47 protein-coding genes are annotated in these 57,671 nt (G+C 71.6%); 11 read left to right on the top strand and 36 right to left on the bottom strand.

Going from position 1 to position 57,671, the window contains the following annotated elements:
• Window positions 1-145 precede the first annotated feature (145 nt).
• Complete coding sequence (locus ACIBM5_RS23280; RefSeq protein ID WP_396008578.1) at window positions 146-1,501, top strand: MFS transporter; 1,356 nt, start codon at window positions 146-148, stop codon at window positions 1,499-1,501.
• A 345-nt stretch (window positions 1,502-1,846) separates the two neighbouring features.
• On the opposite strand, the gene ACIBM5_RS23275 is transcribed toward ACIBM5_RS23280, so the two are convergent.
• Complete coding sequence (locus ACIBM5_RS23275) at window positions 1,847-2,506, bottom strand: TetR/AcrR family transcriptional regulator (RefSeq protein ID WP_396008577.1); 660 nt, start codon at window positions 2,504-2,506, stop codon at window positions 1,847-1,849.
• A gap of 143 nt (window positions 2,507-2,649) precedes the next feature.
• On the opposite strand from ACIBM5_RS23275, the gene ACIBM5_RS23270 reads away from it, so the two are divergent.
• The gene (locus ACIBM5_RS23270; protein ID WP_396008576.1) at window positions 2,650-4,266 is read left to right on the top strand and encodes an MFS transporter; all 1,617 of its coding nucleotides are present in this window, start codon (window positions 2,650-2,652) and stop codon (window positions 4,264-4,266) included.
• 124 nt (window positions 4,267-4,390) lie between these two features.
• Window positions 4,391-4,882, top strand: coding sequence for a MarR family winged helix-turn-helix transcriptional regulator (locus tag ACIBM5_RS23265; protein ID WP_396008575.1), 492 nt, complete (start codon window positions 4,391-4,393; stop codon window positions 4,880-4,882).
• Window positions 4,883-4,949: 67 nt separating this feature from the next.
• On the opposite strand, the gene ACIBM5_RS23260 is transcribed toward ACIBM5_RS23265, so the two are convergent.
• The 6 genes from ACIBM5_RS23260 to ACIBM5_RS23235 all read right to left on the bottom strand — a co-directional run bounded on the left by ACIBM5_RS23260 (window position 4,950) and on the right by ACIBM5_RS23235 (window position 8,788).
• The gene (locus ACIBM5_RS23260; protein WP_396008574.1) at window positions 4,950-5,705 is read right to left on the bottom strand and encodes a class I SAM-dependent methyltransferase; all 756 of its coding nucleotides are present in this window, start codon (window positions 5,703-5,705) and stop codon (window positions 4,950-4,952) included.
• Between the two features lie 44 nt (window positions 5,706-5,749).
• The gene (locus tag ACIBM5_RS23255; RefSeq protein ID WP_391587535.1) at window positions 5,750-6,094 is read right to left on the bottom strand and encodes a DUF202 domain-containing protein; all 345 of its coding nucleotides are present in this window, start codon (window positions 6,092-6,094) and stop codon (window positions 5,750-5,752) included.
• Window positions 6,094-6,459: a YidH family protein gene (locus ACIBM5_RS23250; protein WP_396008573.1), complete on the bottom strand. Its 366-nt coding sequence runs from the start codon at window positions 6,457-6,459 to the stop codon at window positions 6,094-6,096. Before ACIBM5_RS23250 ends, ACIBM5_RS23255 begins: the two co-directional genes overlap by 1 nt.
• A 129-nt stretch (window positions 6,460-6,588) precedes the next feature.
• On the bottom strand, window positions 6,589-7,017 hold the full coding sequence (nusB, locus tag ACIBM5_RS23245) for a transcription antitermination factor NusB (protein WP_355535936.1): 429 nt from the start codon (window positions 7,015-7,017) through the stop codon (window positions 6,589-6,591).
• The gene (efp, locus tag ACIBM5_RS23240; RefSeq protein WP_020551770.1) at window positions 7,017-7,583 is read right to left on the bottom strand and encodes an elongation factor P; all 567 of its coding nucleotides are present in this window, start codon (window positions 7,581-7,583) and stop codon (window positions 7,017-7,019) included. The genes nusB and efp overlap by 1 nt, the downstream gene beginning before the upstream one ends.
• A gap of 74 nt (window positions 7,584-7,657) precedes the next feature.
• Complete coding sequence (locus tag ACIBM5_RS23235; RefSeq protein ID WP_396008572.1) at window positions 7,658-8,788, bottom strand: aminopeptidase P family protein; 1,131 nt, start codon at window positions 8,786-8,788, stop codon at window positions 7,658-7,660.
• A gap of 246 nt (window positions 8,789-9,034) precedes the next feature.
• Between ACIBM5_RS23235 and ACIBM5_RS23230 the strand changes: the two genes are divergently transcribed.
• Window positions 9,035-10,996, top strand: coding sequence for a trypsin-like peptidase domain-containing protein (locus ACIBM5_RS23230; protein WP_396008571.1), 1,962 nt, complete (start codon window positions 9,035-9,037; stop codon window positions 10,994-10,996).
• A gap of 94 nt (window positions 10,997-11,090) precedes the next feature.
• Here the strand turns inward: ACIBM5_RS23230 and aroQ are convergent, their stop codons facing one another.
• The 12 genes from aroQ to rpsD all read right to left on the bottom strand — a co-directional run bounded on the left by aroQ (window position 11,091) and on the right by rpsD (window position 22,731).
• Window positions 11,091-11,534 carry a type II 3-dehydroquinate dehydratase gene (gene aroQ, locus ACIBM5_RS23225; RefSeq protein ID WP_391587539.1) on the bottom strand — a complete coding sequence of 148 codons (444 nt, stop codon included), beginning with the start codon at window positions 11,532-11,534 and terminating at the stop codon, window positions 11,091-11,093.
• The gene (gene aroB / locus ACIBM5_RS23220; protein WP_396008570.1) at window positions 11,531-12,625 is read right to left on the bottom strand and encodes a 3-dehydroquinate synthase; all 1,095 of its coding nucleotides are present in this window, start codon (window positions 12,623-12,625) and stop codon (window positions 11,531-11,533) included. The genes aroQ and aroB overlap by 4 nt, the downstream gene beginning before the upstream one ends.
• On the bottom strand, window positions 12,622-13,248 hold the full coding sequence (locus ACIBM5_RS23215) for a shikimate kinase (protein WP_391587541.1): 627 nt from the start codon (window positions 13,246-13,248) through the stop codon (window positions 12,622-12,624). The genes aroB and ACIBM5_RS23215 overlap by 4 nt, the downstream gene beginning before the upstream one ends.
• Before the next feature lie 4 nt (window positions 13,249-13,252).
• Window positions 13,253-14,437, bottom strand: a complete 1,185-nt coding sequence (aroC, locus tag ACIBM5_RS23210; protein ID WP_391587542.1) for a chorismate synthase — start codon at window positions 14,435-14,437, stop codon at window positions 13,253-13,255.
• A gap of 162 nt (window positions 14,438-14,599) precedes the next feature.
• The gene (locus ACIBM5_RS23205) at window positions 14,600-15,304 is read right to left on the bottom strand and encodes a prepilin peptidase (RefSeq protein ID WP_396008569.1); all 705 of its coding nucleotides are present in this window, start codon (window positions 15,302-15,304) and stop codon (window positions 14,600-14,602) included.
• 382 nt (window positions 15,305-15,686) lie between these two features.
• Window positions 15,687-16,529, bottom strand: coding sequence for a shikimate dehydrogenase (locus ACIBM5_RS23200; RefSeq protein ID WP_396008568.1), 843 nt, complete (start codon window positions 16,527-16,529; stop codon window positions 15,687-15,689).
• Window positions 16,526-17,683: an endolytic transglycosylase MltG gene (gene mltG / locus ACIBM5_RS23195; protein ID WP_396008567.1), complete on the bottom strand. Its 1,158-nt coding sequence runs from the start codon at window positions 17,681-17,683 to the stop codon at window positions 16,526-16,528. Before mltG ends, ACIBM5_RS23200 begins: the two co-directional genes overlap by 4 nt.
• Window positions 17,680-18,177, bottom strand: coding sequence for a Holliday junction resolvase RuvX (gene ruvX, locus ACIBM5_RS23190; protein ID WP_396008566.1), 498 nt, complete (start codon window positions 18,175-18,177; stop codon window positions 17,680-17,682). The genes mltG and ruvX overlap by 4 nt, the downstream gene beginning before the upstream one ends.
• A 134-nt stretch (window positions 18,178-18,311) precedes the next feature.
• Window positions 18,312-20,981: an alanine--tRNA ligase gene (alaS, locus tag ACIBM5_RS23185; RefSeq protein WP_396008565.1), complete on the bottom strand. Its 2,670-nt coding sequence runs from the start codon at window positions 20,979-20,981 to the stop codon at window positions 18,312-18,314.
• The gene (locus ACIBM5_RS23180; protein WP_391587548.1) at window positions 20,981-21,340 is read right to left on the bottom strand and encodes a DUF6167 family protein; all 360 of its coding nucleotides are present in this window, start codon (window positions 21,338-21,340) and stop codon (window positions 20,981-20,983) included. The genes alaS and ACIBM5_RS23180 overlap by 1 nt, the downstream gene beginning before the upstream one ends.
• Window positions 21,341-21,345: 5 nt before the next feature.
• Window positions 21,346-21,780: a DUF948 domain-containing protein gene (locus ACIBM5_RS23175; protein WP_391587549.1), complete on the bottom strand. Its 435-nt coding sequence runs from the start codon at window positions 21,778-21,780 to the stop codon at window positions 21,346-21,348.
• Window positions 21,781-22,122: 342 nt separating this feature from the next.
• Window positions 22,123-22,731, bottom strand: a complete 609-nt coding sequence (gene rpsD / locus ACIBM5_RS23170) for a 30S ribosomal protein S4 (RefSeq protein WP_396008564.1) — start codon at window positions 22,729-22,731, stop codon at window positions 22,123-22,125.
• Window positions 22,732-22,973: 242 nt separating this feature from the next.
• Here rpsD and ACIBM5_RS23165 point away from each other — a divergent pair, with 242 nt between their 5' ends.
• Window positions 22,974-23,759 carry a DUF2470 domain-containing protein gene (locus tag ACIBM5_RS23165; protein ID WP_396008563.1) on the top strand — a complete coding sequence of 262 codons (786 nt, stop codon included), beginning with the start codon at window positions 22,974-22,976 and terminating at the stop codon, window positions 23,757-23,759.
• Window positions 23,760-24,438: 679 nt separating this feature from the next.
• Window positions 24,439-25,752: a threonine/serine exporter ThrE family protein gene (locus ACIBM5_RS23160; RefSeq protein WP_391587552.1), complete on the top strand. Its 1,314-nt coding sequence runs from the start codon at window positions 24,439-24,441 to the stop codon at window positions 25,750-25,752.
• A gap of 210 nt (window positions 25,753-25,962) precedes the next feature.
• Here the strand turns inward: ACIBM5_RS23160 and ACIBM5_RS23155 are convergent, their stop codons facing one another.
• Window positions 25,963-26,766 (bottom strand): NAD-dependent epimerase/dehydratase family protein, encoded by an 804-nt coding sequence (locus tag ACIBM5_RS23155; RefSeq protein ID WP_396008562.1) that lies wholly within the window; start codon window positions 26,764-26,766, stop codon window positions 25,963-25,965.
• Window positions 26,767-27,685: 919 nt separating this feature from the next.
• Between ACIBM5_RS23155 and ACIBM5_RS23150 the strand changes: the two genes are divergently transcribed.
• Window positions 27,686-28,402, top strand: coding sequence for an alpha/beta hydrolase (locus ACIBM5_RS23150; RefSeq protein ID WP_396008561.1), 717 nt, complete (start codon window positions 27,686-27,688; stop codon window positions 28,400-28,402).
• Between the two features lie 321 nt (window positions 28,403-28,723).
• Here ACIBM5_RS23150 and ACIBM5_RS23145 read toward each other — a convergent pair whose 3' ends face one another.
• From ACIBM5_RS23145 to ACIBM5_RS23110, 8 genes are all read right to left on the bottom strand, one after another.
• Window positions 28,724-31,276, bottom strand: a complete 2,553-nt coding sequence (locus ACIBM5_RS23145) for an ABC transporter permease (RefSeq protein WP_396008560.1) — start codon at window positions 31,274-31,276, stop codon at window positions 28,724-28,726.
• Between the two features lie 588 nt (window positions 31,277-31,864).
• On the bottom strand, window positions 31,865-33,226 hold the full coding sequence (locus ACIBM5_RS23140; protein WP_391587556.1) for a replication-associated recombination protein A: 1,362 nt from the start codon (window positions 33,224-33,226) through the stop codon (window positions 31,865-31,867).
• 431 nt (window positions 33,227-33,657) lie between these two features.
• Complete coding sequence (locus ACIBM5_RS23135) at window positions 33,658-34,470, bottom strand: vWA domain-containing protein (RefSeq protein WP_391587557.1); 813 nt, start codon at window positions 34,468-34,470, stop codon at window positions 33,658-33,660.
• A gap of 106 nt (window positions 34,471-34,576) precedes the next feature.
• On the bottom strand, window positions 34,577-35,089 hold the full coding sequence (locus tag ACIBM5_RS23130; protein WP_396008559.1) for a hypothetical protein: 513 nt from the start codon (window positions 35,087-35,089) through the stop codon (window positions 34,577-34,579).
• Window positions 35,086-35,658, bottom strand: coding sequence for a hypothetical protein (locus tag ACIBM5_RS23125; RefSeq protein WP_396008558.1), 573 nt, complete (start codon window positions 35,656-35,658; stop codon window positions 35,086-35,088). The genes ACIBM5_RS23130 and ACIBM5_RS23125 overlap by 4 nt, the downstream gene beginning before the upstream one ends.
• Window positions 35,659-35,994: 336 nt before the next feature.
• On the bottom strand, window positions 35,995-37,824 hold the full coding sequence (aspS, locus tag ACIBM5_RS23120; protein ID WP_396008557.1) for an aspartate--tRNA ligase: 1,830 nt from the start codon (window positions 37,822-37,824) through the stop codon (window positions 35,995-35,997).
• A complete protein-coding gene (gene hisS / locus ACIBM5_RS23115) occupies window positions 37,821-39,080 on the bottom strand; it encodes a histidine--tRNA ligase (RefSeq protein ID WP_391587561.1) in 1,260 nt (419 codons plus the stop codon). Before hisS ends, aspS begins: the two co-directional genes overlap by 4 nt.
• Before the next feature lie 14 nt (window positions 39,081-39,094).
• On the bottom strand, window positions 39,095-39,790 hold the full coding sequence (locus tag ACIBM5_RS23110; protein ID WP_391587562.1) for an MBL fold metallo-hydrolase: 696 nt from the start codon (window positions 39,788-39,790) through the stop codon (window positions 39,095-39,097).
• A 314-nt stretch (window positions 39,791-40,104) separates the two neighbouring features.
• Here ACIBM5_RS23110 and ACIBM5_RS23105 point away from each other — a divergent pair, with 314 nt between their 5' ends.
• The 3 genes from ACIBM5_RS23105 (at window position 40,105) to ACIBM5_RS23095 (ending at window position 45,966) form a co-directional block, all read left to right on the top strand.
• The gene (locus ACIBM5_RS23105) at window positions 40,105-40,944 is read left to right on the top strand and encodes a peptidylprolyl isomerase (RefSeq protein ID WP_396008556.1); all 840 of its coding nucleotides are present in this window, start codon (window positions 40,105-40,107) and stop codon (window positions 40,942-40,944) included.
• A gap of 105 nt (window positions 40,945-41,049) precedes the next feature.
• On the top strand, window positions 41,050-42,279 hold the full coding sequence (locus ACIBM5_RS23100) for a DUF349 domain-containing protein (RefSeq protein WP_396008555.1): 1,230 nt from the start codon (window positions 41,050-41,052) through the stop codon (window positions 42,277-42,279).
• 804 nt (window positions 42,280-43,083) lie between these two features.
• A complete protein-coding gene (locus ACIBM5_RS23095) occupies window positions 43,084-45,966 on the top strand; it encodes a protein kinase (RefSeq protein ID WP_396008554.1) in 2,883 nt (960 codons plus the stop codon).
• Window positions 45,967-46,248: 282 nt separating this feature from the next.
• Here ACIBM5_RS23095 and ACIBM5_RS23090 read toward each other — a convergent pair whose 3' ends face one another.
• From ACIBM5_RS23090 to ruvC, 8 genes are all read right to left on the bottom strand, one after another.
• Window positions 46,249-49,092 (bottom strand): RelA/SpoT family protein, encoded by a 2,844-nt coding sequence (locus ACIBM5_RS23090; protein ID WP_396008553.1) that lies wholly within the window; start codon window positions 49,090-49,092, stop codon window positions 46,249-46,251.
• A 121-nt stretch (window positions 49,093-49,213) separates the two neighbouring features.
• Window positions 49,214-49,771, bottom strand: coding sequence for an adenine phosphoribosyltransferase (locus ACIBM5_RS23085; RefSeq protein ID WP_396008552.1), 558 nt, complete (start codon window positions 49,769-49,771; stop codon window positions 49,214-49,216).
• Window positions 49,771-50,934, bottom strand: a complete 1,164-nt coding sequence (gene secF, locus ACIBM5_RS23080) for a protein translocase subunit SecF (RefSeq protein ID WP_391587568.1) — start codon at window positions 50,932-50,934, stop codon at window positions 49,771-49,773. The genes ACIBM5_RS23085 and secF overlap by 1 nt, the downstream gene beginning before the upstream one ends.
• On the bottom strand, window positions 50,934-52,700 hold the full coding sequence (gene secD / locus ACIBM5_RS23075; RefSeq protein ID WP_396008551.1) for a protein translocase subunit SecD: 1,767 nt from the start codon (window positions 52,698-52,700) through the stop codon (window positions 50,934-50,936). The genes secF and secD overlap by 1 nt, the downstream gene beginning before the upstream one ends.
• Window positions 52,701-52,874: 174 nt before the next feature.
• On the bottom strand, window positions 52,875-53,342 hold the full coding sequence (yajC, locus tag ACIBM5_RS23070; protein WP_396008550.1) for a preprotein translocase subunit YajC: 468 nt from the start codon (window positions 53,340-53,342) through the stop codon (window positions 52,875-52,877).
• A 150-nt stretch (window positions 53,343-53,492) separates the two neighbouring features.
• Complete coding sequence (gene ruvB, locus ACIBM5_RS23065; protein ID WP_391587571.1) at window positions 53,493-54,581, bottom strand: Holliday junction branch migration DNA helicase RuvB; 1,089 nt, start codon at window positions 54,579-54,581, stop codon at window positions 53,493-53,495.
• A 100-nt stretch (window positions 54,582-54,681) separates the two neighbouring features.
• Window positions 54,682-55,290, bottom strand: a complete 609-nt coding sequence (ruvA, locus tag ACIBM5_RS23060) for a Holliday junction branch migration protein RuvA (protein ID WP_396008549.1) — start codon at window positions 55,288-55,290, stop codon at window positions 54,682-54,684.
• A gap of 97 nt (window positions 55,291-55,387) precedes the next feature.
• On the bottom strand, window positions 55,388-55,936 hold the full coding sequence (gene ruvC / locus ACIBM5_RS23055) for a crossover junction endodeoxyribonuclease RuvC (RefSeq protein WP_391587573.1): 549 nt from the start codon (window positions 55,934-55,936) through the stop codon (window positions 55,388-55,390).
• Between the two features lie 310 nt (window positions 55,937-56,246).
• Between ruvC and ACIBM5_RS23050 the strand changes: the two genes are divergently transcribed.
• On the top strand, window positions 56,247-57,548 hold the full coding sequence (locus ACIBM5_RS23050) for a mannosyltransferase family protein (RefSeq protein ID WP_396008548.1): 1,302 nt from the start codon (window positions 56,247-56,249) through the stop codon (window positions 57,546-57,548).
• Window positions 57,549-57,671 lie beyond the last annotated feature (123 nt).

The raw sequence follows: 57,671 nt of genomic DNA, 5'->3' as shown, positions 1-57,671 counted from the left end.
TCGTTATCTTGTCGCACTGATTTCACGTTGTGGACCCATTCCCCTGCTTATTCGTGTCACCTAGGCTCCCAACCCAACACCTCGTCAGCAGATTCGAGTCCTCCGTGCAGGGACGGAATCGGATCCCCTCCATCGGACGGTCCACATGAGTTCGACCACCACAGAGGCGCCCGGCTCCTCCTCGTCACCGACACCGGGATCCGACACCGGCGCCGAGCCCACCGGATACAGGCTCGGTCCGCTCTACGCGACGCTGCCCCTCGCCAACATCGCGCTGTACATGCTGTGGCTGGGCGTGGGGGTCTACCTGCTCCCGACGCAGGTCATCCACATCAAGGGCGTTCCCGACCAGGAAGCGCTCAAGTGGCCGATCTTCTGGGGCGCCCTGTTCGCCACGATCGGCAATCCGCTGTTCGGCAAGCTGTCCGACATCACCCGGTCCCGGTTCGGCCGGCGCTCGCCGTTCATCCTGTTCTGCGCGCTCGTCGGCGCCGCCGCCCTGTGCTTCCAGGCCAACGCGAACTCGATCGCGGTCGTGGGTCTGACCTGGGGTGTCATCCAGTTCATCATGAACGGCTACCAGGCCGCGGTGACCGCGGTCATGCCCGACCGGGTGCCGGCGGGCAAGTACGGCAGGTTCTCCGCCCTGATCGGCCTGGGCATCCCGGTGGGCACGATCGTGGCCTCGCTGCTGCTGGCCGGCGTCGACCTGAGCATGATCGGGATCGACAGCCGTATCGGCGGGTTCGACGGCAGGTTCGCCGATCCGGCGGACGGCGGCGCCAAGGGCTTCTACCTGATCGCCGCCGTGCTCGTGGCGGCCGCGGTGATCTTCGTGATCGTCAGCCCGGACAGGTCCACCAAGGACATGCCGCGCGAGAAGTTCGAGTTCGTCTCGTTCGTCAAGGGCTTCTGGGTCTCGCCGCGCGAGCACGCGGACTTCTTCATCGCCCTCGTCTCGCGCCTGGGCGTGATGCTCGGCTACATGGTGGTCCTGCAGTTCAACTTCTTCATCCTGTTGATGTACATCAAGATCCCGCAGAACGAGGTGCTGTCCAAGCTCGGCACCCTCACCGTGATCAACGCCGTGGTGACCATCGTCGCGGCGATCGTGATCGGCCCGATCGTGGACCGGGTCGGCCGGGTCAAGCCGTTCGTGGTCGGCGCGGGCGCCGGCGCCGCGCTGTCCCTGATGATCCCGCTGATCTGGGCCACCGAGGACGGCATGATCGCGTTCCAGATCGCCAACGGCCTGTTCTTCGGCATGTACATGGCCGTCGACATGGCGCTGATCACCCAGGTGCTCCCGCGTCCGCAGGACGTCGGCAAGGACATGGGCCTGATCAACATCGCCAACGCCGGCCCGCAGATCGCCGCGCCGTTCCTGGCCCCGTTCCTGGTCGACGACCTGGACTTCGGCTACGAGGGGCTGTTCGCCTTCGCCGCCGCCATATCCCTGCTGGGCGCGTTGCTCGCGCTGCTGGTCAAGCGGGTGAGGTGACTCCGCGCACCACACACGCCGACGGGGCGGACCGGATCACCGGTCCGCCCCGTCGGTACCTCGGTGCCCGGTCGCGGCCCGGTCGGGTCGACTCCCGTCCGCGGCGCCCTCGGCTCGCCGCCGACGGTGCGGGACGGCGACCCGGCCGACCTGCGCGGGTCGCGGCAGCGCGGACGCGGGGCCGCGACATCACCGACGTGCGCGGGCGCGACACCGCCGAGAGGTGCGCGGGCGCAACACCGCGATGTGCGCGAGACCGTGGCGCCACCCATGTACAAGGGCCGCCGCCGCAGCCGACGTCCACGGGTCGCGGCAGCGCTCACGTGTGCGCGGTCGCGCCCGCACTCACGAGCGCCGGATCTCGCCCGCCGTCCAGCGGCCGGTGAGCAGGACTCCCATGTCGTCCCACGTGTCGTCGATGAGTCGGGCCAGGCCGGCGACCTCCAGCACCTCGCCCTCGATCCACTCGTCCATCGCCACCCGCATCACCGAGTGGTACAGGGTCACCAACAGCGCCGGCCGCCGATCGGTGCCCGGGGTCAGGCCCTCGCGCCGGGCGATCTCCTCGGCCATCCGTCGTTCCGACTCGATCATGTTGCGCAGCGACGCGGCCAGCAGGACCGGGGTGTCCTCGATCAGCCGCCGCATGTGCAGGAACTCCCGGCCCGCGCCGTCGCGTTCCTCGCCGGCGACCCGGGCGAACACCTCGGTGCCCGCGCGGCGCAGGGCGGTCAGCGGCGCCTCGTCCGCCGGGCGACTCGTGAGCGCGTCCAGGAACAGCGCCTCGAACTCCATCGCCCGGGCCAACGCCACCTCCTCCTTGCCCGCGAAGTAGCGGAAGAAGGTGCGCCGGGACACCTCCACGGCGGCCACGATCTCGTCGATCGTGGTGGCGTCGTACCCCTTGCGCAGGAACAACTCCTGCGCGGCGTCCACCAGTGCCTCGCGCGTGCGTTCCTTCTTGCGCTCCCGCAAACCCGTCGTGGTGCCGGCCGTGTCCCGCACGTTGGGTGATCCTCTCGTTCGTCTCTGCACAGTATGACACTTGCCACTGCGTGCAACTTGAGTGATTTGGCTATATGGCACCGTGTGCCATATCGTTCGATGGCTCGGTTCGGCGGTGGAACACGGATGGATGTAGGGGACGCATGAGTCAGACTTCGACGGCGGCGACATCGGACGCACTCCCGCCGGCCCCCTCGAAAAACTCCGTGCGCAAGGGCATGCAGGGGCACCCCTGGCTCACCCTGCTGGCGGTCGCCTTCGGCGTGATGATGGTGGCCCTGGACGGCACCGTGGTCGGCATCGCGAACCCGGCCATCTCCAAGGACCTGGACGCCTCGCTCGCCGACCTGCAATGGGTCACCAACGGCTACCTGCTCGCGCTCGCGGTGTGTCTGATCCCGGCCGGCAAGCTCGGCGACCGCTACGGCCACAAGACGATCTTCCTGATCGGCGCGGCCGGCTTCGCGGCCACGTCGCTGATCATCGCCTTCTCCCAGTCGGTGACGATGCTGATCGCCTTCCGGGTGCTTCAGGGTGTGTTCGGCGCACTGCTCCAGCCCACGGCGCTCGGCCTGCTGCGCAACAGCTTCCCGGGCGACAAGCTCAACATGGCGATCGGCATCTGGGGCGCGGCGATCTCCACCGCGACCGCGGCCGGCCCGATCGTCGGCGGCCTGTTGGTCGAGCACGTCAGTTGGCAGTCGGTGTTCTACATCAACGTGCCGATCGGCGTACTGACTCTGGTCGTCGGCATCTGGGCGCTCGCCAACAGCCGGGTGGCCGGCGCGAGCAACCGGATCGACTACCCCGGTGTCGTGCTGCTCTCGGTGGCGATGTTCTGCCTGGTGTGGGGTGTGATCAAGAGCGGCGAGAAGGGCTGGGGCAGCGCCTACACGCTGAGCTTCATGGCCGCCGCGCTGATCCTGCTCGCGCTGTTCGCGCTGTGGCAGACCAGGGCGCCCGAACCGCTGATGCCGATGGTGATGTTCCGCAACCGGTCGTTCTCGATCGGCATCGTGCTGATGATCTTCATGGCCTTCGCGATGTTCGGCGCGATGTTCTTCATCACCTTCTACCTCCAGGGCGTCAACGGGCTCAGCCCGACGGAGACCGGTGTGCGGATGTTGCCGATGTCCGTGGTGATGATGATCGGTTCGCCGATCGGCGGCTTCGCGATCACCAAGCTCGGCCCGCGCATCCCGATCATCGCCGGCCTGGCGCTGTCGGCGACCGCGATGGCACTGCTGGCCCGCCTCGGCGAGGACGCGAGCTTCGGCGCCACCATGCTGCCGTTCGTGCTGCTGGGCTTCGGGCTCAGCCCGATCATGGTCGGCGCGACGGACATCATCGTCGGCAACGCCTCGCTGGAGTTGTCCGGCGTCGCATCCGGTATCCAGCAGGCCGCGATGCAGGTCGGCGGCGCCCTGGGCACCGCGGTGCTCGGCGCGGTGGTGGCGGCCAAGGTCTCCTCGGTGCTCCCGGACCGGTGGCCGACCGAGGCGGGCACCTACGACGAGTTGCCGCACGGGCGGCGCGAGGCGATCGAGGGGTCGGTCGCGCAGGGGTTCCCGCCGGTGGACCCGGCCACCATGAACGAGCGGACCATGGACGCCGTCCGACACGCGTCCGACGTCACCTTCCTGGACGGCATGCAGCTCGCCTTCACCATCGCCGCGATCACGATGGCGATCGGGATCGTCCTCGCACTGTTCGTCCGGCAGGGTGAAAAGCGGGAGGGCGCGGTCGCCGTGCACGTGTAGGGCATGATCGACCGGAGCATCATCCGTAGGCCGTGGTCGTGGGCAAGACCGTCGCGCCGTTCCCGATCAACATCGGGGACGGCGTTCCGGTTTGCCCGGCAAATTAGACAGGTATTCTTACCTCGTGCAGCAAGACACCTCCTCCGAGTCCGAACTGGTGACGTTGCTGGTCGGCGCCGTGCGCGGAATCAGTCAACTGTTCTCCGACCGCATGACGGCCGCGGGCTTCGACGAGATCCGGCCCACCCACGGCTTCGCGCTGACCCTGGTCGGCGAGGGCGGCACCACCGCGACCGAGCTGGGGCGCCGGCTGGGCATGACCAAGCAGTCGGCCGGCGAGGTGGTCTCGCACCTCGCGCGCCACGGCTACGTCGACCGCAAGCCCGATCCCGCCGACCGCCGGGCGCGCCGGATCACCCTCACCGAGCGCGGGCGCGAGTGCCTGCGGGTGATCTGGGCCGAGCTGTCCGGGATCCAGGGCGCATGGACGAAGGCGGTCGGCGACGACGGCGTCGAGGTGCTCAAGGAAGGTCTACGCGCGGGCATGCGCCAACTCGGCGCATCCGGCGAACTGCCCGACAACCTGAGCCAGGCGTGGTGGTGGCGGGAGAACTAGTGCCGCACCCGGCACTGGGGTCCGTCTTCGATTGCCCGCCGGGCGGTGGGTTCGAGTGTTCGCCGGTTTACAGTGGCGGCTCGAAGTCGCGGCGGCGGGCGATGTAGGTGTCGGTGATGTAGGCCAGTTCGATCGGCTCCGCGTACTCGCCGAGGAACTCGCGTACCCGGGACAGGAATCGGGCCCTCGGCTCGACCGCCAACCCGGCTGCCACGTAGCTGAACGTCGAGCACCTCTCCACCACCTGATCGCGCGTCAGCTCGTCTCGCCAGGGGAACAGGGTGCGCTCGGCCGGCTCGAACCGGTCGCTGCCGTCCAGCTCGGCGCGATAGTCATGCAGTGCGTGGAAGGGCCACTCGGCCACTCGGTGCAGATGGGCGATGAACTCCTCGCTCTCGTCCAACTCGTTCCACACCATCGCCAAGGCGCCGCCCGGCCGCAGTACCCGGGCGATCTCGCGCAGCGCCTGCTCCGGGTCGAACCAGTGGAACGCCTGGGCCACGGTGACCACGTCGTACGCCCCGGCCGGGGCCGGGATGCGCTCCGCGGTGCCCGCGTACACCGGCACGCCCTCGACCACCCGGGCGAACGTCTCGCGCATCGCCGCCGACGGTTCGACCGCGGTCACGCTCGCCCCGCGCTCTACCAGCAGCCTGGTCAACTTGCCGGTACCGGCCGCCAGGTCGAGCACTCGGGTGCCCGGCCCGATGCCCGCGCCGGCGCACAGATGCTCCACCACCTCGTGGGAATAGGACGGTCGCGCCCGCTCGTACCGATCGGTGCCGTGGGCGAATCCTCGGGTGCCGAGATCGTCGGTCGTCATGTCGCGCATTCTGGCCAACGACCCGAGGCCGGACAAGGGTTCGCTCAGGGCCGGCCCAGCAGAACCGCCGCCGCGAGCACGCACGCCACGACCGAGGTGAGCAGCGTCGCCCGGATCGCCCGATCACCCGCCGCAGGGGTGCCCGCCCGGACCGCGCGGTAGACCTGGCGATGCCGCAGCAGCCCCACCGCGTACACCACGCACCCGGCCGCCATCACCGCGCATCCGGGCACCATGTACCACCAGCGGTCCGGCACGTGCCCCGCGCGCACCAGCAGGGCGCCGTTGGCGACGAACGCGAGCGCGGTGCGCGACCACGCCATCCTGGTGCGTTCCGGTTGCAGTCCCGGATCCAGCGGTGCGCCCGGCAGCCGCGCCGATCGCGACATCAGGACGCGAGCATGAGCACGACGCTCACCACGATCACGATCACCAGGCCGGTCGAGAGCACCAGCGGCAGCGCGGAGAACGGCAGCGCCCGCCCGAGCCGCATCGCCCGCTCGACCTGGTACCAGCGCCGGTACGCGGTGGCCGACAGGGTCAGCGCCAAGCCGACCAGGGTCAGGCCGAGCACGAGCCGCTGCGCGTGCGGAGCCAGGTCCGGTACCAACTGGACCACCGCGACGCCGCCCGCGAGCAACGACAGGGCGGTACGTATCCAGGCCAGGAAGGTCCGCTCGTTGGCGAGCGTGAAGCGGTAGTCGGGCTCGTCCCCGATCTCCCGCAGCCGGGAGCCCTTGTGCTCGGATCTCATGATCTTCATTATCGGCATTCGATCATGACCCGATCGTCGCGACTCCGCCGGACCCGGGAAAGCCGACGAGCCGCCTCCCCCGTGACGGGGCAGGCGGCTCGATGCAGTCCCGGAAGCGGGCCGGCGCGGCTAACGCAGCAGCGTCGGCTTGAGCTCCTTTATCCGCGCGAGCAGGCCGTTCACGAAGGCCGGCGACTCGTCCGTGGAGTATTCCTTGGCGAGTTCGACGGCCTCGTCGATGGCCACGACGTCGGGGACGTCGCTCTCCCAGAGCAGCTCGTAGATGCCCAGGCGCAGCACGTTGCGGTCCACGCCGGGCATGCGGTCGAGCGTCCACCCCACGGCGTAGGTGCCGATCAGGTCGTCGATCCGCTTGCGGTGCTCCTGGACGCCCTCGACCAGTTGCATCGTGTAGTCGGCGACCTGCGGCTCCGCCTTGTCGGCCTGGAAACGGCCGACCCAGTCCGCGAGGATGGTCACCGGGTCGACGCCGCGCTGGTCGGCTTCGAACAGGATCTGCAAGGCGCGCTTCCGGGTCTTGCTACGGGCACCGGCCACTAGCTGTTCACGCGGCCCAGGTAGTCACCGGAACGGGTGTCGACCTTGACCTTCTCGCCCGTCGTGATGAAGAGCGGAACCGCGATCTCGAAGCCGGTCTCCAGCTTCGCAGGCTTGGTGCCACCGGTGGACCGGTCGCCCTGGACACCCGGCTCGGTGTACTCGATGAGCAGTTCGACGGAGGCCGGCAGCTCGACGTAGAGCGCCGAGCCCTCGTAGATCGCGACGGTCGCCTCGAAGCCTTCGAGGAGGTAGTTGGCGGCGTCGCCGACGGTCTCGGGCGAGATCGGCAGCTGCTCGTACGTGTCCGTGTCCATGAACACGAAGTCGGTGCCGTCCTTGTACGAGAACTGCATGCCGCGCTTGTCCACGGTGGCCGTCTCGACCTTGGTGCCGGCGTTGAAGGTCTTGTCCACGACCTTGCCGGAGAGGACATGCTTGAGCTTCGTACGAACGAACGCGCCGCCCTTGCCGGGCTTGACGTGCTGGAACTCGACGACGGACCAGAGCTGGCCATTGTCGAGCTTGAGCACCATGCCGTTCTTCAGGTCGTTGGTCGTGGCCACGAGTGTGGTGTCTCCTGCGTGCTTCCGGGACCGGATGATCGCGCGTCGGACGGGACTGGTATCGATACCGCCCGCTACAGGACGAGCAACTCCTTGGTCGTGATGGTGAGTAGCTCGGGCCCGCCGTCTTCGAGCGGACGAACCACAAGGGTGTCCTCGATGCGGACACCGCCTCGGCCCGGGAGATAGATCCCCGGTTCGACGGTGACCGGCATGCAAGCGTCCAGCTTACCGGTCGCCGTCGGACCCAGATGCGGGTCCTCGTGGATCTCGAGCCCGACGCCGTGACCGAGGCCGTGTTTGAAGAATTCCAGGTAGCCGGCCTGCTCGATCACCTCGCGCGCGGCCCGATCCACCGCGACCGCCTCGACGCCGGGCGCGAGTGCCTCGCGGCCCGCCTTCTGGGCGGCGAAGACCACGCCGTAGATCTCCTGCTGCCAGCCGGCCGGCTCGGTGCCGATCACGAAGGTGCGGGTCATGTCGGCGTGGTAGCCGCGGTAGCGGGCACCGAAATCGATCTTGAGAAAATCGCCGTCCTCGACCCGGCGGTCGCCCGGATCGTGGTGCGGGATCGCCGAATTCGGCCCGGTGGCCACGATGGTCGGGAAAGCCACCGCGTCGGCGCCGTGATCGGCCATCCGCCGCTCCAGCTCCATCGCGATGTGCCGCTCGGTGCGCCCGACCAGGATCGACTCGATCATCTCGCCGAGCGCCCGATCGCCGATCTCGCAGGCGATCCGCAGTGCGGCGATCTCCGCCGGGTCCTTGATCCGGCGCAGATCCTCGACCACCCGGCCGAGCCCGACCAGCGTGGCGGCGGCGCTCTCCTCGGCGAGCACGGCGCCCAGGGCGCGGTACAGCTCGACCGTGACGTGCTGCTCCTCGATCGCGAGCCGGACCGCCCCGGCCGCGGCGGCGCGCCGGGTCAGTGCCTGCGCGCAGGCCCGCTCGACGAGCAACTCCACGCCCGGCGCCTCCTCGCTCGCCTGCTGCGCGTACCTTCCGTCCGTGCACAACACTGCGCCCGAGTCGGTGGAGCCCTCGCCGGCCGCTCCCGGGGTGTACACCAGCAGTGCCGCGTTCGAGCCGGTGAAGCCGGTCAGGTAGCGCACATTTACGCGATTGGTGATCAGGGCGACATCCGCACCGGCACCGGCCAGGCGGGAACGCAGCCGATCACGGCGTTGAGCATGGGCCTCGGGCATGAATTCAGCGTAGTGCCGCGAGGTGGGGCGAGCCCGGCGCGACTCGGCGCACTGCATCGTTCGGGCTCCGGACTGCATCGTTCGGGCTCCGCGCTGCATCCTTCGGGTTCCGTGTTGCCTCTTTCGGGCTCAGAGGAGGGCAATCGGGTGATGTCCGGACAACGAGCGACATTCGGCCCTACGCTGCCTGCGAGGGGGTGTACTTCAGTGGAAATCAGCGGTAATGACGCAACTCGCTCCGCGCCGGTGAACGAGCTGCTGGTCCGTCAGATCAGGGCCGCGGCCGGGCGATACCTGGCATCCGAGGCGGCTCGTGGCGAGATCGATCGGCGGCGCGCCGAGGGCAGGCGCTTCCCGGACGAGGACGATCGGCTGCAGCTGCGCGCGGCCCGGTTGGTCGAGCAGAACGAGGTGCCCGGGCAGGTGTTGCTGGCCACCTCGCCCGAGGAGAGCGGCCCCCGGTTGGCCGAGCGGATCATAGGAGCCACCAACGACCTCCAGAGCCTGAACTTCCTCGCGCGCGGGCTGCGGGCCGCCGCGTGCGTCGCCCGGATCTGGTACTCCACGGGCGGGCCTGTGCAGCCGCAGGCGACCGGCTTCCTGGTCGCGCCGAGCCTGTTGTTGACCAACCATCACGTCTTCCCGGACACGGCGACCGCGGGCGCCGCGTTCGCCGAGTTCGGCGCGGAAATGGGCATCGACAACGACCTGCCGGTGCACACCACCCGCTTCGCCCCCGACCCGGACACGCTGTTCCTGACCGACGAGGACCTCGACTTCACCCTGGTCGCGATGCGACCGGGCGGCGACGGCCGGCCGCCGGGGCAGATCTTCGGGCACATCCGGCTGATCGCGGCCGAGGGCAAGCTCGTGGTGGGCGATCCGGTGAACGTGATCGGCCACCCGGACGGGCGGCTCAAGGAGATCGCCATCCGGGAGAACCGGTTCACCCAGCGCTTCGACGACTTCCTCCAGTACGAGACCGACACCGAACCGGGCAACTCCGGCTCACCGGTGTTCAACGACCAGTGGGAGGCGGTCGGGCTGCACCACAGCGGTGTGCCCGCGCACGACGCCGACGGTGTGGTGCTGAACGTGCAGGGCCTGCCGTGGCAGCCCGAGCAGGGGTTGGCGCAGATCAAGTGGATCGCCAACGAAGGGGTGCGGATCAGCGTGATCCTGGCCCGGCTGGGGGCGCTGACCACGAACGACGCGCAGCGGGCGCTGCTCGCGCAACTTGGTGCCGGGTCGGGTCTGGGTTCGACACCGACGGTGCGCACCGGTGTGCCCGCGCCGCGCGCGCCGGTGGAGGCCGCCTCCGGCATCGAGGCGGTCGCGGTGACCGGGGTGGCCGGGCGGCCGGATGCGTTCGGCGGTCGGGTGCGGCTGGTCTTCGTGCACGGGCGCAGTCAGCAGGGGCACGATCCGGCGCGGTTGCGGCGCAGTTGGGCGGCGGGGCTGAACAGCGGGCTGACCATGGCGGGGCTGCCGACGGTGGATCCCGAGGATGTCTGGTTCCCGTTCTACGGCGACCGGCTCGTCGAGGTGCTGGAGGCGGCGCTGCCGATCGAGGCGCCGCTGTCCGCGTCGGCGCAGGGGCTGTACGAGCAGTTGCTCGACGAGGCCGCGCGGCGGGCCGGGATGCCCGCCGCGGGGCAGGTCGCGGTGACCGAGAGCATCTGGGACCACGTGGTGGGCACGGTGCACGAACCGCTGGGCTGGATCGCCGCGCACACCGGGGTGGACCGACTGGTGATCCGGGCCGCGTTTCGCGACGTCGCGGCCTACCTGGATCGGGACGACACCCGTGCGGCGGTGCTCGATCAGGTGTCGGCGGGGCTGCCCGGGTCCGGTCCGCTGGTGCTGGTCGCGCACAGTCTGGGCACGGTGGTCGCGATGGATCTGCTGACCCGGCTGGGCCCGCAGTTGCCGGTGGCCGGGTTGATCACGGTGGGCAGTCCGCTGGGCATGGACACCGTGTACTCGCGGCTGCGGGGTGGCGGGGCGCAGTTGCCGCCGATCGCGGGGCCGTGGTTCAACGCGTGGTGCCCGAGCGATCCGGTGGCGATCGGGTGTCCGCTGGCCGACGACTGGAGCGGGCTGGGCGCGGAGTGCACGGTGGCCAATCCGCATGATCGCGCGCACGACATCGGCGCGTATCTGGCGCATCGGGAGGTGGCCACGGCGATCGGGCGGTTGTTGGGGTGAGCCGGGCGGCTCGCCCGTGGGCCGGGCGGCTCGCGGGTGGGCGGAGCGGGGGGGGGGGGGGGGGCCCCCGGGGGGCCCCCCCCCCCCCGCCCGGTCAGCCGTCGATCTCCTCGGCCAGCGCACGCAGCGCGAGCCGGTACGAGCCGATGCCGAAGCCGGCGACGGTGCCGCTGGCGACCGCGGCCACCACGCTGGTGTGCCGGAAGCTCTCGCGCGCGTACGGGTTGGAGATGTGCACCTCGATGAACGGCGCGGTGCGCTGGGCGACCGCGTCGCGCAGGCCGTACGAGTAGTGCGTGAAGGCGCCGGGGTTCATCACCACCGGGATGCGGCCGTCGGCGGCCTCGTGCATCCAGCGGATGATCTCGCCCTCGTCGTTGGTCTCGCGAACCTCGACCTCGAAGCCGAGTTCGGCGCCGAGCCGCTCGCACTCGGCGACCAGGCCCTGGTAGGAGGTGGCGCCGTAGACGTCGGGTTCACGGCTGCCCAGCCGACCGAGGTTGGGGCCGTTGAGCACGAGCACCCGGCGCGCGCTCACGCGGACACCTCGGCGTAGGCGGCGACCAGGAAGGTCGGGTCGGGGGCCTCCAGGACGACCGGCTTGGCCAGGCCGTCCAGGACGATGAAGCGCAGCATGTCGCCGCGCGACTTCTTGTCCACCCGCATGGTCTCCAGCAGCTTGGGCCACGCGTCGCCGCGGTAGGTCAGCGGCAGCCCGACCGAGGCGAGCACGGTGCGGTGCCGGTCGGCGGTCGCGTCGTCGAGACGACCGGCGATTCGGCCCAACTCGGCCGCGTAGACCATGCCCACGCTGACCGCGGCGCCGTGCCGCCACTTGTAGCGCTCGGCCTTCTCGATCGCGTGCGCCAGGGTGTGGCCGTAGTTGAGGATCTCCCGGCGGCCGGCCTCCTTGAGGTCGCCGGAGACGACGTCGGCCTTGACCCGGATGGCGCGGGTGATCAATTCGGCGGTGTCCCTGCCCTGCGGGTCGCGCGCCGCCTGGGGGTCGGCCTCGATCAGGTCCAGGATCACCGGGTCGGCGATGAAGCCGGCCTTGATCACCTCGGCCAGGCCGCTGACGTAGTCGTTGCGGGGCAGCGATTCCAGCGTGGCCAGGTCGGCGAGCACGCCGGCCGGCGGGTGGAACGCGCCGACCAGGTTCTTGCCCTCGGCGGTGTTGATCCCGGTCTTGCCGCCGACGGCCGCGTCGACCATGCCCAGCAGCGTGGTGGGCATCGCGATCCAGCGCACGCCGCGCAGCCACGTGGCCGCGACGAAGCCGGCGAGGTCGGTGGTGGCGCCGCCGCCGATGCCGACGATCACGTCGGAGCGGGTGAAGCCGGTCTGGCCCAGCACCGACCAGCAGTACGCCGCGACCGCGACGTCCTTGGCCTCCTCGGCGTTGGGCACCTGGATCGCGATCGCCTCGTAGCCCTGCGCGGCGAGGTCCTCGCGGACCGCCTCGCCGGTGGCGGTCAGCGCCTCGGGGTGCAGGATCGCCACCCGGCGGGCGGACGTGCCGATCAGGCCCGCGAGTTCGCCGAGCAGGCCGGTGCCGACGAGCACGTCGTACGGCTCCGCGGTGCCGCCGACGCGGATCCGCACGGGCTCGGAGTGGTTGCCGCTCATGGATTCACGTCTTTCTCGGGCTCGGTCCGCCCGGATCGGGCCGGGTCGGGGGCGGTCTGTTCGACGAGGCCCAGGCCGACCCGGATCTCGGCGGCCACGTCCTCGGGGGTGCGTCCCGCGGTGTTCACCGTGAGGGCCGCGACCTCGGTGTACAGCGGTCGGCGCTGTTGCATCAGCTCGCGCCAGCGGGCCCTGGGGTTGCCCACCAGGAGCGGGCGCGGCGCGTCCAGGCCCACCCGCTTGACCGCGTCGGCGAGGTCGACCTCCAGGAAGACCACCCGATGCCCCTTCAGCAACACGCGGGTGGCGTCGTCCATGATCGCGCCGCCGCCGAGGGCGAGCACTCCGGCGTGGCCGGCGAGCGCCGCGGCGACCGCCTCGTGTTCGAGCGTGCGAAAGTGCGCCTCGCCCTCGTCGACGAAGATGTCCGGGATCGGCTTGCCGGCGCGCTCCTCGACGTCGGCGTCGGTGTCGCGGAAGCCGACCCCGTGCGCCTTGGCGAGCACCAGGCCCACCGTCGTCTTGCCCGCGCCGGGCGGTCCGACCAGGACCACCAGTGGGCGGGCTCCCCCGTCCTCGATGTGCACCGTCTCGCTGTCCGCTGCGTCCCCGATGTCCGCCATGGCGCTACCGAATCTCCAGCGCGTCCAGGTAGCCGCGCACGTTGCGGGTCGTTTCGGCGACCGAGTCGCCGCCGAACTTCTCGGTGACCAGGTCGGCCAGCACGAGCGCGACCATCGCCTCGGCCACGATGCCGGAGGCCGGCACGGCCGCGACGTCGGAGCGCTGGTGGTGCGCCTGCGCGGGCTCGCCGGTGCGCACGTCGAACGTGGCCAGCGCGCGGGGCACGGTGGCGATCGGCTTCATCGCCGCGCGCACGCGCAGCACTTCACCGGTGGACATGCCGCCCTCGACGCCGCCGGAGCGGTGCGAGGTGCGCTTGGCGCCGTCGGGGGTGTTGACGATCTCGTCGTGCGCCTTGGAGCCGCGCACGCGGGCCAGTTCGAAGCCGTCGCCGAGTTCGACGCCCTTGATCGCCTGGATGCCCATCAGCGCGCCCGCGAGCCGCGAGTCGAGGCGGCGGTCCCAGTGCACGTGGCTGCCCAGGCCGGGCGGCAGCCCGTAGGCGAGCACCTCGACCACGCCGCCGAGGGTGTCGCCGGCCTTCTGCGCGTCGTCCACTTCGGCGACCATCGCGGCCGAGGCCTCCGGGTCGAAGCAGCGGACCGGGTCGGCGTCCAGGCGCGCGGTGTCGTCGGGGCCGGGGAACACGCCGGCGGGCGCCTTGGCCGCACCGAACTCGACCACGTGGCTGACGATCCGGATGCCGGCCACCTGCTCCAGGAACGACTTGGCGACCGCGCCGAGGGCGACCCGGGCGGCGGTCTCGCGCGCGCTGGCCCGCTCCAGGATCGGCCGCGCCTCGTCGAAGCCGTACTTCTGCATGCCGGCCAGGTCGGCGTGGCCGGGCCGGGGCCGGGTCAACGCGGCGTTGCGGGCCTGCGCGGCGAGCAGTTCGGGGTCCACCGGGTCGGCCGACATGACCGTCTCCCACTTGGGCCACTCGGTGTTGCCGACCATGATCGCCACCGGGCCGCCCTGGGTGCGGCCGTGCCGGACGCCGCCGAGGAAGGTGACCTCGTCGCGCTCGAACTTCATCCGCGCGCCGCGCCCGTAGCCCAGCCGGCGGCGGGCCAGCGCGTCCGCGACCAGGTCGGTCGTGATGGGCACGCCGGCGGGCAGCCCCTCGAGGGTGGCCACGAGTGCGGGGCCGTGCGACTCCCCGGCGGTGAGCCAGCGTAGGTTGCCCACGAATGCTCCTTCTTGCGCTTGCCGCATACCGCGTCCGGGGAACGGCGCGGGGGCTGTCCTGGATGCGCCCGGCGGATGTCCACCCGAATCCTTTCATGCCCGCGGCGACCGATCATCGCCGCGTCCAGGTGTCGGACAACCGCCCCGCGAGTGCACCTCGTCTCACCAGGCGAGATGCAATCGGGACAACTCGGCGCCGCACAACACCCCGCCGAGCGCACCGAGCAACAGCCACGGTCCGAACGGCAGCCGACTGTCCCGGCGTACGCGGCCCGCCGAGATCAGCGCCCCGGCGGTGAGCCCGGCCAGCAGGAACGCCAGGAACGCACCGGTGACCAGCACGCCCCAGCCCAGCCAGGTCAGATGCAGGCCGAGCACGCCCGCGAGTTTGACGTCGCCCATGCCCAGGCAGCCGCGGAAGAGCACGGCCAGGCACAGGTGGTAGCCGGCCAGCGTGACGCCGCCGAGCAGGGCCCGTCGGTAGGCGGTGAAGTCGCCCAGTGCGAGCGACTCCATGCCCAGCAGGGTCAGTCCGGTGGCCAGCGTCACCAGCAGCACCGGGTCGGGCAGCCGCAGCGTGCGCACGTCCACGACGGCCAGGGTGACCCCGGCGACCGCGAGCACCAGGAACGCGAGCAGATCCAGGCCCGGCCCCAGCCGCCAGGCCAGCAGTGCGCACACCAGGCCGGTCAGCGCGGCGAGCGGCAGCGGACCGTATCGCCCGGTGCCGGCGACCACCGGTTCGGCGACCGGGGAGGGTGGCCCCGGTCCGGCGCCCTGGGCGAGCAGCAGGTGGATGGGGCGGGGCAGACCGAACCCGGCGACGAAGCCGAGCAGCGCACAGGCGAGAGTGAGTCCGAGGAACACGCCAGTGACGATACGCAGAATCGACTCCCGGTCACGTTCCGTCGTCCCCAGTGTCGATCCGATGATCGGAAGAATCCGGCAGCCTGGGGACGACGGATTAGACCGAGCACGCGCCGGCGTGCCCGGCCTCGGCCCGCCGACCGGGCGGACCGGCCGGCAGGGCGGCACGGCGGCACCCGAACAGCCCGCCCGAACTCACCCCGCACGCCCGGACCCGGGCGACCGACTCGCGCCGATCACTGCCGGCCGCTCGCAACCGTCCGACCGCCACCGCCGGATCGCCGCCGACCGATCGCCATCGTGCGGAGCGGCGCCGGCCGATCACGACCGCCCGATGACGGCCGACCGCTCGATGCGACCCCGCGCGCTCGAGCCCGCCCGCTCAGCCCCGTCCCGCCAACGCCGCCTCGCCCGCCGCGCGCATCGCGGCCAACGGACCCGGCCGGCCGGTCATCAACTCGACCTGCAGCACCGCCTGGTGCACGAGCAGATCCAGCCCGCCCACCACCGTGCCGCCCGCGTGGCCCCACGCACCCGCGAGCGCGGTGGGCCACGGGTCGTACACGACGTCGAAGAGCACGCCGACCCCGGCGGGCAGCACCTCGATCGCGAGGTGGTCGACGGCGCCCTTGGGCGTGGTCGCCACCACCAGCGGTGCCCGCAGCGCCTCGGCCGCCTCGGTCCACGGGCGCACCCGCACCGCGACGCCGAGCCGCTCGCCCGCGGCCCGCATCTCGCGGGCCCGTTCCTCGCCCCGCACGTACACCCGCACCGGCCCGTCGGTGATCTCGCGCAGCGCGGCCAGGGCCGAGGTCGCGGTGGCGCCCGCGCCGAGCACGGCCGCCGACTCGACCCGGTCCACGCCGCGTTCACGCAGTGCCGCGACCAGGCCCGGCACGTCGGTGTTCTCGCCGAGGCGCCGGCCGTCGGCGGTGCACACCACCGTGTTCACCGCCTCCACGTCGCGCGCGACCGGCCCGATCTCGTCGAGCAGCGGCCGGATCGCCCGCTTGAGCGGCATGGTCAGCGACAACCCGGCCCAGGACGCGTCCAGTTCGGCGACGAAGCCGGGCAGGGCCGCCTCGTCGATCTCGAACGCGTCGTAGGACCAGTGGGTCAGGCCCAGTTCGGCGTACGCCGCCCGGTGCAATACCGGGGACAGCGAGTGCCGGATGGGCGAGCCGAGCACGGCGGCCCGGCGCGGGGTGGCGGGTGCGTCGGTCACTGGCCGGGGTGCTCCTTGATCCAGGTCTGGAGCTTGCGGTTGGACTCCTGGAACTCGGCTTCCGTCTTGGAGAACTCGGTGGTGCCGACCACCGGGTCGATGGTCACGAAGTACAGGTAGTTGCCCGCCGGCGGCGCCAGCGCCGCGTCGATGGCGGCCTTGCTGGGGTTGCTGATCGGCCCCGGCGGCAGCCCCTTCTTGACCCGGGTGTTGTACGGGTTGCTCGTGTCGTTGAGTTCCTTGTTGGTGAGCTGGACGTTGCTCTTGCCGAGGTAGTAGTTGACCGTCGAGTCCAGACCCAGCGTCATGTTCTTGCCGAGCCGGTTGTAGATGACCTGGGCCACCTTGCCCTTGTCGTCGGTGGTCTTGCCCTCGGCCTCGACCAGGCTGGCGATGATGATCATGTCGTAGGGCGACTTGCCCATCGCCTGAGCCTTCGCCGTCAGACCGATCTTGTCGTACTCCTTGACCGCCCTGGCGACCATCTCCTTGAGCACCACGAGCGGGTCCATGCCGGGCGCCGCGACGTAGGACGCGGGGAACAGGAAGCCCTCGATGTTGCCCTTGGCGTACGGGGGAAGACCGAGCGAGGGGTCCTTCGCGGCGGCTTCGACCTTCTCCTTCGGCACCTTGAGCGTCTTCGCCAGCGAGTCGAAGACCTGCGCGGAGCGCGCGCCGGGCTTGAGGATGTAGTCCTGCTTGTTCTTCGGGTTGACCAGGATCTCGAAGGCGGCCTTGGCGGACATGTGCTTGGCCATCGTGTAGGCGCCGGGCTGGATCTTGGACGCGCGCTGGTCCTTGTCCTCCCGGGCGACCTTGGTGAACGCCTCGACGCTCTTGGTGACCCCGACCCGCTTGAGCTCGTTGGCCATCTGCGGGGTGGCCCAGCCCTGCTTGATCTCGACCACGAGCGAACCCGAGCCGTTGCCGCTGTAGTCCGGCGGCGGGCCGAAACGGTCCTTCAGGAAGCCGTAGGCCCAGTAGCCACCACCGCCGACGACGGCGAGGACGATCACGAGCGCGAGCGAGACCGCACAACCGCTGCGGTTCTTCTTCTTGCGGCCCCGGCCGCGCCGGCCGCCCCGTGAATTGTCGTCCTTGCCCCGTCGCCGACTGCGCGGCTCCGACTCCATGCGCAGTCCGAGATCGCTCATGCCGTGGGCCTTTCAGAGTCGGAGACGGACCCGGCCGGGGCGGGAGAAACGGCCAGGCCCGGAGGACGTCCGGAACCACGCTCGGTGTCGAGCGCGTTTTGCAGGATCACGATCGCGGCCGCCTGGTCGACGACACCGCGGGCCTTCTTGGCCTTCACGCCGGATGCCTGCAGACCGCGGGTCGCGGTGACGGTGGTCAGCCGCTCGTCGACCAGGCGCACGCCGATCGCCGGGTCGAGCGCGACGACCAGTCGGCCGGCGAACAACCGGGCCTTCGCCGCCGCGGCGCCCTCCTTGCCGGAGAGCGAGCGCGGCAGCCCGACCACGACCTCGATCGCCTCGTACTCGGCGACGATCTCCAGGACTCGGGCGACGTCGCGCTTGCCCGCGGGCACGGTCTCCACCGGAGTGGCGATCAGACCGTGCGGGTCGCTGGCCGCGACGCCGATCCGAACGTCTCCCACGTCGACCGCAATTCGTACTCCGCGTCTCAAGGTCGGCTCTCCGTCACAGGCTCTGCGTCACTGAACTATTCGGGCACGACGCCCCGTCATACAAGTCCCCCGGTGGTAGGGGAGTCCGGTTCCAGACTTCCACACACACCGGGGGAACGAGGGTAGGGGACGCCTCAGGAGGCGCGTTCGGCGACTGTCCGGGTGACCGCGGCCAGCGCGTCGGCCACCTTGGTCGGGTCCGAACCGCCGCCCTGGGCCACGTCGTCCTTGCCGCCACCGCCGCCGCCGAGGGTCTGCGCGGCCACGCGGACCAGTTCGCCCGCCTTGACGCCGCGCTCGCGCGCGGCCTCGTTGGCGGCCACCACGACCATCGGCTTGCCGTTCACGACCGACACGACCGCGACCGCGGCCGGGCGCGCCGCGAGCCGGCCGCGTACGTCCAACGCGAGCTTGCGCAGGTCGTCCGGCGTGGTGCCGTCCGGGAGTTGCGCGGTCGCCAGCGCGACGCCGTGCACGTCCTGCGCGCCCTCGACCAGACCCGCGGCGGCCTGGAGCACCTGGGCGCCACGCAGCGCCGCGATCTCCTTCTCCGCGTCGCGCAGCTTGGCCATGATCGAGGCGACCCGCTCGGGCAGGTCCTCCGGGCGGCCCTTCACCACGTCGGTGAGCTGGTTGACGATGGTGTGCTCGCGCGCCAGGAAGTTGTACGCGTCGGTGCCCACCAGCGCCTCGACCCGGCGCACGCCGGCGCCGATCGAGGATTCGCCGAGCAGCTTGACCAGGCCCAGTTGGGCGGTGTTGTGCACGTGCGTGCCGCCACACAGTTCCTTGGAGTAGTCCCCCATGGTGACCACGCGGACCCGGTCGCCGTACTTCTCGCCGAACATCATCACGGCGCCCTGCTTCTTCGCCTCGTCCATCGACATCACCTCGGCGGTGACGTCCAGGTCGCGCGCGAGCACCTCGTTGATCTTCTGCTCGACGTCGGTGAGCACGCTGCCCGGCACCGCGCCGGGTGCGCCGAAGTCGAACCGGAAGCGGCCGGGCGCGTTCTCCGACCCGGCCTGTGCCGCGGTCGGGCCGAGCGCGTCGCGCAGCGCCTGGTGGGTCAGGTGCGTCGCGCTGTGCGCCCGGGCGATGGCGTTCCGCCGGTTGGTGTCGATCTGGGCCGACGCCTGGGCGCCGACCAGTACTTCGCCGACCTGGACCCGACCGCGGTGCACCGTGACACCGGCGACCGGGGTTTGCACATCGCGAACCTCGACCACGGCGCCGGTGTCCAGCCGGATCCGGCCGGTGTCGGCGAGCTGGCCGCCGCCCTCGGCGTAGAAGGGGGTGCGGTCGAGCACCACCTCGACCTCGTCGCCCTCGTGCGCGGCGGGCGCGGGCACGCCGTCCACGAGCAGGCCGACCACGGTCGCCTCGTCCGAGGTGTCGTGGTAGCCGGTGAACACGGTGCCGCCGGCCGCGTCCGCGACCTCGCGGTAGACGGAGAGGTCGGCGAGCCCCTGCTTGCGCGCCTGGGCGTCCTTCTTGGCCCGCTGCCGCTGCTCGTTCATCAGTCGGCGGAACCCGTCCTCGTCGACCGCCAGGCCCTGTTCGGCCGCGATCTCCAGGGTCAGGTCGATCGGGAAGCCCTCGGTGTCGTGCAGCAGGAACGCCACCTCGCCGGGGAGTACCGCGGAGCCGGAGCTCTTCGCCTTGACGATCGACTCGTCCAGGAGCGCGGTGCCCTCCTGGAGTCGGGCCAGGAAGCGCTTCTCCTCGGCCACCGAGACGGCGTCGATCCGCTCGGCCTCCTCGATCAGGTTCGGGTACTGCGGACCCATCGCCTTGATCGTGGTCTCGACCAGGTCGTGCAGCGTCTCGCCCTCGGCGCCCAGCAGGCGCATGTTGCGAATCGCCCGGCGCATCATCCGGCGCAGCACGTAGCCGCGGCCCTCGTTGCCGGGCACCACGCCGTCGCCGATCAGCATCACCGCGGTGCGCACGTGGTCGGCCACCACGCGCAAGGACACGTCGTTCTTGTGGTCTTGGCCGTAGGTCTTGCCCGCGAGGTCGGCGGCGCGGTCCAGGATCATCCGCGACGTGTCGATCTCGTACAGGTTGTCGACGCCCTGGAGGATGCACGCGAGGCGCTCCAGGCCCAGGCCGGTGTCGATGTTCTTCGCGGGCAGCTCGCCCAGGATCGGGTAGTCGTCCTTGCCGGTCCCGGCGCCGCGCTCGTACTGCATGAAGACCAGGTTCCAGATCTCCAGGTAGCGCTCGCCGTTGACGGCCGGGCCGCCCTCCTCGCCGTAGGCGGGGCCGCGGTCGTAGTTGATCTCCGAGCACGGGCCGCACGGACCGGGCACGCCCATCGACCAGAAGTTCTCCGACTTGCCCAGGCGCTGGATGCGCTCGGGCGGTACGCCGATCACGTCCCGCCAGATGCGCTCGGCCTCGTCGTCGTCGAGGTAGACGGTGATCCACAACTTCTCCGGGTCCAGCCCGTAGCCGCCGTCCTCGATCGAGTTGGTGAGCAACTCCCAGGCGAGGCCGATCGCGCCTTCCTTGAAGTAGTCGCCGAACGAGAAGTTGCCGCACATCTGGAAGAACGACCCGTGCCGGGTGGTCTTGCCGACCTCTTCGATGTCCAGGGTGCGCACGCACTTCTGCACGCTGGTGGCGCGCTTGAAGCTCGGCTTGACCTCACCGAGGAAGTACGGCTTGAACGGCACCATGCCGGCGTTCACCAGGAGCAGCGTGGGGTCGTCCGCGACCAGCGAGGCCGAGGGGACGACGGTGTGTCCGCGCTCTTCGAAAAAGCGCAGCCAGCGCTTCCGGATCTCTGCCGATTCCATCAGCTGCCGTCCCTTCGGTCGTACCTTGCTTTGCCTTCGTACAGCTCACGCGGGTCGTACAGATCACGCCCGTCGTGCCAGTCTTCGTGCGGTTCCCGGGTGCCGGGCAACACGCGCCGCACCGGGGCGGGCGGCAACGACGCGGCGGCCACGTCCGCGCCGATGGCGCGGTACAGCTCCTGCTCGCGTTCGGCCATGCCCGCGCGGATCTCGTCCGCGAAGTACTTGATCGCCTCGCCGATGCCGGTGACATTGTCGGCGACGCCCTCGGGCGTGTACTTGTACGCCTTGTCCTTGACCTTGCGCGCGGCCCAGACGCCGGCGCCGGCGCCGACCGCGATCCAGAACAGCCTCGCCATTCGACTCAGCCTCTCCCGCGCATGCTGCGCTGCCGTGCGACCTTCTGCGCCTTGGCCGCCACCCGCACCCGGCGGCCGAGCTCGGCGCGCTGCTGCGCGGACAACGCGCGGCGGACACCGTAGCTGAACGCGGCGGTCTTCACGAGCGGGCCGCCCAGGGTGGCGGCGACCGTGGAGGAAAGCGCGGTGGCGTTCGTGGTCATGGTCTGCACGTTGCCCGCGATCTGGTCGACCCGGCCCATCTGGGCGTTGGTCGCCCGGACCGTCTCGGTCACCTCGTCGAGCAGCGGAACGGCTCGGTCCGCCACTCCTGCGACCAGGGTCGTGGCCTCCTTGAGCACCTTCGCCAGCTTGACCAGAGCCACTGCGAGAAAGGCGACCAGGATCGCCCAGAAAACCGCGATGATCATCAGCGCGACTTCGCCACCCGACACCGTCATGCGCTCCTTGATGAGTGGGATCAGTCGAGGCGGCAGACATGCGTGGCCCGCCTCGGAAAACCCGACCCTACCGCGACCGCGCGGGTCTCCTCGTCCGAGGAAACCCGCGCGGTCGGTGTGGCGCGTGTGTTGACTTGGCGTCGCTTCCCGATCGCCGGCGCGGTGCCGTCGGAATGCCGCCGTGCGAGGGCTCGGCGCACGGCCGTGGCGGAGCGGGAGCGGGTTGGTGCGGTGCCCTCGGATTCGCTGCGGCGCGGTTCGGCGTGCGCTGCGGCGTGGTTCGGGGCGGTCGGCGCGATTCGGCGCGGATCGGCGAGGTTCGGCGTCGGGTGCGCTCGCGAATCAGCGCGAGTAGTACTCGACGACCAACTGCTCGTCGCAGATCACCGGGACCTCGCGGCGCTGCGGGAGCCGGTCCAGGCGCGCCATCAGCTTGTCCAGGCGGGCTTCGATGTAGCGCGGGGTCTCGGCGGCGGCGAACCCGCCGGCCTGGACCACCTGGAACAGCGGCTTGTTCCGGCTGCGCTCGCGCACCGCGACGATGTCGTCGGGCTTGAGCCGGTAGGACGGCTTGTCCACCTTGCCGCCGTTGACCTCGATGTGGCCGTGGGTGACCATCTGGCGCGCCTGGTAGACGGTGCGCGCGAAGCCCGCGCGCAGCACGAACGCGTCGAGCCGGCGCTCCAGGTCGACCACCAGCTCGTCGCCGGTCTTGCCGGAGTGCTTGTTGGCGCGGTCGAACGCGGCCCGCATCTGGACCTCGGAGATGTCGTACTGGAAGCGCAGACGCTGCTTCTCCATCAGCCGGGTCTTGTAGTCCGAGGACTGCTTGCGACCACGACCGTGCTCGCCCGGCGGGTACGGCCGGTTCTCCAGGTACTTCGCGGCCTTGGGCGTGAGCGCCACACCGAGCGCACGGCTGCGCCGGATCTTGGGTCGGGTCTGGTTCAAGGTCGGGTCCTCCGTGCGGGCATGTTTCGGTGTGGGTCGTCCTGGTGGGCCGCCTGTGCGCGGCTCTCCGTCGCGCGGTCGGCCGCGGTGGCGGCGGCCCTTCGAGGGCCGCTTTCGCTCGGGCCGCCGTGACGCGGGTCGCCTTGCCAAGATCGGTGCACTTAGGTAAGCCTAACCTTAACGACGATGCGTTCGGTAGCCCGCACGGGGGTCGCAAACGAGCGCCACACCTGGAGGACGCCATGTCTGTTCCCACCGAGGCCAACGCCGGGCGTACCGATGTCTCTTCCCGACGACCGCAAATCGCCGAGCGCGCCCGCACCCTGGCCGGCTTCGCCGGCTCGGCCACCCTGGAGTTGCCCGGCGACCGGGAGGAGCAGGTGGTCCCGGCCGCCCGGGCGGTCGAGCCGGACGGCTCGCTGCTGCTGCTCGTCCCGGGCGAGACCGCCGCGGTCGTACTGACCTCGCGCGAGGACGTGGCCGCCGTGCTGCACCTGGTGGACGTCGCACCGGTCGCCGTGCCGCACCGGGTCCGGGCGCACTGCTGGATCGCCGGCTGGCTGACCATCCCCACCGGCACCGACGCCGACGAGGCCGCCGCCCGGCTGGCCGGGCAGGCCCCCGACCCCACCGCATCGCCGCGAGCGGGCACCATCGTGCGCCTGGAGGTCGGCGAAGTGCTGGTCGACGACCTGTGGGGCACCGGGCACGTCGAGCCGGAGGAGTACGCGGACGCCCGGCCCGACCCGCTGGCCGACCACGAGGCCGAACTGCTCCAGCACCTCGCCGCCGCGCACGGCAACGACCTGTGCCGGCTGGCGAGCCTGGCGGGCGCACCGGCCTGCGACGAGCGGGTCGCGCCGGTGTCGCTGGACCGACACGGCATCCGACTGCGCACGGGCGGGCCGGAGCGTACGTGCGACGTGCGGTTCGATTTCGAGACGCCGGTCGCGGGTCCGACGCAACTGGGCGAGGCGCTGCGCCGGTTGCTGCACGGGGTCCATGGCGGAGTGCAGGGCCAGGGGTGATGCGGGGTCGGGTGGAGCCGGGTCGAATGGGCCGGGTCGGTTCGGGTCGGGCGGCTCTCGGGCGGCTTTCCCGTGTCGCGTGATGTGTGGCTCTCCGGCGGCTCCCCCGTCTCGTGTGATGTGTGGCTCGCGGGAGACTCCTCGGTCGCCTGATGCGTGCGGCGGCGCGTGACGCTTGGCGCGTGAGGTGGCCCCTGGCGCATGACGCGTGTCCGCGATGTTGCAGTGCCGCATGATGCGTGTCGTGCGATGTGGGTCGCATGATGCGATCTTGGGTGGGCAGTCTCCCGGTCCGGGATCGGTCGTGCGCGGTGGTGGTGGGCCGCGTACCCGGCCGCGTCGTGGTGTGCCGTGTCGGGCACCCGGGACCGGCTAACGTTTCCGGTCGCGGCAACGGGTGGCGATCCACCCGGGCGGATCGCCACGGCGGACCGGGCAGGAGACCGCCGACGCGGAACGACCGCATCGCGCACGGCGGAAGGGACCACACGGGGTGTCGGAGCATCATTCGCGGCACAGGCCGGAGGAACCGGCGAACGGGGAAGGCCGCGACCATCCGACCCCCCGCGCACCCTGGGAGCCGGAATCCCGGCCCGCGCCCCGATCCGGGGCCAGCCCGTGGCAGGACCGGCTGCGCACCCAGTTGCGATTCAGCGGGCACACCGCGAGCATCCCGATCGTGCCCGCCCCCGAGAAGCCGGAGGCCGGCCCCTCGGTCCCGCGTGTGCTCGACCTGGCGCTGCGCACCGGCGAACTGTTGCTCGCCAGCGGCGAGGGCGGGGAGGACGTCGAGGCGGCGATGCTCGGCATCACCGACGCGTACGGCCTGGAACGTTGCCAGCCCAATGTGACCTTCGTCGCGATCACCCTGTCCTACCAGCCGTCCCTGGTCGAACCGCCGGTCACCGGCGAACGGGTGGTCCGCCGGCGCGCGGTGGACTACACCCGGCTCGACGAGGCGCACCAGTTGGTCTCGGACATCACCGGCGCCGATCTGACCCTGGAGGAGGCGTACCACCGGCTCGCGGACATCCGCCGCAACCGGCACCCGTATCCACGCAACCTGCTGCTGCTGTCCGCCGGTCTGATCGCGGCCTTCGCCAGCGTCATGGTCGGCGGCGGGGTGATCGTGGCCATCGCGGCCTGCGTCGCGGCGCTGATCGGCGAGCGGCTCGCGCAGTTGCTCTCCGACCGAGGGGTGCCGGAGTTCTACCAGTTCGTGCTCGCCTCGATGCCGGCCGCCGCGATCACGGTGGGAATGATCAAGGTCGGGGTCGGCATCAATCCCTACGCCGTGGTCACCGGCGGGCTGTTCGCGCTGCTGCCCGGGCGGGCTCTGGTCGCCGCGGTCCAGGACGGGCTGACCGGCTTCTACATCACCGCCGCCGCCCGGTTGCTGGAGGTCTTCTACCTGATCGTCGGCATCATCGTCGGCATCTCGATCGTGATCTACATCGGCGACCAGGTGGGCGTGCAGTTCAACGTCGAGGGCACGTTCAACCTCAACGCCAACCCCCGCGCGGTGCAACTCCTCGCGGCGGGCGCGGTGTCGATGACCTTCGCGGTGCTGGTCCAGGTGCGACGGGTGCTGCTGCCGGTCGCGGCGGCGGGCGGTGCGGTCGGCTGGGCGGTGTTCCAGGTGCTGCGCGAGGCGGGCGCCGCGCCGGTGCTCGCGACCGCCGTCGCGACGGGACTGCTCGGGCTGCTCGGGCAGTTGCTCGCCCGGTGGCACGGGACGTCGGCGCTGCCGTACGTGATCCCGGCGATCGGCCCGATGCTCCCGGGCAGCGCGATGTATCAGGGCATGCTGGGGCTCGCCCTCGGCCACACCGACACCGGCTGGCGCAGCCTGGTCAACGCGGCGTCCCTGGCCCTGGCCCTCGCGGCAGGCGTCAACGTCGGCTCCGAGGCGGCCCGCTTCGTACTCCCGTCCCCACCACCACGCACCGGCCGCGAAATGCGCCCGGCCTCCAAACGCACCCGAGGCTTCTGACGGATGCCGGGGGCGCGCTGCGGGGTTACGACACGCTGCGCTCGGCGGGCGCGCTGGGCGCGGCGGTCGCGGGGTGGCGCCGGTCGCGGGGTCGGCGCATCGGGGGCGGGGTTTGCGTCCGGTGGCGAAGTCGGGGCTCCGGCGTATCGCTCGGCGTCGAGGCGGACGCAGGTCACCGGGCCCGGCCGGTGGCGCCGCAGCCGTGCGCGATCAGGGGCGGAGGTGGCGCAGGGTGAACTCTTGGTCGGCGAGCGAGCCCGCCTGCGGGGCGGCCGGGTCGGCGGGAGTGGCCGCGTCCGGGATGGCGGCGGCGTATTGCTCGGCGTCGTCGACGGGTGTGTAGGCCAGCTCGGCGGGCGTGGGCAGGGTCCAGAAGCGACGGGTGTTGGCCGAGACGGCGTAGGCGGTGGTGAAGCCGGCGGCGACCGGGGCGTCCAGGGCCGCTCGGAAGAAGCCGACGCAGTCGCGTGGGCTGAGCCATGTGGCCAGGTGGCGCGGCTCGACGGGCTCCGGCTCGAAGCTGCCGATCCGCAGACAGAGCACCGACAGGCCGAACTTGTCCGCGTACAGCCGACCCAGCGCCTCCACGGCCACCTTGCTCACGCCGTACAGGCCGTCCGGGCGTACCGGGTCGTCCGGAGCGGTGAGCCGACCGACGGGATGAAAGCCGGTGACCCGATTGCTGCCGGCCAGGACGACCCGGGACACGCCGGTCCGTCGGGCGGCCTCCAGCACGTTGTGGGTGCCCAGTACGTTCGCCTGCACCAGTTCCGGGAGCGGCGCCTCGCCCGGAATACCGCCGAGGTGGATCACCGCATCCGCGCCGGCGAGCGCAGCCTCGACGGCCGGCGCGTCCAGGAGGTCGACGACGCGCACCTCCTCGCCCGCGTGCTCCGGCCGCAGCGGGACCAGATCGAGCAGCACGAACCGCTTCGCCGCACCACGCAAGCCTTTGCGCAGCTCCGTCCCGATCCGCCCGGCCGCCCCGGTGACGACCACGCTCCCCAGACTCATCCCGCTCCCCTCGCCCTACGTGCACCCCGAGCCGCAGCCGGTCCCGGACAGCCTGCCCCGAATCGCGTGCACGGCACATCGAGCTTCCCCGACCTTCGACACGCCTCCGACCCACACGCGTACCGGCCGCGGACCGGCTTGCCGTCCTCGGCAGCCAACCGGCGGTGTCGGACCACGTTCCGCACGCGTCTCGGCCACCGGATAGCGAAATTCGCGACCCGAAGTCGCGATCGACACCGGCCCCCGGCCGTAGCGCCGCCACTCCGCCGCCGTCGCCGCCGCCGACCCAGCCGGGACCAGGGCTTGATCGCGCGGCGCGGGCCGAGCGTCGCGTGCGGCTGCGGAGCAGCTGTTGGCGATGGTGGTCGGGCGTGTGGTGAGTGTGGGTCAAGCGCCAGAGCCGGGATCCGGGGGCGCTTCGCCGGGCGGTGTGTCGGGGCTGATGTCGGGTGTGTGTCGTCGACCCTGGTCTCGAGTGAGTTGTTCGTGGCATGTCGCGGTGCGGTGGACCCGACGCCGGCCCTGGAACTCCAGCCCGACAAGCCATCCTCTTCGAAGCCCCGTAGGCCCATAGCCCTGTAGCCCCATAGCCCCGACAACACAGTCGGCTACTCACGTGCGGTCGGAGAGCACGTCCCGCGGCCACCGATCACTGCAAGCTCAGCCTTGACCGGCCGGTCGCCCCCAGCGCGCACCGCGCAGTGCGCATCGCGCCGGCTGCGGGTTCGTGCTCGGCTGGTCCGCCACCTCGGCGTCGGCGTCTCCCGGGGCGGCGGAGGTTTGCTCGGGATCGCGTGCGGGCGGGAACGACATGGGGGGTGAGGGCGTTCGGGATTTGGGGTTGGTGGTCGGGATCCGCCGCCTCGGGTCGATGACGGGGTCCGGATCGCCGGACCGGCAAGAAGCATGGAGGCTCCGCATGCCGGACGCGCACGCATCCACCGGGCCGCTCGCCGCGCTGCGTACGTGGTCGCCGCCGAGTGGGACGGATGTCCGCGCGGTCGTCCTGATCCTGCCCGGCGGTCGTGCGCGCAGTCGGCAACCCGCGTCGACCCGCAACCTGGCCTATCGCCGGATGGTGCCGATCGCCCGGAGCGTGCATCGGGCGACCCGCGCGGAGGGCGCCGCGACCTGGCTGCTGCGCTACCGGGTACGCGGTTGGAACGAGCCCGATCACGATCCGGTCCAGGACGCGTGGTGGGCGCTCGACGGCATCCGTACCCGCTATCCGCACGCCGAGGTCACCCTGGTCGGCCACTCGATGGGCGGCCGTACCGCGTTGCGCGTGGCCGAGCACGAGAGTGTGCGTACGGTCTGTGCCCTCGCGCCGTGGATCGAGGACGACGAGCCGTACACCCAACTCGCCGGCCGCGATGTGGTGATCGTGCACGGCACGGCCGACCACACCACCAGCCCGACGGCCTCGCATCGCTACGCGCTGGCCGCCCGGGAGGTGTCCGAGCGGGTCTGCCGCTTCGAACTCCCGGACGGCCACGCGATGGTGCGGCGGGCCCCGGCCTGGACCGAACTGATCCGCCGCACCGTGGTGGGCGCCGTCACCGGAACGCCGGACCCCGGAATCGCCCGGGCGATGACGGCGCCGGACCCGGACGGGCTGCGCGCGGTGGTGGGTTGACACCGGGCGTGCCCCGCCGCGGGGCCCGGACCCGCCGATCACGTTCACACCGCGCCTGGGGGCGCGGCAGTAGGTACGTCGCTCATCTCGATGCCGAAGGCGGGATCCGCACGTCACCCGCACGGCGCCGAGGGCGGCGTGCGGGCCTCCCCCACACGATGCCCACGGCGTAGTGCGTACGTCACCCACTCGGTGCCGAGGCCGGAAGCGCACGTCACCCACATGGTGGCGAGGGCGGGGTGCGTACCTCACCCACACGACGGCCAGGGCGGCGTGCGTACCTCACCCACACGGTGGCGAGCGCGGTCGTGCGTACGTCGCTCACTCGGTGCCGATTGCCGCCGGCACGTCGGCGCGGGCCGCGGTACGTGCCGGCCAGACCGCGGCGACGATGCCGACGCCCACTCCGAGGGCGAGGAATCCACCGACGCCGGCCCACGGGACGACCAGAACCAGATTCGGCACCTTGCTCCGCAGCGGACCCAGGATCCCCCAGGCCAGGAACGTGCCCACGGCCACCCCGAGTACCGCGCCGAAGACCGAGATCACCAACGATTCGAGTCGGACCATGGTGCGCACCCGCGAGCGGTCGAGGCCGATCGCACGCAACATCCCGATCTCGCGCCGGCGTTCGAAGACCGACATGGCCAGCGTGTTGATCACACCGAGCACGGCGATCAGCACGGCCATCGCGAGCAGCCCGTACATGATGTTGAGCAACAGGTCGACGCTTCGGCTGATGGACTGCCGGATGTCGGTGCGGTCCTCGACCTCGATCAACGGGTTGTCGCCGATCGCGCGCTCGATCGTCCGGGTGGTCCGTGCGTCGTCGCCGCCGGCGGTGCGCACCATGATCGACCGGATGTCGCGGTGCGCGGAATGCGCCTGTACGAGCGCGGCCGGGACGGTGACCTTGGTCAACTGTTCGAGATCGGCGTGGAATCCGCCGATGGTGACGCGACCCCGGGTGCCGTCGGGATAGCCGATCGGGACCACGGACCCGATCCGCCAGCCGCGCTGCTTCGCGGTGTCCGCCGTGACCAGGATCTCGCCTCGGCGCAGCGCCGCCGCGGCGTCGGCCGTGCCGCCGAGGGCGAGCAGCCGTTCGATTCCCGGGGGATCCACGCCGATCACGGCGGTGTTGCGGCCGTCCAGCGTCACCGTGTCCCGGATCAGCGGGGACATCGCGGTCACCCCCGGCACCCGGGCGACGGCGTCGAGCACGCTCGCATCGACGGGCGCGCCGTTGACCGTTCGGATCCGGTAGTCGGCCGCCACCTCGGCGATCGCCCGCTCCTCGACCGCGTGCCGGATCGATGCGCCGAGCATGGTCAGACCGGCGATCAGGCACAGCCCGATGGTCAGCGCCGAGGCGGTGGCGGCGGTACGGCGGGGGTTGCGGACGGCGTTGCGGCGGGCCAGCCGACCGGCCACGCCGAACGGCCGGTCCAGGAACGGCGCGCTCGCCCCGATCACGGGCCGGGACAACAGCGGGGTGAGCAGGAGGATGCCGACCAGGACCAGGAACACCCCGACGGCCACCGGCACTCGGCCGCCGTCGCCGGCGGTGGAACGGCCGTATCCGGTGAGCGCCGCGCCGGCGGCGGTCACCAGCACGCCCATGACGCTGCGACCGCGCAGGCCGCCGTGGCCGGCGGGTTGTTCGACGGTGTTCAGCGCGGCGACCGGCGGGATTCGGGACGCGCGCCGGGCCGGCAGCCACGCGGCGAGCAGGGTGACCCCACAGCCCACGAGCAGCGCCACCGCGATCGTGCGGGCTTCGACGATCAGCGGGCCGGCGGGCAGGTGGGCGCCGAACCGTTCCAGCAGCGACCGCAGCGTGCCCGCGAGCGCGATCCCGGCGGCGAGGCCCAGCAGCGAGGCGACCACGGCGACCGCCGCCGCCTCGCACAGCACGATCCGGGTGACCTGCCCGCGTCGGGCGCCGACCGCGCGCAACAGGGCCAGTTCGCGGGTGCGTTGGGCAACGAGCATGGTGAACGTGTTGGCGATGATGAACGTGGCGACGAACAGCGCGATGCCGGCGAACGCGAGCAGCGCGATGGTCATCTGCCGAGTGCCGGCCTCGATCTGGTCCACCTGCTCTCGGGCGAGCGTCCGCCCGGAGGCCACCCGCAGGTTGTCGGCGCGGGGCAACAATCGCGCGGCCGCGTCGCGCAGCGCCGTCTCGCTCGTACCGGGGGCCGCGGTCAGGTCGATCTCGCCGTACCGGCCGGGCGCCAACAACAGTCGCTGCGCGGTGGCGGTGTCGAACAGGACCAGCGAGCCGCCCGCCGACACCCGCGGATCGTCGGTCCCGAACACGCCGGTCAGCCGGGTCTCCACCATCGGACCGCTCAGCGCGATGCGTACGGTGTCGCCGATCCGGAAGCCGGCCCTGTCCGCGCTCCGCGCATCCAACGCGATCTCGCGGCCGTTCGCCGGCCCGTGCCCGGCCCGCATCGGGAAGCGCGGGTCGGCTCCGTCGCCGGTCGGCACGAAGTTGGTCCCGATGGTGGTCCACCCGGACCCGAGCAGGTCGCCGTCGCGGTCGACCACACCGGTGAAGCCCTCCAGCACGCCTCGCGCCCGGGCGACTCCCGGCAGCGCGCGCAACCGGGTGAGGGTGTCCTCGGTGAGCGCGGGATCCGGACGGCCGTGTTCCCGGGAGCCGGCGCGGTCCACGTTCTCGTCGATCACCGCGACGGAAACGTCGGCGAAGCTCCTGGACGCGGTGTTCTTGAAGGCCCGGCCCAAGGTGTCCGACAAGACCAGGGTGCCGGCGACGAACGCGACCCCGAGGAGCACGGCGACGGCGGTCATCGCCAATCTGGCCTTGTGCGCGACGACGTTGCGCAGAGCGAAACGAAACATGGGCAGCCCCCGGGAAACCGAGCCGAGCAATGGGATACCGCCATCCTCGACCGCCCCTACTCCCCCGGTCGTCCCCCACCGGTACGGCGCCCACATACATCCCACGGCCCTCCCCGCGCCGCCTCACCCCCACCGCACGACCCCGAAGTCGCCCACACGACCGACCCCGAAATCCACCCCCGGACGACCACCCGAACGACCACGGCGGAACCGCCCCCGGCCCCGAACGACCGGTACGACAAAACCGCCTCACCGAACCACGCAGCGAAACCGCCCTCACCGGCCCGCGTCGCAGGACCGCCTCACCGATCCGAACGATCGAACCGGCACACCGGGCGCGAACCGGGCCCGGCACGAGCGGCCGCGGCGCGGCGCGGGCAGGCGGGCGCGGCGCAGGGTCGGACGGCGGCACCAGCGGACGCGCCGCGCACGGTGCGGCGTGGTCGAGCCCGACACGGGCGGGCACGACACGGGCGGGCGTAATGCCTGCGGGTGGGGGCGTATCGGCCGGCGCTGCGCGGATGGTGGGGCCGTCACCCGTCGGCCGCTGTGGGCCGGCAGGGCTTGGGCGGGTGGGGTCCGGGTGAGTTATTCGTCCGTGGGGGTCGCGTTGGTCAGGCGGGATCGGGTCCATGTGGCGATGTCGGCGTAGCGGGCTTCGGCGCCGTGGCGGGTGGGTTCGTAGTAGGTGCGGCCGTGGATGGCGTCGGGGGCGTATTGCTGCGCTGCCACGCCGCCGGGGACGTCGTGCGGGTAGACGTAGCCCTGCGCGTGACCGAGCTTGGCCGCGCCCTTGTAGTGGCCGTCGCGCAGGTGTGCGGGCACCGGGCCGGCCAGCCCCTTTCGGACGTCGCCGAGTGCCGCGTCGATCGCCAGGTAGGCCGCGTTCGACTTCGGCGCCAGGGCCAGGTGGATGGTCGCCTGGGACAGCGTGATCCGCGCCTCGGGAAAGCCGATCAGCGCGACCGCCTGCGCGGCGGCGACCGCGACCTGCAACGCGGTCGGGTCGGCCATTCCGATGTCCTCGCTCGCCGAGATCATCAGCCGTCGGGCGATGAATCGCGGGTCCTCGCCCGCATCGATCATCCGCGCCAGATAGTGCAGCGCCGCGTCCACATCGGAGCCCCGGATCGACTTGATCAACGCGCTCGCCACGTCGTAGTGCTGGTCCCCGTCCCGGTCGTACCGCACCGCCGCCCGGTCCACCGCGCTCTCCAGCGTGGCCAGCGTGATCGTGTCCTCGCCCTTGTCGGCCGCCGATCCCGCGCCCGCCTCCAACGCGGTCAGGATCCGTCGCGCGTCACCGCCCGCGATGCGCAGCAGGTGCTCCTCGGCATCCGGATCGAGGGTGAGCGTGCCCTTGAGTCCGCGCTCGTCGCCGAGCGCGCGGTGCACGACCTCGCGCAGGTCGTCGTCGGTCAACGACTCCAGGGTCAGCAGCAGGGAGCGGGAGAGCAGGGGGCTGATGATCGAGAAGTACGGATTCTCCGTGGTCGCCGCGATCAGCGTCACCCATCGGTTCTCCACCGCGGGCAGCAGCGAATCCTGCTGGGCCTTGGAGAAGCGATGGATCTCGTCCAGGAACAGCACCGTGTCGCGGCCCTGCGCACCGGCCTGCCGACGCGCGTCCTCGATCACCGCGCGCACTTCCTTGACCCCTGCCGTGATCGCCGACAACTCCACGAAACGCTGCTTGGTGACATGGCTGACCACGTAGGCGAGCGTGGTCTTGCCGGTCCCGGGCGGCCCCCACAGGATCACCGAGGACGGCGCGGTGACCCGACTGTCCGACGACACCAACCGGCGCAGCGGCGATCCCTCGCCCAGCAGGTGCCGCTGACCGACCACCTCGTCCAGGTCGCGCGGGCGCATCCGCACGGCCAGCGGCGCGAGCGAGGGGTCCTTGGCCTGCCGGGCCTCGGCGGCAGCGGTGAAGAGATCGGAATCCACCCCCCGACCCTAACCCTCACCACCGACTCCCGACCGGCCCGGGACGCGCTCCCGAGCACCCCTGCCGCCCCCTGCACACGACCGGTCGTCGCCGTACGAGGCTCGCCGCACCGGGCGCCGGTGGGCACACCCGGCCAACAGCCCGCCCCACGCCCGCCGCCACCCCCGAGACGGGCATCGCACCCACACCCGCCGCCACCTCCGGGACGAGCAACCCACCACCGCCGACACCGTCGCCCCGCGACCACCGAAGCCACCGCCCCAGGAAGCCGAGGCCACCACCGCCCAGACGGCCGGCCGAGCCACCGCCCCGCCAGAGCCAAGGCACCACCGCCCGGATCGCAGTGCGCCCGCGGCTCCGGCGTCCCCGGTCGTGGCGCCGGCGTCGACCGGCACCACCCGCCCGGGCCACCGGTGGGGGCGGCGCCGTGTCAGCGAAGAACCCCCGCGGCCTTCGCCGTCTGGAGCCACTCCGGGAATTCGTTCATCAGGTTGTCGAACAGTTCGGCGTCGGGCATGCGCCGCGGGTCGGCGCCGGCCTCGAAGAAGCCCGCGTTGTCGACCACGCGGTACTTGGGGGCGGGCAGGTCGTCCAGTCGGTGCAGGAAGCGGAACTCGTCCCGGCCGAAGCCGATGAACTGCCAGAAGATCGGCAACTCGGCCGCCTTGCAGATGGCCTTCTCCGCGGCCTTGGCGTTGTTCGGCGCTCCATCCGTCTGGAAGATCACAAAGGCCGGGTCGGTCGCACCACACGAGCGGTAGTGCGCGATCACCGCTTCCATCGCCGACACGTAGTCCGTGGTGCCCATATGGCCGAGCTTCTTGTGCAGCGCGGCGATCCGGCCACCGTAGTTGTCCAGCGAGATCTCCTCGGCCCGGTAGGCCTTCGTGTCGAAGAAGATCACCGGCACCGAGCCGTCGTCGTCGAAGTGCGCGGCTGCGGCCAACACCCGGTCGGCGAGCGCCTGCACGCTGCCGTTCTTGTAGAACGGCGCCATGCTGCCGGAGCGGTCGAGCACCAGATAGACCGCGGCGCGCACGCCCGCGAGCCGGTTCTTCTCCAGGCTGACCCCGGCCGCCTTGTACAGGCTGACCAACCCGGGGGCGGAGCGTTCGATCTTGTCGAGCGAGACCGCCGAGCCGCTGCCGCTGCGCACGGTGGCGGAGGGTGCGGTGGCGGGCGGCGCGGCAGCCGCCGACGAGTCCGGTTTCGACTTCTTGCGACCGAACAGCGAGAAGGGCATGGCGAGGGCTCCCAGCAGTCGAGCGAGTCGGGTGGCCGCCCCCTCACGGGGGCTTCCCCGGCCTACGCTCCCAGATCGGCCGCCCCCACGAACAGGGGCAGATCCCTCACGAATCGGCCATGTCGCACCCCGCCCGTCGCGCCCGCACCTGGGCCGCGGTCAGCCCGGGCGGCACCACCACGACGTCGCCGACGTCCCCGGCCCACATCACCTGCGGACCGAACGCCTCGGCCAGCGCCGCCACCGCCCGCTCCGCCGCGCCCGCCCCCGGAGCCCGGAAGGTCAGCCCGGACACCGGCTCGTCCGTCCCGATGCGCTTGCGCTCCCCCGCGACCGCCACCGCGAACCCGCCCAGGTGGTCGCCATCGGCCGCCCCCGGCCGCGCCGGCAACGGATCCGGCACCTCCGCACCGTCGACCCACAGGGTGAACCAACAGCGCGCGGACAACCCTTCGGCACGCAACACCGCCAGCACGTCGCCGACTTCCGGATAGGACGCGGCACGCGCCTCCTCCAGCAGGTCGGCCGGCACCGGCGTGCCGAACGACTCGACGAACTCCAGGCCACCCTCGCCATCGGTGAACCAGCGCAGCGGATTGATGTGCACGGTGTGGCTCATGCGACCTCCCCTTTCGAGCCTTTCGAGCCCTGCGAGCCATTCGAGCCCCGTGAACTCTTCGAGTCCTTCGAGTCCCGACCTCGACCCTCCCCAGCATCTCGCTCGGCTCCGACATGTGCGCCGACCGCAAGGGCCGCAACGGCCGCATCATCCCTACGCGTTCCGCCCGCGTGCCCACCACCACGCGCGCCCTCGACGACAGCGCCGCCGCCACCATCGCCCGGTACACCGCCATCCAGCGGGCCGGCAACCACTCCCGCCGGTCCCACCGGCGGCGCACCCGGTTCGCCGGCCCCGACCGCACTTCCCGGATCCGCCACCACCCCCGCCCGCCGTCGCCGCGACGCGAAGAACCACTCCTGCCACTCCCGCGTGCCCTCGATCGCCTGGACCCGCGCCATCGCGTACAGCCGGGTCGGTGGCGATCCCCGATAGCGCAGGTTGGCGAGTGTCCCGTCCGGCTCGGCCAGAAAGCGCACGATGGCACCCTGCGTCCAGCCGCGCCCCAGCACGATGGACCGCGTCACGTACTCCGCCGGCACCCGTCGCTTCGTCAGCTCCACCGCCATGTCGGCCTCCCCGAGGTCGTACGAACCGGTCCTGCACCGGCTCGACTTCCAAGGTAGGCACGCTTCGGCGCCACTGCTCCGAGCCTGTGCAGAAGCGTTTCGGCTACTCCACCGAGTCGACAAATCCGGCAACCACAACCGCAACGGCAACGGCAACGCCGAAGGGCGGCCGAGCCATTGGCTCGGCCGCCCTCGATCACCACGAGCGGGCCCCGACGGCGAAGCGGAGTGCATCCGGGACGCCGGCGCCGAACGGTCCCCACGAACGACCCGGGGCGGCTACTACTTCGACCGTCCCAACCCGCCCGCTCGAAGCGAGTCACGCCCTCTCGGCACCTAGCCGTTGTCCACCTTGCCACCCGACCCGGAGCCCGCCCCCGAACCCGAGCCCGACCCCGAGCCCTCACCCGAACCAGACTTCGGCTTCGCGTCGATCCCCGCCTCGCGCCGCTGCTGCACCGTGATCGGCGACGGCGCCCCGGTCAACGGGTCCCCACCGGAAGCGGTCTTCGGGAAGGCGATCACATCGCGGATGCTGTCCGCCCCGCCCAGCAGCGCCACCAACCGGTCCAGCCCCAGCGCGATCCCGCCGTGCGGCGGCGGCCCATACGCGAACGCGTCCAGCAGGAAGCCGAACTGCGACTGCGCCTCCTCCTCCGACATCCCGATCGCCGCGAACGCGCGCTCCTGCACGTCCCGACGGTGGATACGGATCGAACCGCCGCCGATCTCGGTTCCGTTGAGCACGATGTCGTACGCGTTCGACAGCGCCTCGCCCGGGTTCTTGTCGAACCCGTCGAGCCACTCCGCGGTCGGCGCCGTGAACGGGTGGTGGATCGCGTGCCAGCCCTGGTGGTTGCCGGCCGCGTCCTCGATCGGCTCGAACATCGGGAAGTCGACGACCCAGAGGAAGTTCCACTTCGACTCGTCGATCAGCGATCCGCGGCGGGCGATCTCCAGCCGGGCGGCGCCGAGCAGTTCGAGCGAGGCCGTGCGCCGACCCGCCGCGAAGAAGATGCAGTCGCCCTTGGCCGCGCCGGTCGCCTCGACCAGTCCGGCCAGGTGCTCCTCGGACAGGTTCTTGGCCACCGGGCCGCGCAGTTCGCCGGTCTCCGCATCGACCAGCACGTACGCCAGACCGCGCGCGCCGCGCGCCTTGGCCCAGTCCTGCCAGCCGTCCAGCTCCTTGCGGGTCTGCGCGGCGCCGCCGGGCATCACCACCGCGCCGGTGAACTCGGCCTGGAACACCCGGAAGGAGGTGCCCTCGAAGTAGGCCGTCAGGTCGACCAGTTCGCAGCCGAAGCGGGTGTCCGGCTTGTCCGAGCCGTAGCGCGCCATCGCCTCGGCGTAGGGCAGCCGGGGCAACGGCAGCGGGATCTCCACGCCGTGCACCTCGCGCCACACCCGCGCGATCAGCTTCTCGGTCAGCGCCAGGATGTCCTCGGCGTCGCAGAAGGACATCTCGACGTCCAACTGGGTGAACTCGGGCTGCCGGTCGGCCCGGAAGTCCTCGTCCCGGAAGCAGCGCGCGATCTGGTAGTAGCGCTCCATGCCGGCCACCATGAGCAGCTGCTTGAACAGCTGCGGCGACTGCGGCAGCGCGTACCACGAGCCCGGCTGGAGCCGCACCGGCACCAGGAAGTCGCGGGCGCCCTCGGGCGTGGAGCGGGTCAGGTACGGCGTCTCGATGTCGAGGAAGTCGTGGTCCTCCATGACCTCGCGGATCACCCGGGTCACCTTGGAGCGCAGCCGCAGGTTGCGCGCCATCGGCGCCCGGCGCAGGTCGAGGTAGCGGTGCTTGAGCCGCACCTCCTCGTTGACCGTGCCCGGCGTGTACTCCTCGATCGGGAACGGCAGCGGCGCCGCCTCCGAGAGGATCTCGAAGTCGTCCACGACGACCTCGATCGCACCGGTGGGGATGTCGGTGTTCTCGTTGCCGTCGGGGCGCACCCGCACGTCGCCGGTGATCTTCACGCAGAACTCGGAGCGCAGGTTGTGCACGGTCGCCAGGTCGCGGAAGACCACCTGTACGGTGCCCGACGCGTCCCGCAGGTCCACGAACGCCACGCCGCCGTGATCGCGCCGCCGGGCCACCCAGCCGGCGAGCGTCACGGTGTGGCCGGCGTGCTCGGCGCGGAGCGTCCCGGCGTCATGGGTGCGGATCACTGAAGCTTCTCCTTCAAGACGGTGACGACCCGGTCGAGCGGGACCGGGGTCTGGTCCCCGTTCGACAGGTCCTTGATCTGGGCGACGCCCTCGGTGAGGTCACGATCGCCGACGACGATGGCGTAGCGGGCGCCGGATTGCGACGCGGCCTTCATGGCGCCCTTGAGCTTCTTCCCGCCGAAGGCCATGTCGGCGGGGATGTCCTCGATCCGCAGCTGGGTGATCATGCCGAACACCGCGCGCCGGGCCGCGTCGCCGATCGCGACGCCGTAGACGTCGCAGTCGGCCGGGGTCTCCACGGCCTGGCCCTCGGCCTCCATCGCGAGCATCGTGCGGCCGATGCCCAGGGCCCAGCCCACCGAGGGCAGGTCGGGGCCGCCGAGGTCCTCGGACAGGCCGTCGTAGCGCCCGCCGCCGCCGATCGCCGACTGCGCGCCGAGCCCGTCGTGGACGAACTCGAACGTGGTGCGGTTGTAGTAGTCGAGGCCCCGGACCAGCCGGGGGGTGTCCTCGTAGGCGATCTCCAACTCGTCGAGCATGCCGCGCACGAACGTGTGGTGTTCGGCGCACGCCTCGCACAGGTGGTCGGTGATCAGCGGGGCGTCCGCGATCAGCGCCTGCACCTCGGGCCGCTTGTCGTCGAGCACGCGCAGCGGGTTGATCTCGATCCGCGCGTGCGTCTCGGCGTCCAGGTCGAGCGCGCGCAGGAACTCCTGGAGCTTGGCGCGGTAGACCGGCCGGCATTCGCGGCAGCCGAGCGAGTTGAGCAGCAGCCGGAAGTCGCGCAGGCCCAGCTTCATGAAGCCCTCGGCGGCGAGCGCGATCATCTCGACGTCGACCAGCGGGTCGTCGCTGCCGATCGCCTCGGCGCCGACCTGGGTGAACTGGCGGGTACGGCCCGCCTGCGGGCGCTCGTAGCGGTAATACGATCCGAAGTACCACAGCTTGACCGGCAGTCGGCCGGCGTACAGGTTGTGCTGGAGCACCGAGCGCATCACGGCCGCGGTGCCCTCGGGGCGCAGCGTCAGCGAGCGGCCGCCGCGGTCCTCGAACGTGTACATCTCCTTGGTCACGATGTCGGTGGACTCGCCGACACCGCGCAGGAAGAGGCCGGTCTCCTCGAAGGTGGGGGTCTCGATGTACTGGAAACCCGCGTCGCGCAGCTCCAGGCCGAACTGGATCCGGATCCGGTTGAACGTCTCCGAGTACGGCGGAAGCATGTCGAAGGTGCCCTTGGGGGCGTTGAAGGTACTCACGGTATGAAAATCCGTCACATTCCTCGGTGCGGTCCCGCGGGCGGCGTCAGCTCTTGCAGATAAGGGTTGCTCGCGCGCTCGCGGCCGATCGTCGTCTGGGGGCCGTGGCCGGACAGGACGACGGTCTCGTCCGGCAGCGGCAGACACACCCGGGACAACGAGCGCAACATCTGCGCGTGATCGCCGCCGGGCAGGTCGGTGCGTCCGATGGAGCCGGCGAACAGCAGGTCACCCGAGTACAGGATGGGCGGGATGTCCGCGCTTCCCTGGGTGCCGAAGGCCACCGACCCCTGTGTATGGCCGGGCGCATGATGGACCGTCAGCTCGAGGCCGGCGAGGTCGAGCACGGCGCCGTCGGTGAGCAGGCGCACGTCCTCGGGTTCGGTGAAGGTCATCCCGCCGAACAGCTGCTGCCCCACGCCCAGCGACAGGCCCTTGGCCGGATCGGAGAGCATGTCGCGGTCGTCCGGGTGGATCCACGCGGGCACCTTGTGCTCGGCGCAGACCGGCACCACCGAGAACATGTGATCGATGTGTCCGTGGGTCAACACGACGGCCACCGGACGCAGCCGGTGCTCGCGGACGATGTCCTGTACGCCGTCGAACGCGTCCTGCCCGGGGTCGACGATGACGCATTCCTCACCGGCGGCAGGGGCGACCACGTAACAGTTGGTCTGGAAGGACCCTGCGGGGAACCCGGCGACGATCACGTTCGTCCTCTCGGTCTCGGGTCTTCCGGCGGCGGGGCAAGCACGGAAGTATGCGGCGGACGTGGGAATCAGGTACGAGACTACCGGCGCGCGGGGGCGGATCGCGAACCGGTTCAGGGGGTGCGTGCCTAGACTGTGCGCGAGCTGCGGTCGGTTCCGGGCCTGTGGGATCACCGCAGGTCGGGACCGGTGCACGGATCCCGTCACGGCACCGGGAGGCCTCCCCCGGCCCTCGTTCGGCCGTCGGGCGTCCGGGTCGAGTCCGTCCACATCGAGTCCGTCATCGAGTCCGTTCGAATCCAGGAGAGCACGCGGTGGTCACCAAACAGCAGCGCCAGCGGCAGCTCGCGCGCGAGAAGTTCGAGCGCCAGCAGCAGCGACGCGGGACCGCACAGGCACGTCGGCGCCGGCGCAACCAGGTCATCGCAGCGGTCGCGGCGGTGGTCGTGGTGGCCGGTGGCGGGGCGTGGCTCGCGGTGGCGGCGAACGACGACGACGACAAGTCGACGAACGCGGGTGCGTCGAACACGCCGACCGCCCAGCCCTCGGCGCCGCAGTCGCCGGCCCCCGACGCCAAACCGAAGACGTGTGCGGCACCGGCTCCGGGTGAGCCGACCAAGGAGCAGTTCGCCACCGAGCCCGCGATGTCGATCGACACCAAGGCGGCGTACACGATGACCCTCAAGACCACGTGTGGCGAGGTGACGGTGGCGCTGGAGGCGGCGAAGGCGCCGCACACGGTGAACTCGTTCGCGTTCCTGGCGGGCAAGAAGTTCTTCGACCACACCAAGTGCCACCGGTTGACCACGGGCGGTCTGGCCGTGCTCCAGTGCGGGGACCCGACCGGAACGGGCACCGGCGGCCCCGGCTACAAGTTCGTCGACGAGAATCTCGGTACGGCGGGCCCGGCCGGCACCGCGTCCTACCCGGCCGGCACCGTCGCGATGGCGAACTCGGGCCCGGGCACCAACGGGAGCCAGTTCTTCCTGGTCACCGGGGACAGCAAGCTCCCGCCGAACTACACCCCGTTCGGCAAGGTCACCGGCGGGATGGACGTGCTGGCGAAGATCGCCGCCGCGGGTACCGCGGACGGCGGCAGCGACGGTGCGCCGCACGAGAACGTGGTCCTCGACAGCGTGACCGTGGCCAAGTAGCAACCGACCGGACGCATGTTCCACGGCGACTCCCGGGGCTCGGCCCGGCCCGCGCCCCGGGGTCCTGTGTAAAGTGCGCCGCATTCAGCATCGAAGGAGGCCGCTGTGAGCAGCGACCCGTGGGGCCGCGTGGACGAGCAGGGAAACGTCTTTGTCAAGACGGCGGACGGTGAGCGCTCCGTCGGTTCGTGGCAGGCGGGTTCCCCGGACGAGGCCCTGGCCTACTTCCGGCGCAAGTACGAGGGGCTCGCCGTCGAGGTGGAGTTGCTCGCGCGGCGGGTACGGACCACCGACCTCGCTCCCAAGGACGCCCACCACGCGATCGAGCGCCTGCGCGCGAGCATCGTCGACGCGAACGCGGTCGGCGATCTGGAATCGCTCGTCAAGCGTTTGGACGCGCTGGTGACCGTGGTGGATTCCAAGCGCGAGGAGCGCAAGGCCACCCGCGCCAAGGCGCAGGAGGAGGCGCAGGGCGCCAAGGAGCGCATCGTCGCCGAGGCCGAGCAGCTGGGCCAGAGCACGGACTGGCGTCCGGCCGGCGAGCGGCTGCGCGCGCTGGTGGACGCGTGGAAGGCCGTGCCGCGGCTGGACCGCAAGGCCGACGACGAGCTGTGGCACCGGTTCTCGCAGGCCCGGTCCAACTTCGCCAAGCGCCGCAAGGCGCACTTCGCGGAGCTGGACGGGCAGCGCGACAGCGCCAAGCGCGTCAAGGAGAAGCTGGTCGAGGCGGCCGAGGCACTGTCGACGTCCACCGAGTGGACCGACACCGCGGCGCGCTACCGCGACCTGATGAACGACTGGAAGGCCGCCGGTCGGGCCCAGCGCGACGTCGAGGAAGAGCTGTGGCAGCGCTTCCGGGCCGCGCAGGACGTGTTCTTCGCGGCGCGCAGCGAGGTGTTCGCCGAGCGCGACTCCGAGCAGCGGGAGAACCAGGCCGCGAAGGAGCTGCTGCTCGTCGAGGCCGAGACGATCGTCCCGGTGACGGACGTCAAGGCGGCGCGGGCCGCGCTGCGCTCGATCAACGATCGCTGGGAGGCCATTGGCCACGTCCCGCGCGATGCCCGGCCGAAGATGGAGGCCCGCCTGCAGAGCGTCGAGCGGGCGATCCGCGAGGCCGAGGAAGAGCTGTGGAAGCGCACCAACCCGGAGGCTCGGGCGCGGGCGCAGGCCGCGGTGGACCAGATCCAGGCGTCCATCGACAAGCTGACCCAGCAGGCGGAGAAGGCCCGGGCGGCCGGGAACGAGCGCAAGCTCCGCGAGGCCGAGGAATCGATCGCGGCGCGCGCGGAGTGGCTGGCCGAGGCGAACAAGGCCCTGCAGGAGTTCTCCGGCTGAGCGAACCGCGCATCCGCGCGGCGGCGAACACAAGGTACGGGCGGACCCGGGCCGGCAACTGCCGACCCGGGTCCGCCCGTTTTCCCACGCCCGCACACGCCACTCGCCCACGTGCGCCCGGCGAAGCCGTCGAAACCACCGGCGGACGCAGGCAGGCACGCGAGGACAGCCGGAGGGCGTGAGGCCGGGGCGGACGCACGACGCCAGACCCGGGCCGGCGGCAGGCACGAGACGGACGGACACCATGCGGCCCGCCGAACGCGAGACGGGTGGGCGCGGCGGGAGGGGCACGCGGCAGGCAGGCAAAGGCACCCGGCCGGCGCGAAGTTGGCACGGACGCGCGATCCCGGTGGCAGGCCGACGGTGAGTACGAAACGGGCGGACACACGCCGCGGGCGGGTGGCGGGCGCGGATGTGGGGGCGGGGGACGGGCGGGCAAGGGCGGCCGGAGAGTGCGAGGTTGGGGCGGACGCGGGGTGCGGGCTGGCGCGACACCGCCGTGCGAGGTGGGCGAGTGGTGGGTGTGTGGTGTCCGTCGTGCGTTCGGTGCCGCCGTGGGTGGGCGGCGAGGCGTACAGTTCCCGGCACTTGGGAGTTCGGGGCGGGCGTGTATTCCGGCGTCGGTGCTCGCGAGTGTGTTCGGGGCGACCGAACGGGGCCGCGGGTCGCGGGGGTTCGGTGCCGGCAGGTGATGGCTACGGGTTGCTTCCGGTTTCGTGGCCGAGGTGCTTTCGAGCCATGCGATCCATCATCATGTGACCCGCAATCACCACCGGTTCAGGAAACAGGTACGGGGGAGCACCCATGTCTCAGCCAGATCCGCTGATCGAATTCGCCGCCGCACTGAGAGCGATCCGGGACGCGGCGGGCGAGGTGCCGGCCGCCGAACTGGCCCGGCGCGCAGGCATCGACGAGACGGTGCTGGCGGCGGCGCTGTCCGGGGCGATGTTGCCCTCGCTCACCGTCACGATGGCGATCGTGTCCGCCTGCGGCGCGGTCCCCACCGGCTGGGAGGCCAAGTGGCGCGAGGTGGCCGCGGCCCATCTGGCCGGCTCGGCTCCCGAGGCCGCCCCCGTCGCGCCGTCCTCGCCCCCGCCGCCGCCTCGGCCGAGCGCCGCCCCGTCGATCGGCCGGCCGCCGGCCCCGAACACGCCGCCGCCTCCGGTCTACCCGGCCGCGCCCGCGACGCCGCCCTCGGCCGCCGCTCCCGACACGCCCCCGCCGCCGCCGCCCCAGGCTCCGCCGACGCCGCCCACCACACCTCCGGCCGAAGCGGCCCCCGTCAGGCCCACCGCTCCGCCCCCCGAGCAGCCGAGCACGACTCCCGCCGCCACCGCACCGGCGGCCGACCCGACGCCCGCAGCGCCACCCGCGCCGGCCTCCCCGCCGAAACCACCGGCCCCCGCCGGAGCCGCCACCGAGACGCCCCCGGCCCCGCACGCACCCACGTCCACGTCCGGCGAAACCACCGGCGCGCCGAGCAACGAGGGGCCCCAAAGCAACTCCCCCGCCGAACCCGGCACTTCCCCCGAACCCACCCAGCCGCCCGCCTCGGACTCGACCACAACCCCGACGCCCCCGCAGGCATCCACGTCCGCATCCGACGAAACCACCGTCGCCCCGATCCTCGAAGCGCTCCAGAGCGAATCACCCCCCGGCCCCTCCACCTCCCCCGAACCCGCCCGGCCCACCCCGGCACCGGCGCCGATCACCGCCCCGACGCCCCCGGCCGCATCCGCTCCCGCCTCCGCGTCGGACGAAACCACCGCCGCCCCCACCCAGGCCCAGTCCACCCCCGACCCGCACACCGCCCCCACGCCCCCGCCCACATCCGCATCCGCATCCACATCCGCGCCCGACGAACCCATCGCCCCGCTCCACCGGCCCGCCGTCGAGCCCACCCAGCCCAATCCCAACCTGGCCGCCCACCGCCAGGCCCCCGCCGCCGGGGAGCCCGCCACCGTGCAGCCGCCCGTCGTGGAGCGGCCCTCCGACCGGCGCTCCTCCGCCGTCGCGCGCGAAGCCGGCAGCGCCCCCGTCGTGCCCTCCTGGGACGGCCCCGACCGGGCCGTGCTCGCGCCGCTGGAAGGCGACGACCCGCGCACCGTGGGCGGCTACCTGCTCCGGGCCCGGCTGGGCTCGGGCGGGATGGGGCGGGTGTATCTCTCCTACACGCCCGGTGGTCGGCCCGTCGCGATCAAGGTGATCCGGGGCGAGTTCGCCGACGACCCCGAGTTCCGCCGGCGCTTTCGCCAGGAGGTGGCCGCCGCCCAGCGCGTCCAGGGCCTGTACACCGCCCCGGTGATCGACACCGACGCGGAAGCCGCGCAGCCGTGGCTGGCCACCGCCTACGTCCCGGGCCCGTCCCTCTACGACGCCGTCTACCGGCACGGTCCGCTGCCCGCGGAGACCGTTCTGGTGTTGATGGCCGGCGTCGCCGAGGCGCTCCAGTCGGTGCACCAGGCGGGTGTGATCCACCGCGACCTCAAGCCGTCCAACGTGATCCTGGCCGCCGACGGCCCGCGCGTAATCGACTTCGGCATCGCCCGGGCCGCCGACGCCACGCCGCTCACCCGGACCGGGATGAGCATCGGGACTCCCGCGTTCATGGCCCCCGAGCAGGCCCGGGGCCTGCCCTCCAAGCCCGCCACCGACGTCTTCGCACTCGGCTCGCTGGCCACCTACGCGGCCACCGGGATGTCCGCGTTCGGCGAGGGCACGGACAGCTCGGTGCTCTACCGCGTGGTCCATCAGGAACCCGAACTGTCCGCCGTACCCGCGCAGTTGCTGCCGGTGGTACGACGCTGCCTGGACAAGGACCCGGAGCGGCGTCCGACCCCGCACGAGGTGATCGAGCTGTGTCGGGTCGCCTCCGAGGGCACCCGGCTCCAGATCGGCGAGGGCTGGCTGCCGCCGACCCTGGTCGCCGAGGTCACCCGCCGGGTCAACGAGCAACCGCCCAGTCCGCCCAAGGACCCGACCGTGGGCCGCCGCCGCAAGCGCCGCGCGCTGATCGCGGCGGTCACCGTGCTGGTCCTGGCCGCCGCCGGCGCGGGCCTGGCGATCGGCCTGCGCAACAAGGACGAGGACAAGTCCCCCGCCGCGAAGACCGGATCCCAGTCGCAGACCCCGAGCCCGAACGCTCCCACCGGCGCCACGCCGACCCCGTCCGCCACCACGAGTGCCAAACGCACCGGCGCCCCGACCTCCACCTCCACCTCCACCGGCGCGCCGTCGATCGCGGCCCGCCCCGGCGAGAGCGCGACCGCGATCGCCACCGCCGGCGGCGTGGCCGAGGGCGGCGTGTTGTTCGAGCGGCAGTTGGACGTACCCAACGGCTACTGCGTCGGCCTGAGCTACACCACCACGTGGAAGGGCGGATGCAGCAGCCAGGACACGGCGGGCGTCCTGTTCTTCTACAACGACGGCAACTACATCCAGGGCAAGGAGATGGTGCTGCTCGACCCGGGGCAGCCCAGCGACTTCCAGACCTGCCTGGGCGAGACCCGGTACGCGACCAACAACCAACTGCCGTTCACCTACCTCAAGGTGGGCTCGGTGATCTGCACCAAGGACACCAAGAACGGGCTGGTCGGCACTGTCCGGATCAACGAGATCCCGTCCACCTCGGGCCCCAGCCAATACTGGAAGGTCTCGATGACCGTCTGGCGCGGCCCCCGCGACTGAACACGCCGAACGCGCCGAACACGCTCGACCCGACCGAACGCGGCCGAGCGACCACGACAGGCACGGGGCGGCGCCGGGATCACTTCCGGCGCCGCCCCGTGTGCGCGTGTGCGGGCCGACGCTTGCCGGCCGGCATGACCTTCTCGGCCACGCCGCCTCGTGTGCGCGCGTGCGCCCTCGGACAGACAGTCACCGTGCGCGGCCCTGGCCGGTGCGGTGTTCGGTGCTTTCGCCGCCGCCCCGTGTGCGGGTGCGCACCGAGCCCTCCGCGTGGCGACCCGCCTACTGCTGCCGCCCGCTGGTCACCCGATACGCGTCGAACACGCCCTCGACCCCGCGCACCGCCTTGAGCACGTGCCCCAGGTGCTTCGGGTCGCCCATCTCGAAGGTGAACCGGCTCACCGCGACCCGGTCCCGGGTCGTGGCCACCGACGCGGACAGGATGTTCACGTGCTGGTCGGAGAGCACCCGGGTGATGTCCGACAACAACCGCGAACGATCCAGCGCCTGCACCTCTATGGCGACCAGGAACACCGAGGACGCGGTCGGCGCCCACTCGACGTCGACGATCCGCTCGGACTGCTGGGACAACGACTCGACGTTGCCGCAGTCCTGCCGGTGCACCGAGACGCCGTTGCCCCGGGTGACGAAACCGATGATCGGATCGCCCGGCACCGGCGTGCAGCAGCGGGACAACTTGACCCAGATGTCGTCGACGCCCTTGACCACGACCCCGGGGTTCCCGGTCGAGCGCGGCCGGCGGCGGGTCGTGGTGGGCCGGGTGGCCTCGGCGAGGTCCTCCGAGGCGCCCTCCTCGCCGCCGAGCGACTCGACCAGGCGCTGCACGATGGTCTGTGCCGAGACGTGCCCCTCCCCGATCGCCGCGTACAGCGACGAGATGTCCGGGTAGCGCAGCTCGTGCGCGAGGGTGACCAGGGTGTCGCCGCCGCCGGACATCAGCCGCTGCAAGGGCAGGCCCTGCTTGCGCATGGCCCGGGTCAGGCCCTCCTTGCCCTGCTCGATCGCCTCCTCGCGGCGCTCCTTGGAGAACCACTGGCGGATCTTGTTGCGGGCCCGCGGCGACTTGACGAAGCCGAGCCAGTCGTGGCTGGGCGCCGCGGTCTCGCTCTTGGAGGTGAACACCTCGACCAGGTCGCCGTTGTCCAGCCGGCTCTCCAGCGGGACCAGCCGCCCGTTGACCCGGGCCCCGATCGTGCGGTGTCCGACCTCGGTGTGCACCGCGTAGGCGAAGTCGACCGGGGTCGAGCCGGCCGGCAGCGCTATCACGTCGCCCTTGGGCGTGAAGACGAAGACCTCCTGGCTGGAGAGGTCGAAGCGCAGCGATTCCAGGAACTCGCCCGGGTCCTCGGTCTCCCGCTGCCAGTCCAGGAGCTGGCGCAGCCAGGCCATGTCGTTGGCCGGGTTCTCGCCCTTGCGCGCGGGCTTGGTGTCGGTCTTCGCGGCGCCCTTGGCGCCGACCGCCTCGGCCTTGTACTTCCAGTGCGCGGCGATGCCGTACTCGGCCCGGCGGTGCATGTCGAAGGTGCGGATCTGCAACTCGACCGGCTTGCCCTCGGGGCCGATCACCGTCGTGTGCAGCGACTGGTACATGTTGAACTTGGGCATCGCGATGTAGTCCTTGAACCGCCCCGGCACCGGATTCCAGCGCGCGTGGATGGTGCCCAGCGCCGCGTAGCAGTCGCGGACCGAGTCGACCAGGACCCGGATGCCCACCAGGTCGTAGATCTCGGTGAACTCGCGGCCGCGCACGATCATCTTCTGGTAGACCGAGTAGTAGTGCTTCGGCCGCCCGGTGACCGTGGCCTTGATCCGCGCCGAGCGCAGGTCGCCCTGCACCTGGTCGGTGACCAGGGCCAGGTATTCGTCCCGCTTGGGTGCCCGCTCGGCGACCAGGCGCACGATCTCGTCGTACATCTTGGGGTAGAGGATGGCGAACGCCAGGTCCTCCAGCTCCCACTTGATCGTGTTCATGCCCAGGCGGTGCGCGAGCGGGGCGTAGATCTCCAGCGTTTCGCGGGCCTTGCGCTCCTGCTTCTCCCGCTTGAGGTAGCGCATGGTGCGCATGTTGTGCAGCCGGTCGGCGAGCTTGATCACCAGGACCCGCGGGTCCTTGGCCATCGCGATGACCATCTTGCGCACGGTCTCGGCCTGTGCGGCCTCGCCGAACTTGACCTTGTCCAGCTTGGTCACGCCGTCCACGAGCATCGCCACGGTGTCGCCGAAGTCGCGGCGCAGCGCGTCGAGCCCGTAGTCGGTGTCCTCGACGGTGTCGTGCAGCAGCCCGGCCATCAGCGTCGGCGGGTCCATCCCGAGCTCGGCCAGGATGGTGGCGACGGCGAGCGGGTGGGTGATGTACGGGTCGCCGCTCTTGCGCCGCTGGCCGCGGTGCCAGCGCTCGGCGGTGGTGTACGCCCGCTCGATCTGGCGCAGGTCGGCCTTGGGGTCGTTGACCCGGACCACTCGCAGCAGCGGCTCCAGGACCGGGTTGTACACGCTGTTGCGCTGTACGCCCAGCCTGGCCAGCCGCGCGCGGACCCGGCTGGGGCCGTCCACCCGCAGCGAGCGCGAGCGCTCGGTGCCGCCGCCGCGCGAGGCGCCCGCGGGGCTCGGCGCCGCCTTCGCGGCCGGTCTGGGTCCCCTGGCCTCGGGCCCGGCCGCACCGGCGGCGGGGCCGCTGTGGCCGTCGCTGCCGCGCGGCCCGTCGGCGCTGTCCTCGGAGGACGCCGCGGCCTGTGCCTCGCTCCCGCGCGCGCCGCCGGACCCGGCGTCCTTCGGCTCGACACCCGCCGACTCGGCGCTCTTCGACTCGGCGGCGGCCGGCTCGGCGGTGCTCGGTCCGGCCGCGGCCGGGCGCTCGGCGGGGGCCTGCCCGGGAGCGTCCGCCGGCGTCGCCACCGGCTCCGCGGGCTCGGCGTCGGGCCGGGCACGTGTCACCGCCTCGTCGGCTCCTCCGGCGCCCACCGGAGGATGGCCCGAGGGGCCCGGTGTGGCACGTGTGGCGTCGTCCGAGGGAGCCGCGTGTTCGACGGCATCCCCCGAGGACGACGCGACGGGCGCGACCTCGTCCGGCAAGGGAACTCCTCCCACAGATGACGGAACTTCCATCGTACTGACCCACGCCCTCACGACTCGGCCATCCGGAACGGCAGCCGCCGCAACGGCGAAGGCCGAAGGCTCCCCCGGCAGGGGCGCCTCCGGCCTCCGTCGACACGCCTTCGGCGGCGTGTCACACGACGATGAACGACTCCAGCGTGCCTTCCGGCAGCACCGGCGCGAGCCGCGCCCGGCCGTTCAGGAAGCCGAGTTCGAGCAGCACCTCGACCCCCACCACCTCCGCGCCGGCCCGTCTGACCAGGTCGATCGTGGCCTCGACGGTCCCGCCGGTGGCGAGCACGTCGTCGATCACGAGCACCCGGTCACCGGGCTCGAACGCGTCCTGGTGCACCTCCAGTGTGGCCGAGCCGTACTCCAGCTCGTAGGACTGCGCGAACGTCGCGCACGGCAGCTTGCCCGCCTTGCGCACCGGAACGAATCCGGCCCGCGCCCGGTAGGCCACCGGCGCGGCCAGGATGAAGCCTCGGGCCTCGATCCCGACCACCTTGTCCACCCGACCCGCACAGCGCTCGGCCAGCGCGTCGACCAGGGCCGCGAACGCGACCGGATCGGCCAGCAGCGGGGAGATGTCCTTGAACACCACGCCCGGCTGCGGCCAGTCCGGCACGTCCCGGATCCGGCTCTCCAGGAGCTTGTGCAGCTCCTCGTCCGGCATCACCTCGTCGGCCATCAACGCTTCCTCTTGCCGCCGGGACGAGTGCGCGCCCGACCGCGCGAGGCGCCCGCACGCGGCGCACCGCCCTGCGCGGGGACGGTCTCGTCGTCGTCCGACTCGCCGGCCTCGTCCACGTCCGGGTGGCCCTCGGCCCGATCCGCGGGAATCCCGGAGGCCTCGGCGGCCTGGGCCGCCTTCGCCTCGGCCGCCCGGCGCTGGGCCACCTTCTTCGCCAGCTGCCGCATCTCCGGCGACCGCTCCTTGAGGTCCGCCAGGATCGGCGTGGCGATGAAGATCGACGAGAACGCACCGGCGGCCAGACCCACGAACAGCGACAGCGCGATGTCCTTGAGCATGCCCGCACCGAGCAGACCGCCACCGACGAACAGCAGCGACGCCACCGGCAGCAGCGCGACGACCGTGGTGTTGATCGACCGCACCAGGGTCTGGTTCAGACCCGCGTTGGCCGCTTCGCTGTAGGTGAGCTTGGTCTGCTTGGTGATGTTCTTGGCGTTCTCCTTGACCGTGTCGAACACCACGACGGTGTCGTACAGGGAGTAACCGAGAATCGTCAGCAGACCGATCACCGTGCCCGGCGTCACCTCGAAGCCCACCAGCGCGTACACACCGATGGTGATCACGATGTCGTGGATCAGCGCGACCAGCGCCGCCACGGCCATCCGCCACTCGAAGGCGAAGGTGAGGTAGATCACCACCAGGATCATGAAGATCACCAGGCCCTGCAGGGCCTTCTTGGAGATCTCCTTGCCCCAGCTGGGACCGACCACCTGCGTGTTGACCTTGTCCGGCGCGACCTTGAGGTCCTTGGCGATGGCCGCCGAGACCTCCTTGGTCTTGTCCGCGTCCGACTCCGCGATCTGGATCCGCAGGCCGTCGCCGCCGACCTTCTGCACTATGGCGTCGGTGCCGTCGGTGAACGGCTCCACCGCCTTGCGGGCGTCGTTCTGCGAGGCCGAGGTGTGCTCGATCGTGTAGACCGAACCGCCCTTGAACTCGATGCCCTGGTGCAGCCCGCGGCCGAGCAGACCGCCGACCGCGAGCAGCAGGATCAGTGCGGAGATCGAGTACCACAACTTCTTGCGGCCGACGAAGTCGAACGAGACGTCGCCGTGGTGCAGCCGGACGCCGATGTTCTTGATGTCACCGAAGCGACTCATCACGCCTCCTTGACGCCGGCAGCGCGCCCACGCGGGCGACGGCTGCGGTACGACTGGCGCTGATTGGCACCGAGCGCTTCGGGATCGAGACCGGACCACTTGTGGCCGTCCGCGAAGAACTTGCGCTTGGCGAGGATCGTCATGAGCGGCTTGGTGAACAGGAACACCACCACGACGTCGAGCAGCGTGGTCAGGCCGAGGGTGAACGCGAAGCCCTGGACCTTGCCGACCGAGACGACGTACAGCACCGCGGCGGCCAGGAACGACACCGCGTCGGACACCAGGATGGTGCGCCGGGCCCGGGGCCACGCCTTCTGCACGGCGGGTCGCAACGTGCGACCCTCGCGGATCTCGTCCCGGATCCGCTCGAAGTACACGATGAACGAGTCCACCGTGATACCGATCGCGGCGATCGCGCCACACACCGCCGGCAGGTTGAGTGCGAAGCCGATACTTCGGCCGAGCAGACACATGATGGCGTAGGTCAGGGCCGCCGAGACCGCCAGACTCGCGATGCTCACCAGGCCGAGGCCCCGGTAGTAGAACAGCGAGTACAGGATGACCAGGACGATGCCGATCGCACCCGCGATCAGACCGCCCCGGAGCTGGTCACCGCCCAGCGACGCGGACACCGTGGTCACGTCGCTCTTGGTGAAGGACAGCGGGAGCGCGCCGTACTTGAGCACGTTCTCCAGGTCCTTGGCCGAGCTGCGGGTGAAGTTGCCCGAGATCACGGCGCTGCCGCCGGGGATCTCCGCCTTCACCGACGGCGCGGAGACGACCACACCGTCCAGGTCGATCGCGAAGCGGTTGGTCGGGTACTTGCCCGCCGCCAGGTCACCGGTGATCCGGGTGAACTTGTTGGTGCCCGCGTCGGTGAACTTCAGCTCGACTTCCCAGCCGCCGACGCTGCCGTTCTGCGGCAGCTGCGCCTTCGAGGAGTCCACGTCCGTGCCGGGGATCAGCACCGGGCCGAGGATGTACTTCTCCTCGCCCTCGCCCTGATCGCGGCTGCATGCCACGGTCGGCTGGTCCTCCGGGGCCGGCACCGGGCCGAGGCCGCGGTTCTCCGGGAGGGAGCAGTCCAGGTTGGCGTACTTCGCGCGCAGCTCGGGCGTGATGCCGTTCGCGTCGGCTCCGGCCGGCGGGGTGCTCGCCGGAGGCGTGGCGGGCGGGGTGCTCGCGGGCGGCGTGGACGGCGGCGGGGTCGGGGCGCCGGACGCGTCCTTCAGGTTCGGGATGACCCGACCCTGCGGCTTGCCCGACTCGGCCGCGGGCGGCGTGCTCGCGGGCGGCGTGCTTGCCGGCGGGGTGCTCGCGGGCGGCGTCGACGGCGGAGTCAGCGGCAGCTTGGTCCCACCCTGGGGGGTGAATGCCGTGGCCTCCAGAACGGGGCGGAAGAACAGCTTCGCGGTCTGACCGACCTGCTCCGCCGTCTCCTTCTCGTTCTTGCCCTTGGGGATGCTGATGACGATGTTGCGGTCGCCCTCGGTCTGCACCTCCGCCTCGGACACACCGAACGCGTTGACGCGCTGGCGGATGATCTCCACCGCGGTCTGCATGTTCGACTTGTTGACCGCACCGTTGCGGCCCTGGTCGGCCTTGGCGGTGAGCGTGACACTGGTGCCGCCCGCGAGGTCGATGCCCAGACGTGGGGTCTTGTCCCCGGTCGAGAACATGATCGCGTACAGCGCGACGATCACGACCCCGATGAAGGCCAGGACCCGTCCCGGGTGCCCTCGGGAACTCGATTTCGGTGCTGCCACCTTCGCCCAATCTCCCTCTCGATGCCGCCGCGGACGGGCCTTGGCCACGTCCGCCTGGCACGGCACGGCGCCCGGCAGGATGCCGGACGCTGTCGTATCCGGGGTGTCACCCCCGGTCACATGACTGTATTGCTCTGCGGTGGTCCGAGGACCACCGCACCACCACGAGCCGAACTAGTCCTGCTTGTCGTCCTTGCGCAGCCGGTCGCCGGCCTCGGACGCCTTGCTCGCGCCCTCGGTCTTGGTGACGTCCACGGTCTTGCTGTCCTCGGCCGCGGAGTCCTCGACGGCCTCGGGCTTCTTGTCGAGCTTCACGACGTCGTCGCCGGCCTCGGCGTCGTCTTCGTGCTCGTGCTCGTCGTCGTGCTCCTCGTCGGCGTCGTCACCGGAGGACAGGACGGCGGCGATGGCGCTCTTGACGAAGCGGCAGTGCACATCGGGCGCGACCTCAAGGATGACGGAATCGTCCTCCACCTCGGTGACCGTCGCATACAGCCCCGCGATCGTGCGGACCTCGGCGCCCGGGACCAGCGAGTTCTGCGTTTCCATGGCCTGTCGCTGGCGTGCCTTCCCGGGCTTGATGATCAGGAAGTAGAACACCACGACGATGATTACTGGCAGGAGGAGGGTAAGCGGGTCCACGGCTTGAAACGATTCCTTCCCAAGGCCGCTCGGCGGCCCGGACGGTGACACTCGGCCGGCCACGGTGCGGCAGCCTCGGCGGAGTCTAGACGGGTACTTACTACAGGAACAACGACTACCGACCGCGTGCGTTCCCGACACGCACCGGCCTCACTCGGTTGCATCCTTACCGGTCACGGCCCCGTTGTCGAACAACACGCTCTGTTGTGCACCGTGCTGCCCCGGCAGCGCCCCCTGTGGCGGGTTCAGCCCCAGATGCAGCCAGGCCTTCGCGGTGGCCACCCGACCGCGCGGGGTGCGGGCCAGGAAACCGCTGCGGACCAGGAACGGTTCGGCGACCTCCTCGACCGTCTCGGTCTCCTCGCCGACCGCCACGGCCAGCGTGGACAGGCCCACCGGACCGCCGCCGAACAGTGTGGTCAGCGCCTGCAGGACGGCCCGGTCCAGCCGGTCCAGGCCCAGCGCGTCCACCTCGTACACGTCCAGCGCGCGGGCGGCGATGTCCCGATCGACCTTGCCGTTCGCGCGGACCTGCGCGTAGTCGCGGACCCGGCGCAGCAGCCGGTTGGCGATCCGGGGCGTGCCGCGCGAGCGGCCGGCGATCTCGGCGCCGCCCTCCGCGGACAGCTCGACGTCGAGCAGCCGTGCCGAGCGGTTCAGCACCCGTTCGAGTTCGGCGGGCGCGTAGAAGTCCATGTGGCCGGTGAAGCCGAACCGGTCGCGCAGCGGCGGCGGCAACAAGCCGGCCCGGGTGGTCGCGCCCACCAGGGTGAACGGCGGCAGGTCGAGCGGGATCGCGGTGGCGCCGGGGCCCTTGCCGACGATGATGTCGACCCGGAAGTCCTCCATCGCCATGTACAACATCTCCTCGGCGGGCCGCGACATCCGGTGGATCTCGTCGAGGAAGAGCACCTCGCCCTCGGACAGCGAGGACAAGATCGCGGCCAGGTCGCCGGCGTGCTGGATGGCCGGGCCGGAGGTGATCCGGATCGGCACGCCCATCTCGGCCGCGATGATCATCGACAGCGTGGTCTTGCCGAGCCCGGGCGGACCGGACAACAGCACGTGATCGGCGGTGCCGCCGCGGCCCAGCGCCGCGGTCAACACCAGGGACAGTTGCTCGCGCACCCGCTCCTGGCCGATGAACTCGTCGAGGTTCTTCGGCCGCAGCGCGGCCTCGACGGCCTGGTCCTCGCCGTCCGCCGCGGCGGTCACCAGGCGTTCGCCGTCCTGCGTCATCGTGTTCCGCCCATGGTCGTGTTCGTGCGGCCTGCGCTCATCCTGCCCGACCCGGGCGACACGGTGGTGCCGCGCCGGGCGACGGGTCGCCCGCGCCGGTTCATCTGCGGTTCAGGCCGCGCAGCGCCGCCTTGAGCAGTGCGCCGATGTCGGGCGTGGCCGCGGCCTCCGCCTCGGCGGTCACCGCGGCGACCGCGTCGTCCGCCTCGCGTGTGGCATAGCCCAGGCCGACCAGCGCGGCGTGCAGCTGATCGCGCCAGCCCGCGCTCACCGGGGCGCCGACGCCGAGCGCGCCGCCCGCGCCGGTGGGCGCGCCGAGCTTGTTCTTGAGGTCCAAGAGCAGCTTCTGCGCACCCTTGGGGCCGATCCCCGGAACGGCGGTGAGCGCCTTGGCGTCCTTGCCCGCGACTGCGGCGCGCAGCACGTCGGGGCTGTACACGGCGAGCATCGCCAGGGCCAGCTTCGGCCCCACCCCGTTGGCGGTCTGCAACACCTCGAAGGTGCGCTTCTCGTCGTCGTCGGCGAAGCCGAACAGGGTGAGCGAGTCCTCCCGCACCACCAGCGACGTGGCCAGTCGGGCCGCCACCCCCACGCGCAGCGTGGCCAGCGTGGTGGGCGTGCACTGCACGGCCAGGCCGACCCCGCCGACCTCGACGACGGCGGTGTCCGGGCCGAGACCGGCCACGGTTCCGGAGACGAACGCGATCACCCGAGTGCTCCTGCCTGGTCGGTGGTACGGGGGCCGGTGGCCCGGACGTCGGCCCTGCCGGGCCCGGTCGTCGAAGGCGGCCGGCGGGCGGATCCGGTCATCGGCGGGTGCCGCGCGGCAGCCGCACGGCGGGGGTGCGCGCCGCGGCCACCGCCGCCGCGAGCCGGTCGGAGGCGCCGCCGCGCCAGATGTGACAGATCGCCAGCGCGACCGCGTCGGCGGCGTCCGCCGGTTTCGGCGGGCCGTCCAGACGCAGGATACGGGTCACCATCGCGCCGATCTGGGCCTTGTCCGCGCGCCCGCTCCCGGTCACCGCGGCCTTGACCTCGCTCGGCGTGTGCAGCGTCACCGGCAGGCCGCGCCGCGCGGCGCACACGATCGCCACGGCCGATGCCTGTGCGGTGCCCATCACCGTGCTCACGTTGTGCTGGCTGAACACCCGCTCGACCGCGACGCAGTCCGGCCGGTGCCGGTCCAGCCACTCCTCGATGCCCTGCTCGATGCCCAGCAGCCGGGCGTCGATGGCCGCCTCGGCCGGGGTGCGCACCACGCCCGCCTCGATCATCCGCAGCGGCTTGCCGACCGCGCCGTCGACCACGCCGACGCCGCATCGGGTCAGACCGGGGTCGACCCCCAAGACCCGCATGCCGCGCCCCTCTCGTCCCGCTCGTCCGCTCGGCGTCGCCGGGCCGGCGGCCGGCATGCGCGCCGAGCACCACCCGATGCGAACACCTGTTCGCCCGAGCAAACCCTAGTGCAGTCGCGCCGATCCCCCGGGTACCGCCACTCCGTGATCACTCGTTCGAGCGACACGTACGCTTGTCCCGGTCGATAACACCCCGATGACAGCCCTGTGACGATCGTTGCCCAAGCGGCCCGGTCGCCGCGCGGGAGCCCGCACAGGCGACGCTAGGGTCGGTTGGAGACTGCCCTCGCTCGCCGCCCGGAAGGTTTTCATGCCGTCGCCGTCCATGCCGGTCGCCGAGACCCCGCCGGCCGCCGAGAAGGGTGCGATCAGGATGCCGGCGCCCGCCGACGGCGCCTTCGCCGACGCTCTCCCCAACCGCCTGCGGGCCGGCGTCGTCGACTTCGCGCACCGCGCGAGCGCCTCCTTCCGCCCGGCCCGCACCGCGGTACTCGGCTACCTGATCGCGCGCGCGATCAACCTCGCGGTGCTCGGCGTGATGGCGCTGGCGACCGGGAAGCCGTTCTGGTCCATGGTCGGCTCGTGGGACGGCGTCTGGTTCCGCGACATCGCGGACTTCGGCTACGTCGACAAGATCCCGGTCTCGCCGGCCGGCAAGCCGTACTGGACCAACGTCGAGTTCTTTCCCGGCTACCCCTGGGCGGTCCGCCTCGTCGGCGACGTGACCGGCCTGTCCGCGCTCAACGCCGGCATGGTCGTCACCGTGCTGGCCGGCGTGGTCGCGGCCTGGGGGCTGTACGCGCTGGGGCGCGAACTCACCGGCAACCACGAGGTGGCCACCCTGTTCGCGCTCCTGTGGGGCGTGGCGCCGGGCTCGATGGTGCTCACCATGGTCTACTCCGAGGCGCTGTTCGTGGCCTTCGCGTCCTGGGGCCTGCTGGCCCTGGTTCGCCGCCAGTGGACCCTGGCCTGCGCCCTGTGCCTGTTCGCGGGCCTGACCCGGAACACCGCGTTCGGCCTGGTCGCGGCCATGGGCGTGGCCGCGCTGGCGATCGTGCTGGGCCGCCGCGAGGACGGCACCCGGGTCGGGCTGCTGGCCCCGGAGGCCCGCCGCCCGGTGCTGGCCACGCTGGTCTCGCCGCTGGCGTGCGTGGGCTTCATCGCCTGGGTGGGCTGGCTGGCCGGGCGCCCCGACGGGTGGGTGTGGATCCAGGACAAGGCCTTCAACCTGCGGTTCGACTGGGGCATAAGCACCGTCCAGTGGATGGCCAGGTACCTCACCCACCTGGGTCGGCCGATCTACGTGGTCTGCACGTTCGTGATCATCCTGTCCGTGGCCCTGATGATCTGGTCCCTGCGGGACCGCCGGATCCCGCTGGCAGTGCACGTGTACGGCGGCGTGGTGATGTTCCTGGCGCTGACCACGAGCAACGGCTGGTTCTTCCACTCCAAGCCGCGCTTCATGCTGCCGGCCTTCACCATCGTGCTCCCGCTGGCCCGGCTGATGGCCAAGTGGCCGCGCGGCGTGGTGGTCTCGGTGCTGGTCGCGGGGGCGGCGTTCGCCGGGTGGTACGTGGGCTTCCTGCTGTACGTGATAAACACCAACCCGTAGGCGGGGGGCCGAACGCGCGTGGGGGGGGGGGGGGGGTTGGGGCGGGGCCCCCGCCGCCGCGGCGCACGCCGCCATAGGGGTAGGAGGGCAGCCGAGGAATCTGAGGGTCATGTCCGGGGACCG

The sequence above is a fragment of the Embleya sp. NPDC050493 genome, from assembly GCF_044458105.1.
Lineage (GTDB): Bacteria > Actinomycetota > Actinomycetes > Streptomycetales > Streptomycetaceae > Embleya.
This window is presented reverse-complemented; position numbering and strand designations above follow the sequence as displayed.

Excerpts from the sequence above, each read along its gene's own strand:
- ACIBM5_RS23280 (WP_396008578.1), top strand. The coding sequence starts at position 146 with ATGAGTTCGACCACCACAGAGGCGCCCGGCTCCTCCTCGTCACCGACA.
- ACIBM5_RS23270 (WP_396008576.1), top strand. The coding sequence starts at position 2,650 with ATGAGTCAGACTTCGACGGCGGCGACATCGGACGCACTCCCGCCGGCC.
- ACIBM5_RS23260 (WP_396008574.1), bottom strand. The coding sequence starts at position 5,705 with ATGACGACCGACGATCTCGGCACCCGAGGATTCGCCCACGGCACCGAT.
- ACIBM5_RS23255 (WP_391587535.1), bottom strand. The coding sequence starts at position 6,094 with ATGTCGCGATCGGCGCGGCTGCCGGGCGCACCGCTGGATCCGGGACTG.
- ACIBM5_RS23250 (WP_396008573.1), bottom strand. The coding sequence starts at position 6,459 with ATGAGATCCGAGCACAAGGGCTCCCGGCTGCGGGAGATCGGGGACGAG.
- ACIBM5_RS23235 (WP_396008572.1), bottom strand. The coding sequence starts at position 8,788 with ATGCCCGAGGCCCATGCTCAACGCCGTGATCGGCTGCGTTCCCGCCTG.
- aroB (WP_396008570.1), bottom strand. The coding sequence starts at position 12,625 with ATGAGCGGCAACCACTCCGAGCCCGTGCGGATCCGCGTCGGCGGCACC.
- ACIBM5_RS23215 (WP_391587541.1), bottom strand. The coding sequence starts at position 13,248 with ATGGCGGACATCGGGGACGCAGCGGACAGCGAGACGGTGCACATCGAG.
- mltG (WP_396008567.1), bottom strand. The coding sequence starts at position 17,683 with ATGAGCGATCTCGGACTGCGCATGGAGTCGGAGCCGCGCAGTCGGCGA.
- alaS (WP_396008565.1), bottom strand. The coding sequence starts at position 20,981 with ATGGAATCGGCAGAGATCCGGAAGCGCTGGCTGCGCTTTTTCGAAGAG.
- ACIBM5_RS23180 (WP_391587548.1), bottom strand. The coding sequence starts at position 21,340 with ATGGCGAGGCTGTTCTGGATCGCGGTCGGCGCCGGCGCCGGCGTCTGG.
- ACIBM5_RS23175 (WP_391587549.1), bottom strand. The coding sequence starts at position 21,780 with ATGACGGTGTCGGGTGGCGAAGTCGCGCTGATGATCATCGCGGTTTTC.
- ACIBM5_RS23165 (WP_396008563.1), top strand. The coding sequence starts at position 22,974 with ATGTCTGTTCCCACCGAGGCCAACGCCGGGCGTACCGATGTCTCTTCC.
- ACIBM5_RS23155 (WP_396008562.1), bottom strand. The coding sequence starts at position 26,766 with ATGAGTCTGGGGAGCGTGGTCGTCACCGGGGCGGCCGGGCGGATCGGG.
- ACIBM5_RS23150 (WP_396008561.1), top strand. The coding sequence starts at position 27,686 with ATGCCGGACGCGCACGCATCCACCGGGCCGCTCGCCGCGCTGCGTACG.
- ACIBM5_RS23145 (WP_396008560.1), bottom strand. The coding sequence starts at position 31,276 with ATGTTTCGTTTCGCTCTGCGCAACGTCGTCGCGCACAAGGCCAGATTG.
- ACIBM5_RS23135 (WP_391587557.1), bottom strand. The coding sequence starts at position 34,470 with ATGCCCTTCTCGCTGTTCGGTCGCAAGAAGTCGAAACCGGACTCGTCG.
- ACIBM5_RS23130 (WP_396008559.1), bottom strand. The coding sequence starts at position 35,089 with ATGAGCCACACCGTGCACATCAATCCGCTGCGCTGGTTCACCGATGGC.
- ACIBM5_RS23125 (WP_396008558.1), bottom strand. The coding sequence starts at position 35,658 with ATGGCGGTGGAGCTGACGAAGCGACGGGTGCCGGCGGAGTACGTGACG.
- ACIBM5_RS23095 (WP_396008554.1), top strand. The coding sequence starts at position 43,084 with ATGTCTCAGCCAGATCCGCTGATCGAATTCGCCGCCGCACTGAGAGCG.
- ACIBM5_RS23090 (WP_396008553.1), bottom strand. The coding sequence starts at position 49,092 with ATGGAAGTTCCGTCATCTGTGGGAGGAGTTCCCTTGCCGGACGAGGTC.
- ACIBM5_RS23085 (WP_396008552.1), bottom strand. The coding sequence starts at position 49,771 with ATGGCCGACGAGGTGATGCCGGACGAGGAGCTGCACAAGCTCCTGGAG.
- secF (WP_391587568.1), bottom strand. The coding sequence starts at position 50,934 with ATGAGTCGCTTCGGTGACATCAAGAACATCGGCGTCCGGCTGCACCAC.
- ruvB (WP_391587571.1), bottom strand. The coding sequence starts at position 54,581 with ATGACGCAGGACGGCGAACGCCTGGTGACCGCCGCGGCGGACGGCGAG.
- ruvC (WP_391587573.1), bottom strand. The coding sequence starts at position 55,936 with ATGCGGGTCTTGGGGGTCGACCCCGGTCTGACCCGATGCGGCGTCGGC.
- ACIBM5_RS23050 (WP_396008548.1), top strand. The coding sequence starts at position 56,247 with ATGCCGTCGCCGTCCATGCCGGTCGCCGAGACCCCGCCGGCCGCCGAG.